General features: G+C 73.7%; 63 protein-coding genes and 1 tRNA gene (2 of these 64 only partly in view). 45 read left to right on the plus strand and 19 right to left on the minus strand.

Annotated features, from left to right (window positions below; genetic code table 11):
* Positions 1-632, plus strand: the 3' portion of a protein-coding gene (locus O7604_RS23345) for a dipeptide ABC transporter ATP-binding protein (protein WP_281577778.1). The gene continues 460 nt to the left of window position 1, outside the view; only the last 632 of its 1,092 coding nucleotides appear in the window; the start codon falls outside the window, past its left edge; the stop codon is at positions 630-632.
* A gap of 18 nt (positions 633-650) precedes the next feature.
* Here O7604_RS23345 and O7604_RS23350 read toward each other — a convergent pair whose 3' ends face one another.
* Positions 651-1,220 carry a GNAT family protein gene (locus O7604_RS23350; RefSeq protein ID WP_281577779.1) on the minus strand — a complete coding sequence of 190 codons (570 nt, stop codon included), beginning with the start codon at positions 1,218-1,220 and terminating at the stop codon, positions 651-653.
* Between the two features lie 59 nt (positions 1,221-1,279).
* Positions 1,280-1,984, minus strand: a complete 705-nt coding sequence (locus O7604_RS23355; RefSeq protein WP_281577780.1) for an SDR family oxidoreductase — start codon at positions 1,982-1,984, stop codon at positions 1,280-1,282.
* A 93-nt stretch (positions 1,985-2,077) separates the two neighbouring features.
* On the opposite strand from O7604_RS23355, the gene O7604_RS23360 reads away from it, so the two are divergent.
* Positions 2,078-2,317: a hypothetical protein gene (locus tag O7604_RS23360; protein ID WP_281577781.1), complete on the plus strand. Its 240-nt coding sequence runs from the start codon at positions 2,078-2,080 to the stop codon at positions 2,315-2,317.
* A 47-nt stretch (positions 2,318-2,364) separates the two neighbouring features.
* Here the strand turns inward: O7604_RS23360 and O7604_RS23365 are convergent, their stop codons facing one another.
* Together O7604_RS23365 and O7604_RS23370 are read right to left on the minus strand one after the other, a co-directional pair.
* Positions 2,365-3,072: a phenylalanine--tRNA ligase beta subunit-related protein gene (locus O7604_RS23365; protein ID WP_281577782.1), complete on the minus strand. Its 708-nt coding sequence runs from the start codon at positions 3,070-3,072 to the stop codon at positions 2,365-2,367.
* A gap of 35 nt (positions 3,073-3,107) precedes the next feature.
* Positions 3,108-3,716: a LysE family translocator gene (locus O7604_RS23370; protein WP_269705971.1), complete on the minus strand. Its 609-nt coding sequence runs from the start codon at positions 3,714-3,716 to the stop codon at positions 3,108-3,110.
* A 29-nt stretch (positions 3,717-3,745) separates the two neighbouring features.
* On the opposite strand from O7604_RS23370, the gene O7604_RS23375 reads away from it, so the two are divergent.
* Positions 3,746-5,230, plus strand: a complete 1,485-nt coding sequence (locus O7604_RS23375) for a PLP-dependent aminotransferase family protein (RefSeq protein WP_281577783.1) — start codon at positions 3,746-3,748, stop codon at positions 5,228-5,230.
* A gap of 51 nt (positions 5,231-5,281) precedes the next feature.
* Here O7604_RS23375 and O7604_RS23380 read toward each other — a convergent pair whose 3' ends face one another.
* The gene (locus O7604_RS23380) at positions 5,282-6,280 is read right to left on the minus strand and encodes a WYL domain-containing protein (RefSeq protein ID WP_281577784.1); all 999 of its coding nucleotides are present in this window, start codon (positions 6,278-6,280) and stop codon (positions 5,282-5,284) included.
* A gap of 44 nt (positions 6,281-6,324) precedes the next feature.
* Here O7604_RS23380 and O7604_RS23385 point away from each other — a divergent pair, with 44 nt between their 5' ends.
* Positions 6,325-6,801: a hypothetical protein gene (locus tag O7604_RS23385; protein ID WP_281577785.1), complete on the plus strand. Its 477-nt coding sequence runs from the start codon at positions 6,325-6,327 to the stop codon at positions 6,799-6,801.
* Positions 6,801-7,256, plus strand: a complete 456-nt coding sequence (locus O7604_RS23390) for a hypothetical protein (protein WP_281577786.1) — start codon at positions 6,801-6,803, stop codon at positions 7,254-7,256. Before O7604_RS23385 ends, O7604_RS23390 begins: the two co-directional genes overlap by 1 nt.
* On the opposite strand, the gene O7604_RS23395 is transcribed toward O7604_RS23390, so the two are convergent.
* The gene (locus O7604_RS23395; RefSeq protein WP_269705981.1) at positions 7,231-7,911 is read right to left on the minus strand and encodes a TetR/AcrR family transcriptional regulator; all 681 of its coding nucleotides are present in this window, start codon (positions 7,909-7,911) and stop codon (positions 7,231-7,233) included. The genes O7604_RS23390 and O7604_RS23395 overlap by 26 nt on opposite strands.
* 116 nt (positions 7,912-8,027) lie before the next feature.
* Between O7604_RS23395 and O7604_RS23400 the strand changes: the two genes are divergently transcribed.
* From O7604_RS23400 to O7604_RS23420, 5 genes are all read left to right on the plus strand, one after another.
* Complete coding sequence (locus tag O7604_RS23400) at positions 8,028-9,524, plus strand: NAD(P)/FAD-dependent oxidoreductase (protein ID WP_269705983.1); 1,497 nt, start codon at positions 8,028-8,030, stop codon at positions 9,522-9,524.
* Positions 9,517-10,539 carry an SDR family NAD(P)-dependent oxidoreductase gene (locus tag O7604_RS23405; protein WP_281577787.1) on the plus strand — a complete coding sequence of 341 codons (1,023 nt, stop codon included), beginning with the start codon at positions 9,517-9,519 and terminating at the stop codon, positions 10,537-10,539. Before O7604_RS23400 ends, O7604_RS23405 begins: the two co-directional genes overlap by 8 nt.
* Positions 10,536-11,375, plus strand: coding sequence for an alpha/beta fold hydrolase (locus tag O7604_RS23410; protein ID WP_269705986.1), 840 nt, complete (start codon positions 10,536-10,538; stop codon positions 11,373-11,375). The genes O7604_RS23405 and O7604_RS23410 overlap by 4 nt, the downstream gene beginning before the upstream one ends.
* 69 nt (positions 11,376-11,444) lie before the next feature.
* Positions 11,445-12,095, plus strand: a complete 651-nt coding sequence (locus O7604_RS23415) for a GntR family transcriptional regulator (protein WP_269705988.1) — start codon at positions 11,445-11,447, stop codon at positions 12,093-12,095.
* Complete coding sequence (locus O7604_RS23420) at positions 12,092-13,375, plus strand: MFS transporter (RefSeq protein ID WP_269705990.1); 1,284 nt, start codon at positions 12,092-12,094, stop codon at positions 13,373-13,375. The genes O7604_RS23415 and O7604_RS23420 overlap by 4 nt, the downstream gene beginning before the upstream one ends.
* Before the next feature lie 27 nt (positions 13,376-13,402).
* On the opposite strand, the gene O7604_RS23425 is transcribed toward O7604_RS23420, so the two are convergent.
* Positions 13,403-13,816 carry a hypothetical protein gene (locus O7604_RS23425; protein WP_269705992.1) on the minus strand — a complete coding sequence of 138 codons (414 nt, stop codon included), beginning with the start codon at positions 13,814-13,816 and terminating at the stop codon, positions 13,403-13,405.
* 139 nt (positions 13,817-13,955) lie between these two features.
* Between O7604_RS23425 and O7604_RS23430 the strand changes: the two genes are divergently transcribed.
* The 5 genes from O7604_RS23430 to O7604_RS23450 all read left to right on the plus strand — a co-directional run bounded on the left by O7604_RS23430 (position 13,956) and on the right by O7604_RS23450 (position 18,798).
* Positions 13,956-15,044 (plus strand): S-(hydroxymethyl)mycothiol dehydrogenase, encoded by a 1,089-nt coding sequence (locus tag O7604_RS23430; protein ID WP_073829418.1) that lies wholly within the window; start codon positions 13,956-13,958, stop codon positions 15,042-15,044.
* Positions 15,041-15,670: an MBL fold metallo-hydrolase gene (locus tag O7604_RS23435; protein WP_269705994.1), complete on the plus strand. Its 630-nt coding sequence runs from the start codon at positions 15,041-15,043 to the stop codon at positions 15,668-15,670. Before O7604_RS23430 ends, O7604_RS23435 begins: the two co-directional genes overlap by 4 nt.
* 117 nt (positions 15,671-15,787) lie before the next feature.
* On the plus strand, positions 15,788-16,888 hold the full coding sequence (locus O7604_RS23440) for a DUF3626 domain-containing protein (RefSeq protein ID WP_281577788.1): 1,101 nt from the start codon (positions 15,788-15,790) through the stop codon (positions 16,886-16,888).
* 210 nt (positions 16,889-17,098) lie between these two features.
* The gene (locus tag O7604_RS23445; RefSeq protein WP_281577789.1) at positions 17,099-17,839 is read left to right on the plus strand and encodes a hypothetical protein; all 741 of its coding nucleotides are present in this window, start codon (positions 17,099-17,101) and stop codon (positions 17,837-17,839) included.
* Between the two features lie 407 nt (positions 17,840-18,246).
* Complete coding sequence (locus O7604_RS23450) at positions 18,247-18,798, plus strand: hypothetical protein (protein WP_269705997.1); 552 nt, start codon at positions 18,247-18,249, stop codon at positions 18,796-18,798.
* Positions 18,799-18,850: 52 nt separating this feature from the next.
* Here the strand turns inward: O7604_RS23450 and O7604_RS23455 are convergent, their stop codons facing one another.
* Positions 18,851-19,768: an alpha/beta hydrolase gene (locus O7604_RS23455; RefSeq protein ID WP_281577790.1), complete on the minus strand. Its 918-nt coding sequence runs from the start codon at positions 19,766-19,768 to the stop codon at positions 18,851-18,853.
* Entirely contained in the window at positions 19,765-20,106 is a 342-nt protein-coding gene (locus O7604_RS23460) for a hypothetical protein (protein ID WP_281577791.1), read from the minus strand. The genes O7604_RS23455 and O7604_RS23460 overlap by 4 nt, the downstream gene beginning before the upstream one ends.
* Positions 20,107-20,177: 71 nt before the next feature.
* Here O7604_RS23460 and O7604_RS23465 point away from each other — a divergent pair, with 71 nt between their 5' ends.
* Positions 20,178-20,735, plus strand: coding sequence for a helix-turn-helix domain-containing protein (locus tag O7604_RS23465; RefSeq protein ID WP_281577792.1), 558 nt, complete (start codon positions 20,178-20,180; stop codon positions 20,733-20,735).
* On the opposite strand, the gene O7604_RS23470 is transcribed toward O7604_RS23465, so the two are convergent.
* Together O7604_RS23470 and O7604_RS23475 are read right to left on the minus strand one after the other, a co-directional pair.
* Positions 20,708-22,162, minus strand: coding sequence for an MFS transporter (locus O7604_RS23470; protein ID WP_281577793.1), 1,455 nt, complete (start codon positions 22,160-22,162; stop codon positions 20,708-20,710). The genes O7604_RS23465 and O7604_RS23470 overlap by 28 nt on opposite strands.
* A gap of 71 nt (positions 22,163-22,233) precedes the next feature.
* The gene (locus O7604_RS23475) at positions 22,234-22,470 is read right to left on the minus strand and encodes a hypothetical protein (RefSeq protein ID WP_013286401.1); all 237 of its coding nucleotides are present in this window, start codon (positions 22,468-22,470) and stop codon (positions 22,234-22,236) included.
* Positions 22,471-22,606: 136 nt separating this feature from the next.
* Between O7604_RS23475 and O7604_RS23480 the strand changes: the two genes are divergently transcribed.
* Complete coding sequence (locus O7604_RS23480; RefSeq protein WP_281577794.1) at positions 22,607-23,752, plus strand: geranylgeranyl reductase family protein; 1,146 nt, start codon at positions 22,607-22,609, stop codon at positions 23,750-23,752.
* Positions 23,753-24,233: 481 nt separating this feature from the next.
* Positions 24,234-24,377 carry a hypothetical protein gene (locus O7604_RS23485; protein ID WP_281577795.1) on the plus strand — a complete coding sequence of 48 codons (144 nt, stop codon included), beginning with the start codon at positions 24,234-24,236 and terminating at the stop codon, positions 24,375-24,377.
* A gap of 10 nt (positions 24,378-24,387) precedes the next feature.
* Here O7604_RS23485 and O7604_RS23490 read toward each other — a convergent pair whose 3' ends face one another.
* A complete protein-coding gene (locus O7604_RS23490) occupies positions 24,388-25,422 on the minus strand; it encodes an NAD(P)-dependent alcohol dehydrogenase (protein WP_281577796.1) in 1,035 nt (344 codons plus the stop codon).
* Positions 25,423-25,512: 90 nt separating this feature from the next.
* On the opposite strand from O7604_RS23490, the gene O7604_RS23495 reads away from it, so the two are divergent.
* Positions 25,513-25,698: a hypothetical protein gene (locus O7604_RS23495; protein WP_269706014.1), complete on the plus strand. Its 186-nt coding sequence runs from the start codon at positions 25,513-25,515 to the stop codon at positions 25,696-25,698.
* Positions 25,699-25,738: 40 nt separating this feature from the next.
* Here the strand turns inward: O7604_RS23495 and O7604_RS23500 are convergent, their stop codons facing one another.
* Complete coding sequence (locus O7604_RS23500) at positions 25,739-27,529, minus strand: 5'-nucleotidase C-terminal domain-containing protein (RefSeq protein ID WP_281577797.1); 1,791 nt, start codon at positions 27,527-27,529, stop codon at positions 25,739-25,741.
* Between the two features lie 151 nt (positions 27,530-27,680).
* Here O7604_RS23500 and O7604_RS23505 point away from each other — a divergent pair, with 151 nt between their 5' ends.
* Positions 27,681-28,583 (plus strand): SDR family oxidoreductase, encoded by a 903-nt coding sequence (locus tag O7604_RS23505; RefSeq protein ID WP_281577798.1) that lies wholly within the window; start codon positions 27,681-27,683, stop codon positions 28,581-28,583.
* Positions 28,584-28,646: 63 nt separating this feature from the next.
* On the opposite strand, the gene O7604_RS23510 is transcribed toward O7604_RS23505, so the two are convergent.
* Positions 28,647-29,297 (minus strand): nucleotidyl transferase AbiEii/AbiGii toxin family protein, encoded by a 651-nt coding sequence (locus tag O7604_RS23510; RefSeq protein ID WP_281577799.1) that lies wholly within the window; start codon positions 29,295-29,297, stop codon positions 28,647-28,649.
* A complete protein-coding gene (locus O7604_RS23515) occupies positions 29,294-29,620 on the minus strand; it encodes a hypothetical protein (protein ID WP_013476750.1) in 327 nt (108 codons plus the stop codon). The genes O7604_RS23510 and O7604_RS23515 overlap by 4 nt, the downstream gene beginning before the upstream one ends.
* Positions 29,621-30,555: 935 nt before the next feature.
* On the opposite strand from O7604_RS23515, the gene O7604_RS23520 reads away from it, so the two are divergent.
* The 10 genes from O7604_RS23520 to O7604_RS23565 all read left to right on the plus strand — a co-directional run bounded on the left by O7604_RS23520 (position 30,556) and on the right by O7604_RS23565 (position 42,012).
* Positions 30,556-31,143 carry a hypothetical protein gene (locus O7604_RS23520; protein WP_281577800.1) on the plus strand — a complete coding sequence of 196 codons (588 nt, stop codon included), beginning with the start codon at positions 30,556-30,558 and terminating at the stop codon, positions 31,141-31,143.
* A 299-nt stretch (positions 31,144-31,442) separates the two neighbouring features.
* Positions 31,443-34,766 (plus strand): formate dehydrogenase, encoded by a 3,324-nt coding sequence (gene fdh, locus O7604_RS23525; RefSeq protein ID WP_269706029.1) that lies wholly within the window; start codon positions 31,443-31,445, stop codon positions 34,764-34,766.
* Positions 34,759-35,802: a 4Fe-4S dicluster domain-containing protein gene (locus O7604_RS23530; RefSeq protein WP_281577801.1), complete on the plus strand. Its 1,044-nt coding sequence runs from the start codon at positions 34,759-34,761 to the stop codon at positions 35,800-35,802. Before fdh ends, O7604_RS23530 begins: the two co-directional genes overlap by 8 nt.
* Entirely contained in the window at positions 35,799-37,019 is a 1,221-nt protein-coding gene (gene nrfD / locus O7604_RS23535) for an NrfD/PsrC family molybdoenzyme membrane anchor subunit (RefSeq protein WP_281577802.1), read from the plus strand. The genes O7604_RS23530 and nrfD overlap by 4 nt, the downstream gene beginning before the upstream one ends.
* A 45-nt stretch (positions 37,020-37,064) precedes the next feature.
* Positions 37,065-37,160: transfer RNA gene (locus O7604_RS23540), tRNA-Sec, on the plus strand.
* Between the two features lie 22 nt (positions 37,161-37,182).
* Positions 37,183-38,475 (plus strand): L-seryl-tRNA(Sec) selenium transferase, encoded by a 1,293-nt coding sequence (selA, locus tag O7604_RS23545; protein ID WP_281577803.1) that lies wholly within the window; start codon positions 37,183-37,185, stop codon positions 38,473-38,475.
* Positions 38,476-38,480: 5 nt separating this feature from the next.
* Positions 38,481-40,244, plus strand: a complete 1,764-nt coding sequence (gene selB, locus O7604_RS23550; protein WP_281577804.1) for a selenocysteine-specific translation elongation factor — start codon at positions 38,481-38,483, stop codon at positions 40,242-40,244.
* Between the two features lie 44 nt (positions 40,245-40,288).
* Positions 40,289-40,486, plus strand: a complete 198-nt coding sequence (locus tag O7604_RS23555) for a hypothetical protein (RefSeq protein ID WP_030503909.1) — start codon at positions 40,289-40,291, stop codon at positions 40,484-40,486.
* Positions 40,486-41,763 carry a hemolysin family protein gene (locus O7604_RS23560; protein ID WP_269706037.1) on the plus strand — a complete coding sequence of 426 codons (1,278 nt, stop codon included), beginning with the start codon at positions 40,486-40,488 and terminating at the stop codon, positions 41,761-41,763. Before O7604_RS23555 ends, O7604_RS23560 begins: the two co-directional genes overlap by 1 nt.
* A 66-nt stretch (positions 41,764-41,829) precedes the next feature.
* Entirely contained in the window at positions 41,830-42,012 is a 183-nt protein-coding gene (locus O7604_RS23565; protein ID WP_194803387.1) for a hypothetical protein, read from the plus strand.
* On the opposite strand, the gene O7604_RS23570 is transcribed toward O7604_RS23565, so the two are convergent.
* The gene (locus tag O7604_RS23570; protein WP_269706039.1) at positions 42,013-42,669 is read right to left on the minus strand and encodes a hypothetical protein; all 657 of its coding nucleotides are present in this window, start codon (positions 42,667-42,669) and stop codon (positions 42,013-42,015) included.
* A gap of 126 nt (positions 42,670-42,795) precedes the next feature.
* On the opposite strand from O7604_RS23570, the gene O7604_RS23575 reads away from it, so the two are divergent.
* Positions 42,796-42,996, plus strand: a complete 201-nt coding sequence (locus tag O7604_RS23575) for a hypothetical protein (protein ID WP_281577805.1) — start codon at positions 42,796-42,798, stop codon at positions 42,994-42,996.
* On the opposite strand, the gene O7604_RS23580 is transcribed toward O7604_RS23575, so the two are convergent.
* The 3 genes from O7604_RS23580 to O7604_RS23590 all read right to left on the minus strand — a co-directional run bounded on the left by O7604_RS23580 (position 42,993) and on the right by O7604_RS23590 (position 44,626).
* A complete protein-coding gene (locus tag O7604_RS23580) occupies positions 42,993-43,466 on the minus strand; it encodes a hypothetical protein (RefSeq protein WP_281577806.1) in 474 nt (157 codons plus the stop codon). The two genes, O7604_RS23575 and O7604_RS23580, sit on opposite strands and share 4 nt — an antisense overlap.
* Positions 43,463-43,672, minus strand: a complete 210-nt coding sequence (locus O7604_RS23585) for a hypothetical protein (RefSeq protein ID WP_013286381.1) — start codon at positions 43,670-43,672, stop codon at positions 43,463-43,465. Before O7604_RS23585 ends, O7604_RS23580 begins: the two co-directional genes overlap by 4 nt.
* 108 nt (positions 43,673-43,780) lie before the next feature.
* Positions 43,781-44,626, minus strand: coding sequence for a universal stress protein (locus tag O7604_RS23590; RefSeq protein WP_281577807.1), 846 nt, complete (start codon positions 44,624-44,626; stop codon positions 43,781-43,783).
* A 129-nt stretch (positions 44,627-44,755) separates the two neighbouring features.
* On the opposite strand from O7604_RS23590, the gene O7604_RS23595 reads away from it, so the two are divergent.
* From O7604_RS23595 to O7604_RS23660, 14 genes are all read left to right on the plus strand, one after another.
* Complete coding sequence (locus O7604_RS23595; protein WP_281577808.1) at positions 44,756-45,502, plus strand: SAM-dependent methyltransferase; 747 nt, start codon at positions 44,756-44,758, stop codon at positions 45,500-45,502.
* Between the two features lie 107 nt (positions 45,503-45,609).
* Positions 45,610-46,797 (plus strand): GAF domain-containing SpoIIE family protein phosphatase, encoded by a 1,188-nt coding sequence (locus O7604_RS23600; protein ID WP_281577809.1) that lies wholly within the window; start codon positions 45,610-45,612, stop codon positions 46,795-46,797.
* 48 nt (positions 46,798-46,845) lie between these two features.
* Positions 46,846-47,316: a MarR family transcriptional regulator gene (locus O7604_RS23605; protein ID WP_269706051.1), complete on the plus strand. Its 471-nt coding sequence runs from the start codon at positions 46,846-46,848 to the stop codon at positions 47,314-47,316.
* A 359-nt stretch (positions 47,317-47,675) separates the two neighbouring features.
* Complete coding sequence (locus O7604_RS23610) at positions 47,676-48,251, plus strand: CDP-alcohol phosphatidyltransferase family protein (RefSeq protein WP_269706052.1); 576 nt, start codon at positions 47,676-47,678, stop codon at positions 48,249-48,251.
* Positions 48,248-49,216: a DUF881 domain-containing protein gene (locus O7604_RS23615; RefSeq protein ID WP_281577810.1), complete on the plus strand. Its 969-nt coding sequence runs from the start codon at positions 48,248-48,250 to the stop codon at positions 49,214-49,216. Before O7604_RS23610 ends, O7604_RS23615 begins: the two co-directional genes overlap by 4 nt.
* Entirely contained in the window at positions 49,213-49,545 is a 333-nt protein-coding gene (locus O7604_RS23620; RefSeq protein WP_007071104.1) for a small basic family protein, read from the plus strand. Before O7604_RS23615 ends, O7604_RS23620 begins: the two co-directional genes overlap by 4 nt.
* Positions 49,546-49,555: 10 nt before the next feature.
* The gene (locus O7604_RS23625) at positions 49,556-50,494 is read left to right on the plus strand and encodes a DUF881 domain-containing protein (protein ID WP_281577811.1); all 939 of its coding nucleotides are present in this window, start codon (positions 49,556-49,558) and stop codon (positions 50,492-50,494) included.
* Positions 50,495-50,548: 54 nt separating this feature from the next.
* A complete protein-coding gene (gcvH, locus tag O7604_RS23630) occupies positions 50,549-50,929 on the plus strand; it encodes a glycine cleavage system protein GcvH (RefSeq protein WP_269706058.1) in 381 nt (126 codons plus the stop codon).
* A gap of 216 nt (positions 50,930-51,145) precedes the next feature.
* Positions 51,146-51,598 (plus strand): FHA domain-containing protein, encoded by a 453-nt coding sequence (locus O7604_RS23635; RefSeq protein WP_007071101.1) that lies wholly within the window; start codon positions 51,146-51,148, stop codon positions 51,596-51,598.
* A gap of 50 nt (positions 51,599-51,648) precedes the next feature.
* Positions 51,649-52,350: a MerR family transcriptional regulator gene (locus O7604_RS23640; protein ID WP_269706060.1), complete on the plus strand. Its 702-nt coding sequence runs from the start codon at positions 51,649-51,651 to the stop codon at positions 52,348-52,350.
* Positions 52,351-52,560: 210 nt separating this feature from the next.
* Positions 52,561-53,025, plus strand: coding sequence for a bifunctional nuclease family protein (locus tag O7604_RS23645; protein ID WP_088647333.1), 465 nt, complete (start codon positions 52,561-52,563; stop codon positions 53,023-53,025).
* Between the two features lie 144 nt (positions 53,026-53,169).
* Complete coding sequence (locus tag O7604_RS23650; protein WP_281577812.1) at positions 53,170-53,757, plus strand: MerR family transcriptional regulator; 588 nt, start codon at positions 53,170-53,172, stop codon at positions 53,755-53,757.
* Positions 53,758-54,193: 436 nt separating this feature from the next.
* Positions 54,194-54,583, plus strand: coding sequence for a group 1 truncated hemoglobin (locus tag O7604_RS23655; RefSeq protein WP_281577813.1), 390 nt, complete (start codon positions 54,194-54,196; stop codon positions 54,581-54,583).
* A gap of 2 nt (positions 54,584-54,585) precedes the next feature.
* Positions 54,586-54,696, plus strand: partial view of a globin domain-containing protein gene (locus O7604_RS23660; RefSeq protein ID WP_281577814.1) — the 5' portion only. It continues 1,065 nt past the right edge of the window; only the first 111 of its 1,176 coding nucleotides appear in the window; its start codon is at positions 54,586-54,588; its stop codon lies beyond the right edge, outside the window.

Consider the following 54,696-nt stretch of genomic DNA (forward strand, 5'->3'; position numbering starts at 1 on the left):
GCGGCGTCAAACACCGCGTCCAGGAACTCCTCGAACTCGTCGGGTTGAACCCGGAGCACTACAACCGGTACCCGCACGAGTTCTCCGGCGGGCAACGCCAACGCATCGGCATCGCCCGCGCCCTCGCCCTGAAACCGAAACTCATCGTCGCCGACGAACCCGTCTCCGCGCTGGACGTATCCATCCAGGCGCAGGTCATCAACCTGCTACGCAGCCTGCAACGCGACCTGGACCTGGCGTTCGTGTTCATCGCCCACGACCTGGCCGTCATCCGGCACTTCTGCCACCGCGTCGCCGTCATGTACCTCGGCAAGATCGTCGAGATCGGCGACCGCGACACCATCTACACCCGGCCCCAGCACCCCTACACCAGGGCCCTGCTGTCCGCCATCCCCGACGTCACCACCCTCGGACCCGCCGGCCGCATCCGCCTCACCGGCGACGTCCCCACCCCACTCAACCCGCCATCGGGCTGCCGCTTCCGCACCCGCTGCTGGAAAGCCACCGACCACTGCGCCACCGAAGAACCCGCGCTGACCACCCGGGACGGCGGCACACAACTCACCGCCTGCCACTACCCGGAGAGGCAAACACCATTCGATGCGGTCATGGGAGCCGAGCCCGCACCTTGACCAGGGGACGCCGAGCGGTCACAGCGGTGACGGGTCGTCGCGCAGCCGGCTGTAGAGCCACCCGTCCCGCCAGGCGCCGGCCCGGAACTCACAGGCCCGCAAGACCCCCTCCAGTTGGAAGCCGGCCTTCTCCAGCGATCGCTGCTCGGCAACGTTCTCGGGATGGGTGCCGGCCTGGATGCGCTGCGCCGGGGTGTGGCTGAACAGGTAGTCGCAGAGCAGCGCCTGGGCCCGCCAGCCGAGACCCCGGCCGCGCCATTCGGGCAGCAGCACGATGCCGATCTCCCAGTACGGTGCCCGCCCGCCGTGCTGGCCCTGGCGATAGCTGAGGAATCCGGCCGCGACGTCGGGGGGCTCGACCTGGACGATCAGGCCGCCCACCTGCTCGCCGAGATAGCCGTCCTCGGCGAAGCGGCGGGCCGGCGCGGCGGCGTCCCGGAAGCCGGCCCAGTCGAGCCCGATCAGCCCGGGTTCGACAGCGAAACGGCGCAGCATCGCCAGGTCGTCCTCGGCCACCGGGCGCAGTCGTACGGTCGAGCCGGGCGCCTCGTGCACGACGCCGGCCACCAGCGGATCGGAACTCTGCATCCTCCGCACCGTAGTGACGGGCCGGGCCGCCCGCTGCCCCCGCGCCCGGCGGCTGACCGCTAGACGGAACGCCACGAATCAGAAGCGAGGGCAGACGCTTGCGGCCCCATCACCAGCATCCCCCCGTCCACCGCCCACGACGCCCCCGTCACGTACGCCGCCGCCGGCGAGGCGAGCATCGCCACCACCGCCGCCACCTCCCGGGCGTCACCGGGACGTCCCACCGGCACGCCGGGCCGGTGCTGCGTGAACGGGTCGACGTCCTCCTGCCCGGTCATCGGGGTGGCGATCTCGCCCGGCGCGACCGCGTTGACGGTGATCCCGTCGGCCGCCAGTTCCTGCGCCATCACCTTCGTGAGCAGGCCGAGCCCGCCCTTCGCCGCGCAGTACGCCGACGAGCCGACCCGGGGCGCGTGCTCGTGCACGCCGGTGATGTTGATGATCCGGCCGCCCCGTCCGGCCGCGCGCATCCGCCGGGCGGCCCGCTGCGAGCACAGGAACGGGCCGTCCAGGTCGACAGCCAGCACCTCGCGCCACTTCGCCCAGCTCACGTCCACGAACGGCTCGGACAGGCCGGTGCCGGCGTTGTTGACGAGCACGCCCAGGCCGCCGAGCCGGTCGGCCAGCTCGTCGATGACCGCCGCCGCCTCGGGGAGCCGGGTCAGGTCCAGCTCGGCGAGCGCCACCGCGCACGCCTTGCCGATGCCGGAGTCCGCGCCGGTGACGATCGCGACGCGGTCGTAGTCCTCGTATCGTTCGGGCATGTCCGCGCACTACCCGCGGGCGGCGACCTCAACCGGCCGGACGACCCCGGCTCACCCGGCGGTTTCGTCGGACCCGCTCGCTAGGGTACGGGCGTGATCGCCGATGACTCCGATGCCGTGACAGTCCACTTCCTGCGCATGATGCGTGCCGAGCTGCGCGCCGAACGGGTGGGGGAGGATTCGCTCGGCCGCACCGCCGATCTCGCCCGGCGCTGGTGGGGCACCGGCGACGCGCGGCTCGCCGACGCTCTGCGCGAGCTGCACGGCGAGCCGGTCGACCCGGCGGAGTTCGACGCGCTGATGGCGCGCGACCGGACCGACCCCGACGCCTGACCACGCCGGCGCCCGCGATCCGCGCGCCGGCACCGAATCGGCCGGCGTCAGCCCGTCCGGACCGGCACGGCGAACCGGGGCGCGTCAGCGGTGAGCAGCGCCGTCCGCGACGGCACGCGCCACTGCTCGGCCAGCGCCGCGGCCAACTCGTCCAGCATCCGGCGTACGGTCGGCGCCGCCCCCTCGTGCATCGCCTCGACCACCACCAGCACTTCGGCGGTGCCTGCTCGTACCGCTGACGCGCCGCTCTGCCGGTGGCACCAGCGCCGGGCGTGCGCGTGTCCGCCCTGGTCGGCGAAGATCACCTCGCCCGGCGCGGGTTGCTCGCTCTCCCCGCCGAGACCCAGGTAGGACTCGGTGCCGTCGGCCGGGCGTACGGTCAGGTCGCCGTCGATCCCTGCCAGGTCGAGCACTGCTACCGGGACGGCGTACCGGACCGAGAGCGCGTTGCCGAGGTCGACGAGTGGGTGCAGCCGGGGCAGGTCCCCGTCCCGCCGCAGGCGGCGCAGCAGCGACTCGGCGGCGCAGCGGTAGCGGGTCGGCGGGCAGCCCATCCGGGCGAACGCGCGACGCCACGCCTGGATCTCCGGGAAGCCACCCTCCGGCCCGGCGGCGAGCCGGTCCCGGGCGGCGCCGAGATACCCGGCCAGCAGCGGCGTGACGTCGGCGTCGGGTGTGACACCGGCGGCGTGCAGGACGCCGCAGGTCAGCTCCGGAGAGGCCGACCAGATCTCGGGGGAGTGCCGGAAGCGCACGGGAAAGACTCCTTCTACGGGCGAGCGAGTACGGGTCAGGCGGTGAACGCGAGGCCGAGGCCCAGGGCGAGGAAGCTGCCGGCGAAGGCGTGCCGCAGCAGCGCGGTCAGCCGGGGCCGGGACAGCACCCGGCGGCGCAACGCGCCGGCCAGGAGCGCGTACCCGGCGAACACCAGCAGTGTGACGGCCATGAACACCAGCCCGCAGGCGAGCATGCGCACGGTGGCGGCGGGCGCGTCCGGCGGCACGAACTGCGGCAGGAACGCCACGAAGAACACCGTCACCTTCGGGTTCAGCAGGTTCATCAGCACCCCGTCGCGGAACACTGCCGCCGCCGGGCGCGGGGGCCGGTCGCCGTCGAGGGCGAACGCGCCCCGGTCGCGCAGCGCCGACCAGGCCATCCAGAGCAGGTACGCCACACCCAGCCAGGTCACCACGCGGAACGCCGGGGTGCCGGCGCGCAGCAGGGCGGCCAGGCCGGTCACGGCGGCGATCACGTGCGGGACGAGGCTGAGCGTGCCGCCGGCGGCAGCGGCCAGGCCGGCCCGGCGTCCGCCGGCCACGGTGGTGGCGAGCGTGTGCATCACCCCGGTACCCGGCGTGATCGCGACGACGAGTGTGGTCAGCAGGAATGCGACTGTCATGCGGTCCAGCCTGTGGCCATAATGGTCCGATGGACAGGGCCAAAGCTGTCGTGATCAAGGAGTCCAAAGCGCCCGGTGCGGACTTCCTCCAGCTCGATGTCGGCGAGGCGCCGCCGGGTGGCCGCGCGGACTGGCTGGCCGCCCGCCTGCGATCGGCGATCGCCGACGGCCGCGCACCGGTGGGCACCCGCCTGCCGGCCAGCCGGGTGCTCGCCGCCGAGCTGGGTGTCTCCCGGGGCGTGGTGACCGAGGCGTACCAGCGGCTGGCCGAGGACGGGCAGGTGGCCGGGCGTGGCCGGGCCGGAACGGTGGTGGTCGCCTCGCCGGCCGCCGTGGTGACCCGGCCGCCCCGGCCGAGGAAAGCGGCCGAGGTGTTCGCCGGCCGGCCCGGCCTCGACGCCTTCGACGAGCTGCGCGCCGTACCCGCCGAGGTGGACCTGACGCCCGGCGTACCCGATCTGGCGGCCTTTCCCCGCGCGGCCTGGCTGCGGGCCGAACGCAACGTCCTGCACCGGCTGACGCCCGCCGCGCTCGGCTACGGCGACCCGGCCGGCACGCCCGCGCTACGGCTCGCGGTCGCGAACTGGCTGGCCCGCGGCCGGGGCATCCGAGCCGACCCGGCCGAGGTGGTGATCGTGTCCGGGGTCTCCCAGGCGCTCGGCCTGCTCGCGCGGGTGCTGCGCGATCGGGGTACGCACACCGTCGCGGTGGAGGACCCCGGCTCCCTCGGCGTACGGCAGCACCTGGCGTACTCCGGGCTGGCGACCCCGCCGGTCCCGGTGGACGACAGGGGCCTGTGCGTCGACGAGCTGGAGCGGTCCGGCGCGCCGGCCGTGCTGCTCACCCCGGCGCACCAGTTCCCGACCGGCGTGGTGCTCGACGGGGACCGGCGCCGGCGGCTGCTGCGGTGGGCACGCGACGGCGGCCTGGTGGTGGAGGACGACTACGACGCCGAGCACCGCTACGACCGTCCGCCGGTACCGGCGCTGCGGGGCATGGCGCCGGACCGGGTCTGCTACGTCGGCAGCATCTCCAAGCTGCTCGCGCCGGCCCTGCGGATCGGGTGGATGCTGGTGCCGCCCGCGCTGCACGCCGACGCGGTGGCCGTGAAGCGGGCGGCCGATCTGGGCAACGCGGCGCTGGCGCAGCTCGTCCTGGCCGAGCTGATGGAGTCCGGCGCGCTGGAACGGCACCTGCGGCTGCTGCGCCATCGGCACGTACGCCGCCGGGACGCGATGATCCGCGCGGTCGGCGCGTACCTGCCGGGGGCGGTGGTGCACGGCGCGGCGGCCGGGCTGCACCTGATGGTCACGCTGCCCGGTGACATCGACGACCGGGCGTTGGCGGCGGCGGCGTTGCGCCGGGGCGTGAAGGTCCACCCGCTGTCGTGGCACGGCCAGCGCCCGCAGCCGCCCGGCCTGGTCCTCGGCTACGCCGCGACCCCACCCTCCGACATCGACAGTGCCCTCGCGACGGTGGCCGAGGCCCGTCGCGCCCTCACCCCGCCCCGCTGATCAAGGAGTTCGGGTCCGAGTCGATCTCCTCCAAGGACACAAACGCCTTGATCAACGGGGAATATGGGGGGCGGGCGGGGGTGGGGGGTAGAGGGCGGCCAGGGCTGCGGCGGTCTCGGCCAGGCGGGCGCGCAGCGTCTCCGGGGTGAGGACCTCCACGTCGGCGCCGAGCCGGAGCAGGTCGCCGTGGGCGTGGGTGAGCGACTCGATCGGGATGACCGCGTGCACCCAGCCGGCGGCGTCGGGCGGGCCGGCGCTCGCCTCGGCGGCGGTCACCACCACGTCGCTGCCGACCTCACGCAGCCGGGCGAACCCGCGCGGCGACAGCCGGATGCGCGCCTCGTCGCGGTGCAGCCCGGCCCGGAACTCCACCACGTGCGCGCGCCACCAGGCCGGCAGGTCGAACTCCGGTCGCTCGAACGTCTCCTCCAGCGGGGTCAGGTCGAGGATCTGGTTGACCCGGTAGGTGGCCGGGTCGGCGCGGTCCGGCCGGGCGGCGACCAGATACCAGCGCCCGCCCTTGAGGACCAGCCCGTACGGCTCGAGGACGCGGGTCGTCTCGCCCCGCCAGCCCCGGTACCGCACCCGGACCCGGTGCTGCCGCCACACCGCGTCGGCGGCCTCGGCCAGGTGTGGCGACGGGTCGCCGTCGGAGTACCAGCCCGGCGTGTCCAGGTGGAACCGCTGTTCCAGCCGGGCCGCCCGGTCGGCCAGCGGCGCGGGTAGCGCGGCCCGCAGCTTGAGCTGTACGGCGGCCACGACCGACTGGTAGCCCAGCTCGGCCGCGGGCCCGGGGAGCCCGGCGAAGAGCAGCCGGTCTGCCTCCTCGGCGGTCAGCCCGGTCAGCCGGGTCCGCCAGCCCTCCACGAGCCGGTAGCCGCCGTCGTGCCCGGCCTCGCCGTACAGCGGGATGCCGGCGGCGTGCAGCGCCTCCACGTCCCGGTAGATCGTGCGCGCCGACACCTGGAGGCGGGCGGCCAGGTCGGCGGCGGTGAGCCGGCCGTGCGCCTGCAGGAGCAGCAGGATGGACAGGAGTCGACTGGCCCGCATTCTCCTGACACTAGCTGTCAGGGGAGCGGTCCTAGCGTGCCCGCATGGCTTTTCACGACAAGGAGCTGACCGTGCCGGGGGCCGTCGAGGTGGCCGGCCGGCACGTCAAGCGCTACCACATCGACCAGCCGGACCGCCGCCTCGAACCGCGTGTGGTCGACGCCGCGTACGCGTACCTGCCGAAGCTGCTGCCCGGCCCGGACGGCGCCACCCCGCCGGCGAGCTGGGTGGTGCTGCACCGGGGCGCCGACACCGGGGCGTACCTGCTGGCGTACAGCTGGTTCTTCGACAACGTGGTCGAGTGCCGCATCGCGATCGCCGGGCAGCCCGCGCTGGACTGCCCGGACGACGACCCGGCGCACTTCGTGGACCTGACCCGCCCCGGCGTCGGCTGCGTCTGGGAACTGGGCGTGCTGGAACACGAGCGCGTCGCCTGGATCCGGCACGTGCTCGCGCCGGACCGGCCGGACCTCGCGGGCTACCTGGCCGACGCCCGGGCGCAGGGGCCGGTGGGCAGCTGATGGGCGACTTCGACTTCCTCGTCGGCACCTGGGACGTGACCAACCGGCGCCTGCGGCAGCGGCACGTCGGCGCCGACGACTGGGACGAGTTCGCCGGTGTCAGCGAGGCGCGCTCGTTCTTCGACGGCGCCGGCAGCTTCGACGAGATGCGCTGCCCGAGCCGGGGCTTCTCCGGCTCCACGGTGCACGTCCGGAACCCGTCGACCGGGCTGTGGTCGATCTACTGGATGCACAGCGCGCGGGGCGTGCTGGAGCTGCCGCCGGTGGTGGGCCGGTTCACCGACGGCGCCGGTGAGTTCTACGCCGACGACACCGACGAGGGGCGGCCGGTGCGCTGCCGGTTCATCTGGTCGGCGATCACCGCCGACTCGTGCCGCTGGGAGCAGGCGTTCTCCACCGACGGCGAGCGCACCTGGGAGACCAACTGGATCATGGAGTTCCGCCGGACGGCGTGACCGGCGGCGTGGTGGTCCGGTAGATCGCGGTGAGCCACACGTCGAGCAGCACGTCGACCACGTCCCGCTCGGCCACCGCCGGGCCGTCCCCGGCGAACGTGGCGTACCAGACGCGCTCGTTCATCGAGTTCAGCGCGATGGAGAGGTCCCGGGCGGGCAGCCCGTCCGGGGCCGCGCCGCGGGCGCGTTCGGCCTCGATCGCGGCCTGCACCGCGCGGACCCAGCGTTCCAGCACCTCGGCCCAGAGCCGCCGCACCTCGGCGTTGGTGCCACGCACCTGGGCGCAGGCCAGCACCACGTCCCGGTGCCCGCCGAACGTGGCGTGGAACCGGGCGATCAGCTCCCGCCAGTGGGCGCGCGGATCCTCGGCGAGCCGCTCGAACACGCCTCCGGCGGCGGCGTCGGCCTCCTCGGTGACCCGGTCGAGCAGCGTGAGCAGCACCGCGTCCTTGGACGGGAAGTAGAAGTAGAAGGTGGGCCGGGAGATCCCGGCGCCGCGGGCCAGGTCGTCGATGGAGATGTCGGCGAAGGGGCGCTGCGCCAGCAACCGCTCGGCCGTGGCCAGGATCGCGGTCTCCCGGTCGTCGCCGGTGGACCGGCCGGCCCGCCGCCCGCGCGTCGGCGCGGCGCCGGTCGGCGTACGGGCGGTCGTCATGTCGGCTGATGCTACACCCGCTCGACACCATGTCGATTCGACTCGACACGGTGTTGACTGCGGTCGACGGCGATGGATAGTGTCCGGTCCACCGCCGGTGCGAACGGGAGAAACCGATGGCCGCAGACCACGTCGACGTCCTCATCGTCGGGGCCGGCCTGTCCGGCATCGGCGCCGCCGTCCACCTCGGACGCGAATGCCCCGGCAAGACCTACGCGGTGCTGGAGGCCCGGGGCGCCATCGGCGGCACCTGGGACCTGTTCCGCTACCCGGGCATCCGCTCCGACTCCGACATGTACACCCTCGGCTACTCGTTCAAGCCGTGGACCGACCCGAAGGCCATCGCCGACGGCGACTCCATCCGGGCGTACGTGCGCCAGACCGCCCGCGAGTACGACGTGGAACGGCACATCCGCTTCCACCACCGGGCGGTGCGCGCCGAGTGGGACAGCACCACCGCGCGCTGGACCGTCCACGCCCACCGCGACGACACCGGCGAGGACGTCACCCTCACCTGCGGGTTCCTCTTCACCAACTCCGGCTACTACCGCTACGACTCCGGCTACACGCCGCGGTTCCCCGGCGTCGAGCGGTACGCCGGCACGCTCGTGCACCCGCAGCACTGGCCCGAGGACCTCGACTACACCGGCAAGCGGGTCGTGGTGATCGGCAGCGGCGCCACAGCCGTCACCCTGGTCCCGGCCATGGCCGAGCGGGCCGCGCACGTCACCATGCTCCAGCGCTCACCCACGTACGTGATCGCGCTGCCCTCGCGCGACCCGTTCGCCGACGCCGCGCGGCGCTGGCTGTCCCCGAGGGCCGCGTACGCGGTGGCCCGGTGGAAGAACGTCACGCTCGGCGTGGCCAACTTCCAGCTCAGCCGCCGCGCCCCCGGTGTGGTGAAGCGGTTCCTGCGCCGCGCCGCGAAGGGCCGCCTGCCGTCCGGGTACGACGTCGACAGGCACTTCTCGCCCCGCTACAACCCGTGGGACCAGCGCCTGTGCGTGGTGCCGGACGGGGACCTGTTCGCCGCGCTGAGCGCCGGGCGCGCGTCGGTGGTCACCGACACCATCGACACGTTCACCGAGCGGGGCATCCGGCTCGCCTCCGGTGAGGAGCTGCCCGCCGACGTGGTGGTCACCGCCACCGGCCTCAACCTGCTCGCGCTCGGCGGCATGACCCTCGCCGTGGACGGCGCCGAGGTCGACCTCGCCTCGACGGTGGCCTACAAGGGCATGATGCTGTCCGGCGTGCCGAACTTCGCCATGACCATCGGCTACACCAACGCCTCCTGGACGCTCAAGGCCGACCTCGTCGCCACGTACGTCTGCCGGCTGCTGCGTCACCTCGACGACACCGGCCGGCAGATCGTCACGCCGCTCGCCCCGGACACCGACGACCTCGAACCGATCATCGACCTGAAGTCCGGGTACGTGCTGCGTGCCGTCGACCAGCTGCCCAAGCAGGGTCCGCACGCGCCGTGGCGGCTGCACCAGAACTACCCCCGCGACGTACGCCTGATGCGGCACGGCCCGCTCACCGACGGCGTACGGTTCGACCGCGCCGGCCGACCCGCCGCGACCGCCACCAGCTCGGGAGGAACCGATGCGTGACCTCGTCCTCCCCGGCGGCACGGCGGTGCTCACCGGCGCGGCGAGCGGCATCGGCGCGGCGCTGGCGCACGGGCTGGCCCGGCGCGGCGCCGACCTGGTGCTGCTCGACCGGGACGCCGACGGCCTGGCCGCCACCGTCGCCGCGATCCGGGCCGCATACCCGGACCGGCAGGTGGAGACCCACGTGGTCGACCTGGCCGACGCCGACGCCACCGACCGGGTCGCCGCCGAGATCCACCGCGCGCACCCCCGGATCCGGCTGCTGATCAACAACGCCGGCGTGGCCCTGGGCGGGCGCTTCGACGAGGTCACCCTGGAGGAGTTCCTCTGGGTCATCGAGATCAACTTCCGGGCGGTGGTGCGCCTGACCCACGCGCTGCTGCCCGCGCTCAAGGCCGAACCCGGCGCCCACCTGGTGAACGTGTCCAGCCTGTTCGGCCTGATCGCGCCCGCCGGGCAGGCCGCGTACGCGGCGAGCAAGTTCGCCGTGCGCGGCTTCACCGAGGCGCTACGGCACGAACTCGTCGACGACGGCATCGGCGTCACGTCGGTGCACCCGGGCGGTATCCGCACCCGGATCGCCGCCAGCGCCCGCGTGGGCAGCGGCGTCTCCCGGGAGGAGTACGAGGCCGGGCGCAAGCAGTTCGAAAAGCTGCTGACCATCGACCCGGCGGTCGCCGCCGAGGTGATCCTGCGCGGGGCGCAGCGACGCCGCGGCCGGGTGCTCATCGGCTGGTCGGCGAAGCTGCCCGACCTGCTCGCCCGCGTCGCGCCGGCCGGGTACGGCAGGGTGCTCGCCCTGGGCATGCGCCCGTCCCGCCCGGCGGCGGCCGTCACCGAGGCGCCGGCGCCACGGACCGAGGCGCCCGCCGGCCGGGCCGGCGCCGACGTGCCGGTCGGCGGGGCCGAGGTGCCGGTCGGCGGGGCCGAGGTGCCGACCAGCGGGGCCGACGCGCCGGTCCCGGCCGCCCGGACCGGCGAGGAGGCCGCGCGGGAACCCGGACGCACGGCGTGACAGTGGCCCTGCCGCCGGCCGGCGAGCGCACCGTCGACGGGCGGCGCGTGCGTTGCCGGATCAGCGGCGACGGCCCGCCCGTGGTGCTGCTGCACGGCATCGGCCGTACCCTCGACGACTTCACCGCCCTGCACACGGCGCTGGCCCGCGACCACCTGGTGCTCGCGGCGGACCTGCCCGGGCACGGTGGCTCCGCGCCGCTGGACGGCCCGCACACGCTTGCGGCGCTGGCCGCCGCGGTGGCCGGCTTCCTGGACTCAGCCGGGGTGACCGGCCCGGCGCACCTGGTCGGCAACTCCCTCGGCGGGGCGGTGGCCATGCGCCTGGCCGCCGACGAACCGCAACGCGTCGCCAGCCTGGCGTTGCTCAACAGCGCCGGCTTCGGCCGCGAGGTGACGGTGGCGCTGCGGCTGCTCGCGGTACGCCCGCTGGCCCGCCTGCTGCTGCGCCCCGATCCGAGGATCATCCGCCGGACCGAGCGGGCCATCTTCTTCGACCCGGCGTACGTCACCGAGGAGCGGCTCGCCCTCGCGCTCGCCGTGGCCGGGCAGCCGCACGCGGCCCGGGTGATGCTGGAGCTGGTCCGCGACCTGGGCACCTGGCGTGGGGTACGCCCGCAGTGGCGCACCGACCTGCTCGACGCGGTGGCCGCGCTCGACCTGCCCACCCTGCTCGTCTGGGGTGAGCGCGACCTCATCCTTCCCGCGGCGCACCTGGCGTACGCCCGCACCCGGCTGCCGAACGCGCGCAGCCACCTGTTCCGCGACACCGGGCACATGCCGCAGATCGAGCGGACCGCCGAGGTGGAGGCGTTGCTGCGGGAGCTGTGGGCCTGACCGTGGCCCGCGCCACTGTCCCGGCCCGCGCCGGACCGCCCGGGCGACCGGGGGAGCAAGCTTAGATACATGACGCATCCCAGCCGGACCGCGCCGTCCGCCGCCGAGCGGGCGTACCGGCACCTCAAGCAGGCGATCCTCGAACAGGTCTACCCGGGTGGCCAGCTCGTCAGCGAGGGCGAGATCGCCGAGGCGACAGGGGTGTCCCGCACGCCGGTCCGGGAGGCGCTGCTGCGGCTGGAGACCGAAGGGCTGGTCCGGCTCTACCCGAAACGCGGCGCGCTGATCCGGCCGGTGTCGGCCCGGGAGATCGCCGACGTCATCGAGGCGCGCCGGCTGGTCGAGCTGCACGCCGCCGACCGGGTCTGGCCGCGCCGCGCCGCGCTGCGCGCCGACCTGGCCCGCCGGCTGGACGAGATGCGCCGCGCGCACGCCGCCGGTGACCTCACCGCGCTGATGGCGGCCGACCGCTCGTTCCACGCCGCGGTGGTCGAGGCGGCCGGCAACGAGATCCTGGCCGAGCTGTACCACCGGCTGCGCGACCGGCAGCTACGGATGGGTGAGGCCAGCTTCCGGCTCTCGCCCGGCTGGGCCGAGGTCGCCCTCGCCGAGCACGCCGGTCAGCTCGCCGCGCTCGACGGCGACGACCCGCAGGCGTGGCACGACGCGGTCGCCGCGCACATCGACACCGCCGCGCGGATGCTCGGGACGCTGCGGTGAGCGGCGGTCGCCGGCCCGCCGCCCTGGTGTACGCGGTAGCCGTCACCGCCTACCTGACGGCCGTGTTCCACCGCAGCTCCCTCGGCGTGACAGGGGTCGACGCGGCGGACCGCTTCCACATCAACGCCGCCGCGCTCGCCACGTTCTCCGTCGCCCAGCTCGCCGTCTACGCCGCCATGCAGGTGCCGGTCGGCGTGCTGCTGGACCGCTACGGCTCGCGCCGGCTGCTGCTGGCCGGCGGCGCGCTGATGGTGGCCGGGCAGCTCCTGTTCGCCGTCGCCACCGACGTACCGGCCGCGGTCGCCGCGCGGGTGCTGGTCGGCCTCGGTGACGCAATGACGTTCATCAGCGTGCTGCGCATCGTCGCGTTCTGGTTCCCCGGCCGCCGCAACCCGCTGCTGGTGCAGCTCACCGGCACCGTCGGCCAGCTCGGCGCGGTGCTCGGCGCCGTACCCCTGGTGCTGCTGCTGCACCGCGCCGGCTGGACCCCGGCGTTCCTGACCGCCGCCGCGCTCGGCGCGACGGTGGTGCTGATGGTCCTCGTCGCGGTCCGCGACACCCCGCACGCCGAGCACGCCACCGCGCTCGCCCCCGACCTGGCCACGGTGCGCCGCCAGCTCGCCGACGCCTGGGCCGAGCCGGGCACCCGGCTGGGCCTGTGGACACACTTCGTCACGCAGTTCTCCGGCTCGGTGTTCGCGCTGCTGTGGGGCTACCCGTTCCTGGTGCAGGGACAGGGCTTCTCGCCCACGGCGGCGGCCGGGCTGCTCACCCTGATGACGATGGTGACGCTCGTGTGCGGGCCGGTGCTCGCACACCTGTGCGGCCGTTACCCGTTCCACCGCTCGGTGCTGGTCTTCGCCATCACCGCCGCCACCGCCGGGATGTGGGGGGTGGTGCTGGCCTGGCCCGGCCCGGCACCGCACGCGTTGCTGGTGGCGCTCGTGGTGGTGCTCGCGGTCAACGGACCCGGTTCGATGATCGGGTTCGACTACGCCCGCACGTTCAACCCGGTGCACCGCATCGGCAGTGCCACAGGCATCGTCAACGTCGGCGGCTTCGTCGCCTCGATCGCGCTGATCCTGGCCGTCGGCCTGGTGCTCGACCTGGCCACCCCGGCCGGGCGGGACGCGCCGCCGCTGTCCGCGTTCCGCTGGGCGTTCGCCGTCCAGTTCCTGCTCTGGGCGCTCGGCGCGGCGCAGGTGCTGCGCTACCGCAACGCCGCCCGTCGCCGGCTCGCCGGCGAGCGGGCCGCCGCGGCGGTCCCGGCGACGGCCTGAGGACGCGGGCAGCCCGGCGCGACCGGCTCAGGGCCGGTGCCGCACCAGCGAGTCGAGCACCAGGGTCAGCCCCGCGCCGACCAGCCACACGTCCTTGGCCAGGCCGATGCCCTCCTGGCTCGGCCGCAGGCTGGTGCCCTCCCGCATGCCGGGCGTCTTCAGGTAGAGCTGCACCAGCCCGGCGCCGAACGCGGTGAGCGCGGCCCCGGCCAGCAGCGACGGCACGAACGGCGCGAGCAGCGCCGCGCCGAGCGCCGTTTCGCCCCGGGACAGCAGCTTGGCGAACCGGTCCGGCGGGATCTGCCGCAGCTGCGGCATCGCGCCGACCGCCATGCCGTGCATGCCCGCGGCGGCCTCACCCTCCAGGGCCCGCTTCCCTAGCCCGGAGTTCAGGATGTACGCGCCGATGGCGACCCGCAGCGGCGCATGCGACAGCCTCATGATCACTCCCGTCCCACCAGGTAGAACCGGCACACCGGGTACCCGGTCATGACCAGGACAATCCGGCGGGCTTCATTGGTTCGCGGGTCATGATCAGCGGTAGGTTCGGGGTGCAGAAGCACGCTACAAGGGAGGCACTGTGAGCCAGGAAGTCCGGGGAGTCGTGTCGCGGCGCAAGGGTGCGCCCGTGGAGGTCACCACCATCGTGGTGCCGGACCCGGGGCCGGGCGAGGCGGTGGTCCGCATCCAGTCGTGCGGCGTCTGCCACACCGACCTGCACTACCGCGAGGGCGGCATCAACGACGACTACCCGTTCCTGCTCGGCCACGAGGCCGCCGGCATCGTGGAGCAGGTCGGCGACGGCGTCACCGATGTGGCCCCCGGCGACTTCGTGGTGCTCAACTGGCGGGCGGTCTGCGGCCAGTGCCGGGCCTGCCGCCGGGGCCGCCCCTGGTACTGCTTCGCCACCCACAACGCGACGCAGAAGATGACGCTCACCGACGGCACCGAGCTGACCCCGGCGCTCGGCATCGGCGCGTTCGCCGAGAAGACGCTCGTGCACGCCGGGCAGTGCACCAAGGTCGACCCGTCGGCCCGGCCGGCGGCCGTCGGCCTGCTCGGCTGCGGCGTGATGGCCGGCCTCGGCGCGGCCATGAACACCGGCAACGTGACCCGGGGCGACTCGGTCGCGGTGATCGGCTGCGGCGGCGTCGGCGACGCGGCGGTGGCCGGCGCGGCCCTGGCCGGCGCGACCACGATCATCGCCGTGGACACCGACTCCCGCAAGCTCGACTGGGCGCGCAAGTTCGGCGCCACCCACACCGTCAACGCCTCCGAGGACGACGCGGTGGAGGCCATCCGCGCGGCCACCGGCGGCTTCGGCGCCGACGTGGTGATCGACGCGGTCGGCCGCCCGGAGACCTGGAAGCAGGCGTTCTACGCGCGCGACCTGGCCGGCACCGTCGTGCTGGTCGGCGTGCCGACCCCGGAGATGACCGTCGACCTGCCGCTGCTGGACGTCTTCGGCCGCGGCGGCGCGCTCAAGTCCAGCTGGTACGGCGACTGCCTGCCCAGCCGCGACTTCCCGATGCTGACCGAGCTGTACCGGCAGGGCCGGCTGGACCTGGACGCCTTCGTCACCGAGGAGATCGCCCTCGACCAGGTCGAGGAGGCGTTCAACCGGATGCACCACGGCGACGTGCTGCGCTCGGTGGTGGTCTTCCCGTGACCGCCCGCGTCGACCACGCCGTCACCTCCGGCACGTTCTCGCTGGACGGCCAGACGTTCGACGTGGACAACAACGTCTGGGTGATCGGTGACGACGCCGAGTGCGTCGTCCTCGACGCGCCGCACGACGTGGCCGCCATCCGCGAGGTGATCGGCGACCGGCGGGTGGTCGCGATCGTGGCCACCCACGCCCACGACGACCACGTCCGCGTCGCGCCCGAGCTGGCCCGGGCCACCGGCGCGCCGGTGCTGCTGCACCCGGCCGACCGGGTGCTGTGGGACATGGTGCACCCGGACACGGCACCGGACGGCGAGCTGACCGACGGGCAGACGATCAGCGTCGGCGGCACCACGCTGCGGGTGATGCACACCCCGGGCCACAGCCCCGGCGCGTGCAGCCTGTACGCCCCCGACCTGGGCGCGGTCTTCACCGGCGACACCCTGTTCGCCGGTGGACCGGGCGCGACCGGCCGGTCGTACAGCGACTTCGGCACCATCGTCGAGTCGATCCGTACCCGGCTGCTCACGCTCCCGCCGGAGACGGTGGTGCACACCGGGCACGGCGACGACACCACGATCGGCGCCGAGGCGCCGCACCTGGACGAGTGGATCGCCCGGGGCCACTGAGGACACGCCCGAGCGGGCCCGGCCGGAGTGATCCGGTCCGGGCCCGCTCGCGCGTCCCGGCCCTGGCGGGGCGCCGTCCCGGCCGGGAAACCGGGTGGCCGCGCGATGTCGGGCCCGGTGATACTCGGGCCCGTGCCCGTCGCCACCCTCACCGACGCCCAGTCCGCCGCGCTGCGCCACGTCCGCGACGTCGCGCTGCGCGACCGCCCGGCGGCGCTCGCCGTCATCGCCCGCCACCTCGCCGCCTCCGGCACCACCTACCGGTACGAGGAGGTCGTCGCCGCGATCACCGGGTACGGGCGGCTGACGCTCAACTTCCACCCGGACCGGGTGCTGCGCGACGGCCGCACAGTGGTCGAGGCCCTCGAGGAGGAGGGCGTCTACCGCAGCCAGTTCGAGACCGGCATCTCCAACGGCGGGCTGACCGCGTATCCGGGCGGCGACCGGGACGTGTGGGAGCAGGCGATGTTCGGCGGCGCGTACCAGCGTGCCGGCGTTCTTCCGGCGGAGCGCCCGAAGTACGGCGGCCTGAACCTGCTCGACCACGCCGACGGCGCGTGCCCCCGGTTCGGCTCCTGCCACCTGCGGCTGCGCCCGGAGGTGCTGGCCCGGGCCACGTTCACCTTCGGTGACAGCCACGTCGAGCCCACCGAGTTCGGCACCGTCGACGTCTTCGAGCCGGTGTTCGCGGCGCTGCTGACCGCCACCGCCGGTACCGGCGTCGCCCTAGGTGTGGCCGGCACGGACACCGGCACGCTGCTGCGGGCGTTGCTGCGCCGCCGGGAAGGGGAGTCCGGCCGGGTCGGCCGGGCGCTGGACGACTACATCGAGGCGCAGGTGCACGGCGAGATCAACCTGTCCCGCGACGTCGAGGCGCTCGTGGTCGACCCGTCGTTCCGGGGCACCGACGTGGGACGGCGCCTGGAGGGGATCGCCGCGCGGCACGGCCTGGCGCTGCGCTTCCACCCCGGGTTCGTGCTGCCGGTCGACGGGGTGGACGCCGAGTTCCGCGGCCCGGACATCCCGCCGCTGGCGGCACGGGTGGCAGCCGAGTTCGGGCGGCCGGGGGAGCAGCTGCACGCGGCGCTCGTCGGCCGGGCCGCCGCGTCGGTGGTACGCGAGCCGCAGCGCTGGGCCGACCGGGGGCCGGCGGCGGTAACCCTGCAGCACCTCAAGCAGCTCTGGCACGTCCTGGTCCGGTTCGGCGGTCCGGCCTGATCGTCCCGGTCCGCCCCTGAGCGGCCCTGCTGCCCGGAATCCCGGGTGACCTGGACCGCAGCCTCGGCCCTGCCCGGCATTTCCGGAATGACCGACACTGCGGGCTCGTTGTGTCCCCCGTACCGCCGGAACCCAAACACCTACCCGGCGGTAGTCCCTCGAGGGGCGCTCACCCCGGAGCGCGTCGTAACGATCGAAAGGGCAACCATCGTGAAGCAGCACTTCACTCGATGGCTCCCCGCCATCGCGAAGACCGCCGTGGCGAAGAACGCCGTCACGAAGACCGTCGCCGTCGCCAAGAACCGCCGTGCCGCGCTGAGCGTGGCGGGCGTGGCCGTCCTGGGCGGCCTGGCCGTCGGACCCGTCGCCGTGGCCGCACCGGTCACCAGCGGGCCGCACGCCGGCGCCAAGGCCGCCATCGACCTGGCCACCGGCAAGAAGACCTCCACCGAGGCGGTCAAGCCCGGCCAGACCACCGGCCTGGACAAGGTGCCGACCCGGGCCGACCGGCCGGCCAAGGAGAAGCTCGTGCCGCACGGCGTCGAGGGCGCGCAGTCGCGCATCCCGCTCGACGACGCGCAGCTCGACAACGCCAAGGCCATCGTCGAGGCGGCCAAGGAGACGGGCGTGGGGGAGCGGGGCGCCGTGATCGGCGTCGCGACCTCGCTGCAGGAGTCGAAGCTGTACAACCTGGGTCACCTCGGCGCTAACAACGACCACGACTCGGAGGGCCTGTTCCAGCAGCGCCCGTCGTCCGGTTGGGGCACGTCCGAGCAGATCACCGACCCGGAGTACTCCAGCAAAGCGTTCTTCAACGCGCTGAAGAACGTCGGCGGCTGGCATGAGCTGCCGCTGACCACCGCCGCGCAGACCGTCCAGGTGTCCGCCTACCCGTACGCGTACGCGCAGTGGGAGGAGCAGGCGGCGGACATCGTCCAGCAGGTCTGGTGACCCACCCGTAGCGAACGGCCGGCCCCTCCCCGGGGGCCGGCCGTTCTCGTCGATCTTGGACTTCTGGCACCTCGCAGACCTCGGATAACGGACATCCTGGGCGCCACAACTCCAAGATCGGCGGGGAGCTGGGTGGGACGGGCGGACCTGTGGGCGGGGTGTCCGGATCCGCTGTGGTGGGCGGCACTCCGTGGGCGGAATCGGGGGCGGGCGGGCGGCGTTGTAACCCGGTGCACGACCGCAGCGGCGCCACCGAGCGCCCGCCCGACGGGAATGGTCCGGGGCCGCCGGTCGTTGCAGATGCACCCGGCACGCTTCGCGCTGCCGGATCCCCCCGAGAACCTCTCTGAGCGCCTGACGGTGCCCACGCATCCCCCCGATGCGTCGACCCCCGAACGGAGCCCACCATGAACACGATCCTGCGCAAGAGCATCCTCGGTATCGCCGGTCTCGCCTTCACCGGTGGCGTGTTCGCCGGTCCGGTCGCCGCCCACGCGGCGGAGACCGCCACGCCGGCCGCCGTCGCGGTCCAGGGCGTGAGCCCGCAGGGTACGCAGTCGCACGTGGACCTGAACGACGAGCAGCTCGCCAACGCCAAGGCCATCATCGCGGCCACCAAGAAGGCGGGCATGCCCGAGCGGGCCGCGGTCGTCTCGATCGCCACCGCGCTGCAGGAGTCGAAGCTGGAGAACCTGGGTCACCTGGGTGACCGCAACGACCACGACTCGCTGGGCCTGTTCCAGCAGCGGCCGTCCAGCGGCTGGGGTACGCCGGAGCAGATCACCGACCCCGAGTACTCGACGCTGGCGTTCCTCAAGGGCCTCAAGCAGGTCGACGGCTGGCAGGACATGCCGCTGACCGAGGCCGCGCAGACCGTGCAGGTCAGCGCCTACCCCGACGCGTACGCGCAGTGGGAGAAGCAGGCCGCCGAGATCGTCGCCGAGCACTGGAACAAGTAAGACGCACACGAAAGGCCGGCACCCGATCCGGGTGCCGGCCTTTCGTGTGCCCTCAGCCGCTGTGCGCGGCGAGCCACGACAGCACCGGTTCGACCACCGACGGGTCCAGCGGCTGCTTCGCCTCGTCCCGGTACGCCCGCAGCGACGGCGGGCCGGGCCGGCGGCGCAGCACGTGGGTGACGTCGGGCAGCACCTGAGTCTGCACCGGCCCGCCCGCGTGCGCCGCGACGACCGGCAGGTCCGCCGGGTCGGTCTGGAGGTCCTTGTCGCCGGTGAGCGCGAGGATCGGGGCGTCGATCCGGGCGAGGTCCGGCCGGGGGTCGTAGCGCAGGAACTCCCGGAACCAGCGGGCGTTGAGCCGCTGTCCGCCGACCCACGCCACGTCCTTGTCGGTGGCGAGGATCTTCTCGTGGTTGCGGGCCACCTTCGCCACCAGGTCGGTGCGGGTGAGCCGGAGCACCAGGCGTACCGGCGCGGGCAGCGTGGGCAGCAGCCGCCCGGCCTGCCGGCGCAGCACCTCGGCGCCGGCGCGTCCCGGCGCGCAGAGCAGGACCAGGCCGGCCACCGGGACGCCGCGCGCGGCGAGCGCGACAGCGGTGAGCGCGCCCTCGCTGTGCCCGACCAGGAACATCCGCCCGGCGTCCACGGCCGGCTCGTCGCGCAGCGCCGCGAACACCGCTGCCGCGTCGTCGACGTTGTCGTGGAAGCCGGTACGCAGGAACTCACCGCTGCTCTCGCCGACGCCCCGCCTGTCGTACCGGGCGGCAGCGATCCCGGCCCTGGCGAGCGCGGCGGCCAGGTGCCGCTGGATGCCCAGGGGCAGGCGGCGGTGGTCCCCGTCGCGGTTGATCGGCCCGGAGCCGGGCAGCAGCAGCGCCACCGGGTGCGGCCCGGCGCCGTCGGGCAGGGTGAGCGTGCCGGACAGCCGGTGCTCGCCCGAGTCGACGGCGAGCGGACGGTCGATCGTCACGGCAGCACCGCCGCGGCCAGGGCGGTGGCGTCGTCGGCGCCGATGAGCAGGGAGTCGTACGCCTGGCCGGTGAGGGTGATGCGGACGGCCGGCTGGCCGCCGCGGACGCTGACGAACTCCTTGCCGGCCCGGCCGCGCCAGGTGCCGACGTTGCGCGTGCGGGGGACGCCGAGGCCGGGTGCCCGGATGCCACGGGTGGCGCGCGCCCCGTCGGGCACGACGACGGCGCCGGTGACGGCGGATCGGGGGAACGACAGGTCGCCGCGCAGAGCCCAGATCTTCTCGGCGGAGGTCAGCCGGACGTCGATCCGGTCGGGGGTGAGGTCGATGGTGGCCATCGGCGAACTCCTCGCTTCTGTTATTGTCAGTGAGAACATTACCGGAGGCGATAACAAAAAGGGGAGCCACTGTGGCACTCGACACCGTGGAGCTGCTGATGCACCCGGTCCGGCTGCGTATCGTCCAGGCGTTCCTGGGCGGCCGCACGCTCACCACCACCGACCTGCGCACCGAACTGAGCGACGTACCGCCGGCCACCCTCTACCGGCAGGTCGCCACGCTCGCCGACCACGGCGTGCTGCACACGGTGGCCGAGCGGCGGGCCCGCGGCGCGGTCGAGCGCACCTACCGGCTCGTCGAGGCCGCCGCGTCGGTCGGCCCGGACGAGGCACGGGCCATGAGCCCGCAGCGGCACCGGCAGGCGTTCCTCACCTTCGTCGCGGGTCTGCTCGCCGACTTCGACGGCTACCTCGACCGCGGCGACGCCGACCTGGCCCGTGACGTGGCCGGCTACCGGCAGAACGCGTTCCACGCCACCGACGCCGAGACCGCCGATTTCGTCACCCGGTTCCGGGAGTTGTTCGCCGAGTACGCGGCGCTCGGCCCCGGACCCGGCCGCACCCGGCGGCTGCTCACCACCGTTCTGCTGCCCGCCGCCGATCAGGAGCGGCCCGCGGACCGCCGGTGACCGAGCACGATGTCCGCCACGGCGGCGCCGAGCGCCAGCACCACGATCCCGGCGGCGAGCAGCAGTGAGTGGCGGAACGCCGTACTCCAGTCGCCGCGGTCGTCGGCGAGTGTGGAGAAGAACAGCGCGCCCACCGCGGCGATGCCGGCGGCCGACCCGATCCGCTGCCCGGTCTGCAGCATCCCGGCGCCGCTGCCGGCCATCGGCACCGGCACCTCGGACAGCGTGAGCGTCTGGTTCGGCGCGATCACCAGGCCGCTGCCCAGCCCGGCGACGAGCAACGGCAGCGCGGTCCGCAACGGCACGTTCTCGTGCGGCCCACCGGCCAGCACCAGGTCGGTCGCGACCAGCCCGACCACCACGGCGAGCAGGCCGATCCCCACGAGCGGACGGCCGTACCGGGTGACCACCCGGCCGCCGAGCGCGGAGGCCAGCGCCGAACCCAGTGCGAACGGGGTGATCGCCAGGCCCGCCACCAGCGCGCTGTAGCCGAGGCCCATCTGGAGGTAGAGCGTGAAGATGAAGAAGATCGCGGTGAACCCGGCGAAGTAGATCAGGCCGATCAGCGCCCCCAGCGTGTACGAGCGCACCGTGAACAGCCGCAGGTCGAACAGGGGCTGCGCGCGGCGGGCGTACCGGTGCTCCCAGAGCGCGAACCCGGCCAGCAGCAGCAGGCCGACGGGGATCAGCAGCCACTTGCCCGGGCCGCGCCACTGCTCCCGCTGCACCAGCGGCAGCAGGATCACCGTCACCCCGGCGCCGAGCAGCAGCACACCGACCGGGTCGAGCCGGCCCCGACCGGCGGGATTCGTCGCCCGGGCCGGCATCAGCCGCCAGCCGAGCAGCATCGCCACGATCCCGACCGGAATGTTCACGAAGAACACCCACCGCCAGCCGTGTTCGGCGCCGCCGAGCTCGATGAGCAGCCCGCCGAGCAGCGGGCCGACGGCGGTGGAGATGCCGATCGTCGCGCCCAGCAGCCCGAACGCCCGGCCCCGGTCCGCGCCCCGGAACAACTCCTGGATCATGCCGCTGACCTGGGGGTTGACCACACCGGCGGCAGCGCCCTGGACGAGCCGGGCGACGACCAGCCACTCCGGCGAGCGGGCCAGGCCGGCCAGCGCGCTGGTCAGCGTGAACAGGCCCACCCCGACCACGAACGCGGTACGCCGCCCGCGCGCGTCGCCGAACCGCCCGGCCGGCACCAGCACCAGGCCGAACGTCAGCGCGTACCCGGACAGCACCCACTGCAGGTCGCTCGGCGTGGCGTGCAGCGCCCGGTCGATCGACGGCACCGCGACGTTGACGATGCTGACGTCCAGCAGCGTCATGAACGCCGCGATCAGGCCGACGCTCAGCGCGCGCCAGCGGCGCCGGTCGTCGTACCCGGTGGCAGGCACCGCCGTCGACGACCGGCCCTCGCTCATCGTGCCCCCCACTGACCGTCGATCATCCGACTCCGATCGCTACCCGGCACCCGGTGGGGCAAACGACCCGATCACGCCATCTGGCGCGCGCACCACCGGGGCCCGAAGTCCAGGCCGGACATCGGGGAGTCCTCGCGATGCAGCAGCCCTCGCTCGGTGAGCGAGTGCAGCGGCTCGCGCAGCTCCTCCTCGGTCATCCCGGTCTCCTGGGCGATCAGGTCCGGGTAGGGGACGTGTCCCTGCACCTCCAGCGCGGACACCGCCTGGTAGACCCGTTCCTCGACCGCAGACAGCTGGACCTGAGGCATCGCTTCCCTCCTCGGCGTGGACCGCCCGACCCGCGGACGGCCGGCGACCGGCGGTTACCCGGGCGGGCGGCGATGATGCCCACCCGAACGACTGTCGTACCGGCGCTCCCGCGAAACGGTGCCCTAGGCTGCACCAGTGATCATCTGGGATCTGGTCGTGGTCGGCGGCGGGCCGGCCGGACTCTCCGCCGCGCACGCCGCCGCCCGGGCCGGCGTCCGCACGCTGGTGGTCGAACGGGCCACCCATCCCCGGTACAAGACCTGCGGTGGCGGCCTGATCGGCACCTCGCTCGTCGAGGCCGCCGACCGGGTCGAGGTGCCCGCCCACGACCGGGTCGACCGGGTCACGTTCACCCGCGACGGGCGACGCGCGTTCACCCGCCGGCACCCCGCGCCGCTGGTCACCATGATCCGCCGGGAGGAGTTCGACGACCGGCTGCGCGCCGCCGCCGTCGCCGCCGGGGCGCAGGTCCGCGAGGGCGTCGCGGTCCGCGCCGTCGAGCAGGACACCGACGAGGTACGCCTGCGTCTGGCCGGCGGCGAGACGGTACGCGCGCGTGCCGTGATCGGCGCGGACGGCTCCTCGGGTGTGACGGCACGCCACGTCGGTGTCCGTTTCCGCCAGGTCGACCTCGGGCTGGAACTGGAACTGCCGGTGGAGGGCGCCGAACGGGAGCGCTGGCGCGGCCGGGTGCTGCTCGACTGGGGGCCGCTGCCCGGCTCCTACGCGTGGGTGTTCCCCAAGGGCGACCGGCTCACGGTGGGTGTCATCTCCGCCCGGGGCGACGGCGACCGCACCCGCGCCTACCTGCGCGACTTCACCGCCCGGCTCGGCCTGTCCGGGGTGACGCCGGAGCACGACTCCGGTCACCTGACCCGCTGCCGCACCGGGGACTCTCCGCTGCGCCACGGCCGGGTGCTGGTCGCCGGGGACGCCGCCGGGCTGCTGGAACCGTGGAGCCGGGAGGGGATCAGCTACGCGCTGCGCTCGGGCCGGCTGGCCGGTGAGGCGGTGGCCGCCGGTGACCTCGACGCGTACGCCCGGGAGGTCGACCGGCGGCTGGTACCCGAGATGCGCGCCGGGCACCGGCTGCTGGAGACGTTCGAGCGGCGGCCCGACGTGTTCCACGCGATGCTCGCGAGCCCGCCCGGCTGGCGGATGTTCGTGCGGTTCTGCCAGGGGCGGGCGAGCTTCGCCGAGATGCTCGACCGGCGGCCCGTACGCGCCGGGCTGGCGCTGCTCGACCGCCTGCCCGCGAGGGCGCGGGCAACCGCCGGTTAGCCTGACCCGGTGACCGACTGGGATCTCGTCTGCGAGCGCGACTACGCGGTGCCGGACGGCCGCGACCTGGACGACCTCGTCGCCGAACTCGCCGCCGCGCTGCGCGATCCCGACCCGGCGGTCCGGGACGGCGCACCGTACATGGTGCTGCGCACCTGGACAGCCCGGGACGTCATCGACGCCGACCACCGGGCGAAGCTGGGCGCGATCATGGCCGAGCGGTTCACCGACCCGGAGATCCAGGCCCGCACGTTCGCGCCGCTGGTGCTCGACATGATCGTCAGCCGGGGTGACCTCGATCCGGCCTGGCTCACCGCGTTCCGCGCCTGGTACCCGGCCGAGACGGACCTGCGCGGGTACGACGCGAAGCTCGGCTGGCTGCACGCGGTGGCCCACGGCGCCGACCTGCTGGCTGGACCCGGTCGCGGCGAGCTACGCCGCGCTGCCCCGGGGCACCACCCCGGCCCACGCCTCGAACAGCATGCGGACGCTGCGGGCGCTCTACGTGCTGCTGGACACCGGGATCGGGCTGCGCCGCCACGACGAGCCGCTGCCGCAGCCGCACCGGGACGCGGTCAAGGCACGCCTGGCCGAGGTGCTCGCCCCGGTCTTCCAGCACGGCTGAGGAGCCCCGGTCAGGGGACGATGACGGCCCGCCCGTGCACGTCGCCCCGGCGCAGTGCCTCGTACGCCTGCGGCGCCTCGGCGAGGGGGAACGTCTGCACGTCGGCGCGCAGCCGGCCGTCGCGGGCCAGCGCGATCACCTCCTGCAGTTCGGCCCGGGTGCCCCAGAACGGCACCACCACACCGGCCTCGAACGGCACCGGTGGCGGCTCGTCGGCGACCGGCCGTACCGGCAGCGTGCCGCCGGCCAGGCCCACCAGCAGGATCTGCCCGCCGGTGGCGACGACCTGACGGGCGGTGTCCAGTGTGGGCTGGGCGCCGACGAAGTCGAGGACCACGTCCGCGCCGTCCGGTGGCGGCCCGACCAGCTCGCGGATCTTGTCCACCGCGTCCGGGCCGGCCTGCACCGTGTGGTGGGCGCCGAGCCGGCCGGCCAGGTCCAGCGCCGCGGTGCTGGTGTCCACCGCGACGACCCGCACCGCGGTGGTGGCGAGCAGGATCTGCAACCCCATGTGCCCGAGCCCGCCGATGCCGATCACCACGCAGGTCGTGCCGGGCCGCAGCCGGGGCCGGGCCAGCTCCACCGCGTGGTACGGGGTCAGCCCGGCGTCGGTCAGCGGCGCCGCCTGGGTCAGGTCCATGTCGCCGATCGGCAGCAGCCGGGACACCGGCACCACCACGTACTCGGCCAGCCCGCCGTCGCGGCTGAGCCCGATGCCCCCGACCGGGGTGACCCGGCACCGGTTCTCCTCACCCCGCAGGCAGGCCCGGCACCGGCCGCAGCCGATGATCCCGTAGACCGCGGCCCGGTCGCCGGGCGACCAGCCGTCCACCCCGGCGCCGATCGTGTCGACGGTGCCGGCGATCTCGTGTCCCAGCGTCATCGGGGTCGGGAACACCCCGGCCGGCGCCTCGAGGATGTGCAGGTCCGAATGGCAGGCCCCGACCGCGCCGACGCGCAGCAGCACCTCACCGGGGCCGGGCTGCGGTGTGGGCACCTCCGTGTGTTCCAGCACCCCGGGTGCGGTCATCCGTACTGCGCGCATGTCTCCTCCACCTCGTCGGGTCGTCGCGGCGGCATACCCGTGCCGTGACGGTTGATGCGCTGACGGGAGGGGCGGGCGCACAATGCGGTCATGACCGAGCCGGCCGAGTCGTTCACCGACGAGGAGTACGCGTTCCTGCGGCACGTCCGCTTCGGCGAACTGCCGGCCCGGGTACGCCCGGACGACCTGACGGGGTCCGTGGAGACCGAGACCCCGCCGGACCGGCCGGACCCGGTCGGCGGGGAGTCGGAGTGGCACCTGCGCGCGGGCGGCTGACGGGGCCCGGGCACCCGCCCGGACCCCGCCGCCCGCACGGTCAGAAGACCGGCACGCCCTCGCGGACCAGCTTCCAGTTGGGCACGAAGAAGTCGGCCGGGTCGATGACGCCCTTGGCCTGCGCCCAGTCGATGAGCAGCTGGCGGATCTCCTGCTGGGCGTTGTAGACCTGGGTCTTCACGATGCCCGGGAAGTTGCCGCCGCCGCTGCGCCGGTAGTTGTTCACCGCCACCACGAACCGGGCGTCCGCCGCGACCGGGGTGTCGGTGCCGGCCAGTACCAGGCGGGTGATCCGCCGGCCGACCGGCTCGGCGATGTCGATGTCGTAGTCGATGCCGGAGAACACGTCGTAGTTGTAGTCCGGCACCGCCGGGTCGCTGATCGTCTCCGGGTTCACCGGCGCACCCGCGGGCAGCGTGACGAAGTACTTCGCCGAGTACTCCAGGTACGCCTTCACCTCGGCGCCGGTCAGCACGACCGCCTCCAGCGTGTTGTCGTACACGTAGAGGCCCGCCACGTCGCGGATGCGCACGTCGCCCTGCGGGAACACCGCGGTACGGCTGAACGGCGCGGCGATGGACAGCACCGGCAGGCCCGCGTACTCGCCGCCCGCGAGGGCCTCGGTGACCACCTCGGTCTGGACGTGGTTGATGAAGTCCAGGATCGGGGTGTCCTTGTACCGCGACTCGGCAGCGGACAGCTCCATGCTGGACTGCGCGACGACGCGGTTGACGTACTCCACGGTCGTGGCGTGCTGGCCGCGCACGGCCGCGAGCACCGCCGGGTCCTCGGCCACCGTGTTGGTGTTCAGCGTGGTGGCCGACTTGGCGGTGACCGTCCAGCGGCCCTTCTCCCGGGCCAGCGTGAAGTCCATCCGGGTCAGCCGCTGGCCCCACTTCGACGGCTCCGAGGTGAGGACCCGCTCGCCGGTGGTGAGGTTGGTGACGAACTTCTCCGGCACCTCGTTGTGCGCGTGGCCGAACAGGATCGCGTCGATGCCGGGCACCTGCTCGGCGATCAGCGCGGTCGGGTTCTCGTTCGGCAGCTCCGGGCCGTAGCTCGAGGTGCCGCTGTCGCCGCCGTGCGCGGAGATGACGACCAGGTCGGCGCCGCGGCGGCGCATCTCCGGCACCCACTTCGCGGCGGTGGCGACCATGTCGGCGAAGACCAGGCGGCCCTCGACGTTGCCCTTGTCCCAGATGGCCACGCCGGGGTTGGTCAGGCCGAGGATGCCCACGCGCAGCTTCGGGGCGCCGTGCCCGCCGAGCTTGACCTCCTTGATCACGTACGGGAGGAACGCCGGCTTGCCGGTCTTCGCGTTGAGCGCGTTCGCCGCGAGGGCCGGGAAGCCGAGCTGCTCGATCCAGGTGGCCAGCAGCGGCAGGCCGTAGTTGAACTCGTGGTTGCCGAGCGTCACCGCGTCGTACCGGAGGATGTTCATGGCGCGGGCCATCGGGTGCGTCTCACCGGTGGTGGTGATCGGCTCCTGCTTGGCGTAGTACGTCGCCAGCGGCGTGCCCTGGATCGTGTCACCGGCGTCGAGGACCAGCGTCGCCTTGCCCTTGCGCTCGGCGCGGATCTGGTTGACCAGGGTGGCGAGCTTCGCGACGCCGACGTCGTTGTGCTTGCTGTCGTCGAACTCCGCGTCCTTGTAGTAGTCCCAGTTGTAGACGTTGCCGTGGGTGTCCGACGTGCCGAGGATCGTCAGGTCCCAGGTCTTCGGCTGCTTCGGCTTCGCCTCGGCGGGCGCGCCGGCCAGCAGGGGAGCGGTCGCGGCGGCGGCCGCGACGGCCAGCACCTGGCGCCGGGAGGCGCCGGAGGAGGAGGTCATGAGGTGCCTTTCCGAATGGGGGTACGCGCCTTGTGGGCGCCGTTGCGCACCATAACCACCACATGGCGCCTGCGCCACACCGGCCCGAATTGTTTCCCTTCCGGTCACACGCTGCTGTTTTCGCGCCGGTCACCGGGGTAGGGGCGCATCCATGAGCGAGGACCAGTTCACCCAGCAGCACCCGGCCGAACAGTACGGACAGCGCGACGGGCAGCCGTCGCAACACCAGACGCCGCCCGGCAACGAGCAGGAGATGGGGCCGAAGCCCGACCACGGCGAGGAGTCGTACCGGGGCAGCGACCGGCTCAGCGGCAAGCGCGCGATCATCACCGGCGGTGACTCCGGCATCGGCCGGGCCGTCGCGATCGCCTTCGCCCGCGAGGGCGCCGACGTGCTCGTCACGTATCTCGCCGACGAGGAGGAGAAGGACGCCCAGGAGACGGTCGCCCTGATCGAGCAGGCCGGGCGCACCGGCGTCGCGGTGCGGTGCGACCTGCGCGAGGAGGCCAACTGCCGCGCCCTGGTCGACCAGGCGCTCCGCGACCTCGGCGGCGTCGACATCCTGGTCAACAACGCGGCGTACCAGATGTCGCAGGACAACGGCCTGCTCGACATCACCACCGAGCAGTTCGACCGGGTCTTCAAGACCAACGTGTACGCCATGTTCTGGCTCTGCAAGTTCGCGGTGCCGCACATGAAGGAAGGCTCGACGATCATCAACACGTCGTCGATCCAGGCGTTCGACCCGTCGCCGCAGCTGCTCGACTACGCCACCACCAAGGCGGCCATCGCCAACTTCACGAAGGCGCTCGCGCAGAACCTCGCCGAGCGGGGCATCCGGGTCAACGCGGTCGCGCCCGGTCCGATCTGGACGCCGCTGATCCCGGCCACGATGCCGGAGGAGAAGGTGAAGCAGTTCGGGACCGACACGCCGCTGGGCCGTCCGGGTCAGCCGGCCGAGCTGGCGCCCGCGTACGTCTACTTCGCCTCGCAGGAGTCCAGCTACGTCACCGGCGAGATCCTCGGCGTGACGGGTGGCCGACCGACGAAGTGAGCCAGCCCCGGCTGGTGCCGTCGTGGCCTTCCGGTCCCGCGCTCGGCCGCCTGGTTCCGCTGCTCAGCGGGGCCAGGCGGCCATCCGGCGGCGGACCTCGGCGATCTGCGGCGCGTCCAGGCCGTAGCGGGTGAACCGCCTGTCGGCCAGCCCGTCCAGATAGCGCCCCGCGGCGCGCACATCCTCGTCGTCCAGCGCCGGATCGACCTGCCGGGCCAGCTCCAGCAGCTCCGCCACGTTGTACCGGTCCAGTGCGGCGGAGACGTCGATGTAGTCGCGTACCTCCCGCCGGTTCACCAGCGCGGCGGTCTTGTTCGCGATCAGGTCCCGCACGTCCATGACCGGGCCGAGGTCCATCACCACCGGGCTGCGGTGGCGGTCCAGGCGGGCCAGGCTCAGGCGGATCTGCCGGCCGTCCCGGCTCACCACGAAGTCCCGCAGGTCCCGCTCGAAACCGTCGAACACCTCGCCCAGCCCGCCCGGGTCCACCTCGGCCACCCGGTACCCGGCCCGTTCCAGCGCCGCGCGTACCCCGTCGGCCGCCGCCGCGGCGGCGCCCTCCACGTCGGCGAACAGGTCGACGTCCTCGGTGGGGCGGGTGACCAGTCCGTGCGCCGCCCAGGCGACGCCGCCGCCGAGCACGAAGCGGTGCGGGCCGGCCGCGGCCAGCGCCACCCGGGCCACCTGCCGGTAGAAGTCGTGCGGATGGGTCACGCGGCGCGCAGGCTCCGGTGCCGGCCCTCCCAGGCCAGGCGTACGCCCCGAGGCAGGTTGAGCAGCGGCCACAGCCGGCGCAACGTGCCCGCGTGGATCAGCTCGCGCAGGTCCTCCACCCGGGTCGTCTCGCGCAGCACGTTCTCGTACATCCAGAGCAACTCGTCCGGGTCGCCCAGGTCGAAGGCGCGTTCGCTGCTCCACATCAGGCGTACCGGCAGCTCGACGATGCCGGTGGTGGGACCGGTCAGCTCGTCCAGGGTGCGCGCCACCACGGCGGGTCGCCCGGGACGGGCGAGGTACGCGTGCGCGCTGACCGACATGGCATCAGGGTAACCCCAACCCGGCCCCTTCCCCGCGTCCCTTCCTCACCTCCCCCTCCGCGCCCCCCGCCCCTTGTCGCGTCGATCATGAAGTTGACGGCACGGGGTGTCCGTTTTGTCGCCGCCAACCTCATGATCGACCGCACGCTTGTCGACCGCGCTCCCGCCGGAGATCTTGGAAGATTTGGGCCCCATGAGGGCCGTTTTCTTCCAAGATCTCCGACGGTGGGTGGGTGCGCCGAGGCCTGCTCGCGTCGGTGCCCGCCCTGCCGGATGGAGATCTTGGTACGTCCTCGCCCCTGTGGGGGCCGTTCCGTACCAAGATCTCTCGCGGGCGGGCCCTCCACCGAGATCGGCGACATCCGCTCGGGGCCGGCGGGTCTGCCGTCGGCCTCCTGACCTTGCAGTCGATCATGAGGTTGGCGGCGACAAACCGGACACGAGGTGCCGTCAACCTCATGATCGACCCCGCAGGGGTGGCCCGGGCGTTGGCGGGCGCGACGTGGGGCGGGATGCGGCGAGACGGGCGTGCGCGAGCGGCCGGTGGGTGCGTCGGTCGGAGTGGAGAGCGGGGCGTGTCCGTTGTGTGCCGGGTGCCGGGGACACCTTGCGCCGGGTGTCGGGATCTGGGGTGGTGGGGGACACCCGGGTGGCGGAATCCGGGGCGGGGCCGGGGCGTTATACCTGGTGAACGACCGCAGCAGCACCCCCGGCGCCCCGGCAGGGGGGCGGCGGAACCCGGGAATGACCCCGGGCCGGCGGTCGTTGAACATGGCTCCGGCGCCGCCAGTGAGCCCCGTACGCCACCCCCCGGCGCGGGCCGCGTGAGCAGGACGCCGGAGATCCCCCCAAGAACCTCTCTTGAGCGCCTGACGGTGCTCGCACCCGCCCCGAACCCCCTCGGCGCGGGCGTCGACCCCCGAACGGAGCCCACCATGAACACGATCCTGCGCAAGAGCATCCTCGGTATCGCCGGTCTGACCGTCGCCGGTGGCCTCGCCGCCGGTCCTCTCAATCACGACGCCGGCACCCCGGTGCGCGACACGGCCGTGACCACCACCCAGGCCGCCGCGAAGCTGGACAGCGCCGCGCTGATCCCGCACGGCGTGCAGGGCACCCAGTCCCACATCGACCTGAACGACGAGCAGACCGCCAACGTGAAGGCGATCATCGCGGCGACGAAGAAGGCCGGCATGGACGAACGCGCCGCGGTCGTCTCCATCGCCACGGCGTTGCAGGAGTCGAAGCTGGAGAACCTCGGCCACCTGGGTGACCGTAACGACCACGACTCGCAGGGCCTGTTCCAGCAGCGTCCGTCCAGCGGCTGGGGCACGGTGGAGCAGATCACCGACCCCGAGTACTCCACCACCGCGTTCCTCAAGGGCCTGAAGCAGGTCGACGGCTGGAAGGACATGCCGCTGACCGTCGCCGCCCAGACCGTCCAGGTGTCCGCTTACCCGGACCACTACGCCCAGTGGGAGCAGCAGGCCGCCGACCTGGTGGCCGAGCACTGGAACAGCTGACCCGGCGGTGACCGGGGTCACGAGGAACGAGCGGAAGAACCGTGACCCCGGTACCGTTGTGCAGAGCGTCGGTGTGTTCAGTGTCCCCGGGCCTCACCTAAATTGCCTTCGCGGAATACCGTTCGGCTGGAGCCGCGTCGCGCCACTCGCCGAGAGGCGACATGCACACCGACGCCCACAGCCGCCCCGGCCACCCGGCCGGGGCGGCTGTGTCTGTGGGCTCGAGTCGCACGCCCTGGTTCGCTGGCCTAGGGTTACAGGCAGAGGTGAGCCGTTCTCGACGGAGAGGGGGTGCGCGGATGGGGTTCAAGACGTTCATCCAGGGGTGGCCGGTCTACCGGCAACTCACCGGCACCGACCCGCTCGGTCGCGGCGCCGCCGCCCAGTCGGCGCGCTCCGCCGAGTTGGCCCCCCGCACCGAGACCGCCGACGGCATGGCCCGCTCGGTCTGCCCGTACTGCGCGGTCGGCTGCGGGCAGCGGGTCTTCCACTCCGGCGGCAAGGTCACCCAGATCGAGGGCGACCCGGACAGCCCGATCTCGCGCGGCCGGCTCTGCCCGAAGGGCTCGGCCAGCAAGAGCCTGGTGACCAGCCCGCTGCGCCCGACCACGGTCCGCTACCGCCGGCCGTACGCGACCGAGTGGGAAGACCTCGACCTCGACGTCGCGCTCGACATGATCGCCGACCGCATCCTCGCCGCCCGCGCGGAGACCTGGGAGGACGTCGACGACGAGGGCCGCCCGCTGAACCGGACGCTGGGCATCTCCAGCCTCGGCGGCGCGACGCTGGACAACGAGGAGAACTACCTCATCAAGAAGCTGTTCACGGCGATGGGGGCACTCCAGATCGAGAACCAGGCCCGTATTTGACACTCCGCCACCGTCCCCGGTCTGGGGACCAGCTTCGGTCGCGGCGGGGCGACGGACTTCCAGCAGGACCTCGTCAACGCTGACGTCATCGTCATCCAGGGCTCGAACATGGCCGAGGCCCACCCGGTGGGCTTCCAGTGGGTGATGGAGGCGAAGAAGCGCGGCGCGAAGGTCTTCCACGTGGACCCGCGGTTCACGCGTACCAGCGCGCTCGCCGACACGTACCTGCCGATCCGTGCGGGCACGGACATCGCGCTGCTCGGCGGCGTGGTGCGCTACATCCTGGAGAACGAGCTGGACTTCCGGGAGTACGTGCTGGCGTACACCAACGCGGCCAACATCGTCAGTGAGCAGTTCGCCGACACCGAGGACCTGGACGGCCTGTTCTCCGGCTACAACCCGGACACCGGCTCGTACGACCACACGAGCTGGCAGTACGAGGGCCAGGAGGACAGCGCCCGGATCCGGGGCACCGGCAAGGAACGTGACTCGGCCTCCGGGCTGGAGCACGAGTCGCACGGCGAGCCGGTGCCGCCGCAGGCGCCACGGGACGAGACGTTGCAGCATCCGCGCTGCGTCTACCAGATCCTGAAGCGGCACTTCGCCCGCTACACCCCGGAGATGGTGGCCCGGGTGTGCGGCATCCCGGAGGAGAAGTTCCTGGAGCTGGCGCGCGCCTGGACGGAGAACTCGGGCCGGGAACGCACCGGCGCGCTCGTCTACTCCGTCGGCTGGACCCAGCACAGCGTCGGCGTGCAGTACATCCGCACCGGCTCGATCATCCAGACGCTGCTGGGCAACATGGGCCGCCCGGGTGGTGGCATCCTGGCGCTGCGCGGGCACGCCAGCATCCAGGGCTCCACCGACATCCCGACGCTGTTCAACCTGCTGCCCGGCTACCTGCCGATGCCGCACCACGCCGACCACCCGACGTTCGACGAGTGGGTGGACAGCATCCGGCGCCCGGGCCAGAAGGGCTTCTGGGGCAACTCGCGTGCGTTCGCGGCGAGCCTGCTGAAGGCGTACTGGGGTGACGCGGCGACGCCGGAGAACGACTTCTGCTACGGCTACATGCCCCGGATGACCGGCGACCACGGCACGTACCAGCAGGTCCTGAACATGATCGACGGCAAGGTGAAGGGCTACTTCCTGCTCGGCCAGAACCCGGCGGTCGGCTCGGCGCACGGCCGGGCCCAGCGTCTCGGCATGGCCAACCTCGACTGGCTCGTCGTCCGCGACCTGTTCATGATCGAGAGCGCCACGTTCTGGAAGAACAGCCCGGAGGTCGCCACCGGCGAGATCGTGCCGGAGGAGTGCCGCACCGAGGTGTTCTTCCTGCCGGCGGCCTCGCACGTGGAGAAGGAGGGCACGTTCACGCAGACGCAGCGGCTGCTGCAGTGGCGAGAGAAGGCCGTCGACCCGCCGGGCGACGCCCGCTCCGAGCTGTGGTTCTTCTACCACCTGGGCCGCGTGCTGCGGGAGAAGCTGGCCGGCTCCACCGAGCGTCGCGACCGCGCGCTGCTGGACCTGGCCTGGGACTACCCCACGCACGGTCCGCACGCGGAGCCGAGCGCCGAGGCGGTGCTGAAGGAGATCAACGGGTACGAGGTGGCCACCGGTCGCCCGCTCAACGCGTTCGGCGAGGCCCGCGACGACGGCTCCACGGCGATCGGCTGCTGGATCTACTCCGGCGTCTACGCCGACGGGGTGAACCAGGCGGCCCGCCGCCGGTCCCGGCACGAGCAGGACTGGGTGGCGGCCGAGTGGGGCTGGGCGTGGCCGGCGAACCGCCGCACGCTGTACAACCGCGCCTCCGCCGACCCGGAGGGCCGGCCGTGGAGCGAGCGCAAGAAGTACGTCTGGTGGGACCCGGAGGCCGGCGAGTGGACCGGCTACGACGTGCCGGACTTCGAGAAGACGAAGCCGCCGTCGTACCGGCCGCCCGAGGGTGCCTCCGGTCCGGCCGGGCTCGCCGGTGACGACGCGTTCGTCATGCAGGGCGACGGCAAGGCGTGGCTGTACGCGCCGACCGGTGTCCTGGACGGCCCGCTGCCGACGCACTACGAGCCGGCCGAGTCGCCGATGCGCAACCCGCTCTACGGTCAGCAGGCCAACCCGACCCGCAAGATCTACGAGCACCCGGTCAACCGGATGAACCCGAGCCCGCCGGAGCCGCACAGCCAGGTCTTCCCGTACGTGTTCACGGTCAGCCGCCTCACCGAGCACCACACGGCCGGTGGGATGAGCCGTACCGTGCCGCGCCTGGCGGAGCTGCAACCGGAGATGTTCGTCGAGGTGTCCCCGGAACTGGCCGGCGAGATCGGCCTGGACCACCTGGGCTGGGCGCACCTGATCAGCGGCCGCGCGGTGATCGAGGCGCGGGTGCTGGTCACCGACCGGCTCACCCCGCTGCGGGTGGACGGCCGGATCATCCACCAGGTCTGGCTGCCGTACCACTTCGGCACCGAGGGTCTGGTCACCGGCGACTCGGCGAACGACCTGTTCGGCATCACGCTGGACCCGAACGTCCTCATCCAGGAGAGCAAGGTCGGCACCTGCGACATCCGGCCCGGCCGTCGTCCCACCGGCCCGCCGCTGCTCGACCTGGTCGGCGACTACCAGCGGCGGGCCGGGATGACGCCGGACCGGAAGATCCCCGTGGTGACCACCGACGCCGGCGGCGGGGACGACGCCGCCGGCAGCACCGACGAGCGGTCGCCCGCCGCGCACCAGGACGGGGAACCGGATGCCTGACGCCAACAGCCTGTACGGCCCGCTCGACCCGGCCCCGGACGCGGGCTGGGTCGACGCGCCGCCCCGGATGGGCTTCTTCACCGACACCAGCGTCTGCATCGGCTGCAAGGCGTGCGAGGTGGCCTGCAAGGAGTGGAACGGCGTCCCGGACTCCGGTTTCGACCTGCTCGGCATGTCGTACGACAACACCGGCGCGCTGACCGCGAACTCGTGGCGGCACGTCGCGTTCATCGAGCAGCCCCGCCCGGCCGGGCACCGCACGCCGCCGTTCGCCGGCGACCCGACCGGCCCGGCGGTCAGCCCCGCGTCGGCGTCGGTCGGCGCGGGCACGGCCCCCGACACCGGTACGAACCCGGGCCTGCCGCCGGGACAGCCGGAGGCGGCGGCGCGGATGGCCGCCGGTCCGGAGTTCCTCGGCATGCCCGGCACCCAGCCGCCCGGGCGGGCCACCGGCGTGGAGAGCCGCACCGACTTCCGCTGGCTGATGATGTCCGACGTGTGCAAGCACTGCACGCACGCGGCCTGCCTGGACGTGTGCCCGACCGGTTCGCTGTTCCGCACCGAGTTCGGCACGGTGGTGGTGCAGGAGGACATCTGCAACGGCTGCGGCTACTGCATCTCCGCCTGCCCGTACGGCGTGATCGACCAGCGCAAGGGTGACGGCCGGGCGTGGAAGTGCACGCTGTGCTACGACCGGATGGGCGCGGGCATGACACCCGCCTGCGCGCAGGCCTGCCCGACCGAGTCCATCCAGTACGGCCCGCTCGACGAGCTGCGGGAACGCGCCGCCACGCGGGTCGCCGCGCTGCACGAGCGGGGTGTGCCGGAGGCACGTCTCTACGGCCACGACCCGACCGACGGCGTGGGCGGGGACGGCGCGTTCTTCCTGCTGCTCGACGAGCCGGAGGTCTACGGGCTGCCGCCGGACCCGGTGGTCACCACCCGGGACCTGCCGAAGATGTGGAAGCGGGCCGGGCTGGCCGCGCTGACCATGGCGGCGGCCGCCGTCGCCGCGTTCGTCGGAGGATCGTCGTGAGCCCGGACCGCCCGGTCGGTGACCTGTTCCGCCGTTTCCGCGAGCGCCTGTCCGCCGAACGCCCCGCCGGGCCGCACGGCGGTCTCGAGCGGCTGAGCGCGGGCCGCGGCAGCGCCGCCGAGCGGGAGAACGGCAGCCGGGCCACCGCGCCCGGTCCCGGGATGGGCCGCACCGACGCGGGCTCCCGCGACGCCGGCCTGCCCCCGCACCCGCCCCGCGACGCGGCACCCCGCCGACGCCGCGGCAAGGGCGGCAAGGGCGGCGGGGAGCAGCTCACCGTGCCGCCGGCCGAGTTCACCTCCTACTACGGCCGACCCGTCCTCAAGCCGCCGGTGTGGCGGTGGGACATCGCCGCGTACCTGTTCACCGGCGGCCTCGCCGCCGGCTCGTCGCTGCTGGCCGCGGGCGGGCAGCTCACCGGCCGCCCGGCGTTGCGCCGCGCCGGCCGGGTCGCCGCGCTGGCCGGGGTCGGCGCGAGCACCTACTTCCTGATCAACGACCTGGGCCGGCCGTCGCGCTTCCACCACATGCTGCGGGTGGCGAAGGTGACCTCGCCGATGTCGGTGGGCACCTGGATCCTCAGCGTGTTCGGCCCGGCCGCCGGGGCCGCCGCGGTCGCCGAGGTGGCCCCGCTGCTGCCCGAGCACGGCGTGCTGGGGCTCGGCCGCCGGCTGCTGCCCCCGGCCGGGCACGCCGCCGGTGTGGTCGCCGCCGTCACCGCGCCGGCGCTCGCCACGTACACCGGGGTGCTGCTGGCGGACACGGCGGTGCCGTCGTGGCACGAGGCGTACCCGGAACTGCCCGCCATCTTCGCGGGCAGCGCGCTGGCCAGCGGTGCCGGTGTAGGGCTGGTGGCCGCGCCCTGCGCGCAGGCCGGCCCGGCGCGGCGTCTCGCGGTCGCGGGCGCGGCGATGGAGCTGTGGGGTTCGCACCGGGTGGAGAACCGGCTCGGGCTGCTCAGCGAGCCCTACACGCAGGGCACACCCGGCAAGCTGCTGCGCGCGGGCCGCGCGCTGACCGCCGCCGGTGTGGTCGGCGCGCTGGTCGGTCGCCGCAGCCGGGTGCTGTCCGCGCTGTCCGGCGGCGCGCTGATCGCCGCGTCGGTGTGCACCCGGTTCGGGATCTTCCACGGCGGCGTCGCCTCGGCACGCGATCCGCGGTACACGGTGGTGCCGCAGCGCGAACGCGCCGACCGGCGGGCCGCCGACCAGGTCTGACACCTCCCCGGGCGGCCGCGCGGCGGCTGTGGTTGACTGCTGCGTGGAGGCGTTCAGGCGGCTGGTGCCCCTCCCGGTCTTCAAAACCGGTGTGGTCCGGGACCCGGGCCAGGCGGGTTCGATTCCCGTCCGTCTCCGCCAAACCGTTCCCGGGAGTGCACCGATGCGTGAGGTCGACCCGCGACGGCGGGTGCCGCGCACCGACGCGCTGCTCGCCGACCCCGCGCTGGCCGCCGCCGCCGCGACGCTCGGCCGCGACCGGGTCAAGGCCGCGATCGTCCGCGCGCAGGACCGCGCCCGCCGGGGCGAGCTGACCCCCGATCAGGTACGCGACGCGGCGCTCGCCGACCTGCCCGGCCGTACGCCACGCGCGGTGCTCAACGCCACCGGTGTCGTGCTGCACACCAACCTGGGCCGCGCCCCGCTCGCCCCGTCGGCGGTGGACGCGCTGGTCGCCGCCGCCGGGCACACCGACGTGGAGCTGGACCTGCGGACCGGGCGGCGGGCCCGGCGCGGCCGGGAGGCGCTGGACGCGCTCGCCGCCGCGGTGCCCGACGCCGGGGCGGTGCACGTGGTGAACAACGGCGCGGCGGCGCTGGTGCTGGCCGCGACCGCGCTGGCCGCCGGCCGGGAGATCGTGGTGAGCCGCGGTGAGCTGGTCGAGATCGGCGACGGGTTCCGCCTGCCCGACCTGCTGGCCAGCACCGGCGCGCGGCTGCGCGAGGTGGGCACCACCAACCGCACCACCCGCGCCGACTACGAGGCGGCGATCGGCGAGCGGACCGGCTTCGTGCTCAAGGTGCACCCGTCGAACTTCGTGGTCTCCGGCTTCACGTCGGCGGTGCCGGTGGCCGAGCTGGCCACGCTCGGCGTACCGGTGGTGGTCGACATCGGGTCCGGGCTGCTCGCGCCGGACCCGCTGCTGCCCGCCGAGCCGGACGCCGCCACCACACTGCGCGCGGGCGCGCACCTCGTCACCGCCAGCGGCGACAAGCTGCTCGGCGGACCGCAGGCCGGTCTGCTGCTCGGCGACGCCGACCTGGTGCAGCGGCTGCGCCGGCACCCGCTCGCGCGGGCGCTGCGGGTCGACAAGCTCACCCTCTCCGCGCTCGCCGCCACCCTGTACGCGCCCACCACACCCACCCGGGACGCGCTGCACGCCGACCCGGTCCGGCTGCGGGACCGGCTGGAGCGGCTGCGGGACCGGCTCGGCGAAGACGGCTGCAAGGCCGAGGTGGTGCCCAGCGCCGCGGTGGTCGGCGGCGGCGGGGCGCCTGGCGTGGAGCTGGACTCGTGGGCGCTGAGCCTGCCCGAGCGGTACGCCGAGCCGCTGCGCACCGGCGAGCCGGCGGTCCTCGGGCGGGTGCTGCAGGGCCGGCTGCTGCTGGACCTGCGCGCCGTGCCGGAGGACGCCGACGACCGGGTCCGCGCGGCCGTGCTGAGCGTGGAGGACTGACCGGCATGTGGGTGGTGGCGACCGCCGGGCACGTCGACCACGGCAAGTCGACGCTGGTGCGGGCGCTGACCGGGATGGAACCGGACCGGTGGGCGGAGGAACGCCGCCGCGGCATGACCATCGACCTCGGCTTCGCCTGGACCACACTGCCGTCCGGCGGCACGATCGCCTTCGTCGACGTACCCGGGCACGAGCGGTTCGTGCCGAACATGCTCGCCGGTGTCGGCCCGGTCCCGGCCGCGCTGATCGTCGTGGCCGCCGACGAGGGCTGGATGCCGCAGTCCGCCGAGCACCTGGCCGCGCTGGACGCGCTGGGTGTGTCGTACGGGCTGCTCGCGGTCACCCGCGCGGACCTGGCCGACCCCGGGCCGGCGACGGCACGCGCCCGCAAGGAGATCGCCGCGACCTCGCTCGGTGAGGTGGAGGCGGTGCCCGTCTCCGCGGTCACCGGCGCCGGGCTGCCCGAGCTGCGCGCCGCCCTGGACCGCCTGACCGCCCGGCTGCCCGGCCCGGCCGCCGACGCGCCGGTGCGGCTCTGGGTGGACCGCGCGTTCACCGTGCGCGGCAGCGGCACGGTGGTCACCGGCACGCTCGGCGGTGGCCGGCTGCGCGTCGGCGACGAGCTGGAACTGGCCGCCACCGGGGAGACGGTGCGGGTACGCGGACTGCACTCCCTCGGTGTCGCGCATGCCGAGGTCGAGGCGGTGGCCCGGGTCGCGGTGAACCTGCGCGGCCTGTCCCGGGACCGGGTCGGGCGCGGCGACGCGCTGCTCACCCCGGGCCGGTTCGGGCGCACCGACCTGCTCGACGTGCGGCTGTCCGGCGACCCGGCCGCCGACCTCCCGGCCACGCTCACCCTGCACGCCGGTTCGGCGGCGGTGCCCGCCCGGGTCCGGCCGCTGGGCCCGGACACGGTACGGCTGCGCCTGGACCGCCCGCTGCCGCTGCTGATCGGGGACCGGGCGCTGCTGCGCGACCCCGGCCGGCACCACGTCGCGGGCGGCGTGACAGTGCTGGACGTGGACCCGCCGCCGCTGCGCCGCCGGGGTGCGGCGGCCGCCCGTGCCGCGGTGCTGGCCGGCCTGGACGGACGGCCGGACCTGGCCGGGGAGCTGCGCCGGCGGCGGCTCGTCCGCGCCGGTGACCTGACCCGGATGGGCGTGCCACCGACCGCGACCCCGGTGACCGGGCAGTGGCTGGCCGACCCCGAACACTGGCGGGACCTGGGCCGCCGCCTCACCGAGGAGGTCACCCGGTACGCCGCCGAGCATCCGCTCGCCGCGGGCGTACCCGTCGACGTGCTGCGCCACCGCCTCGACCTGCCCGACCGTGCCCTGGTCACGGCGCTGCTGCGCCCACCGCTGCGGCTGCGCGACGGCCTGGTCACCGCCGCCGGGCAGCACACCCTGCCGGACCCGGTGGCCCGGGCGGTGGACCGGGTCCGGGCCGAGTACGGCGACCGCCCGTTCCAGGCCCCCGAGGCGCACCACCTGGCCGACCTCGGACTGGGCCCCCGCGAGATCGGCGCCGCGGTACGCGCCGGCGCGCTGCTGAAGCTCGCCGAGAACGTGGTGCTGCTGCCCGGCGCCCCGGACGACGCGGTACGCGTGCTCGCCGGGCTGCCGCAGCCGTTCACGCTCAGCGCCGCCCGGCAGGCGCTCGGCACCACCCGCCGGGTGGCGGTGCCGCTGCTGGAACTGCTGGACCGGCGCGGCGCCACCCGGCGGCTGCCCGACGACGCCCGCGAGGTGGTCCGCCCGCCGGGCTGAGCCATCCGGCGCCACCGGCCCGAGCCGTCACCTACCGTGACGCCATGGACCCTTCCGCAGTCTGGCGGGACAAGAACCACAAGTGGCGGATCGAGGCGTACCGGGCACCGGACCTGCGGTTCGCCATCTACGCCACGAACGGCCCGACCGAGTCGGCGCCGCTGTGGCTGTTCGGGATGGCCGCGCTGGCCCGCTGGCTGATGACCCACGCGATCTCGCTGGACGACCTGGAGACGGACTGATGGGTGTCCAGGTCGCGCTGGTGCTGGTGCTGATCCTCGTCAACGCCGCCCTGTCCGGCAGCGAGATGGCGCTGGTGAGCCTGCGGGAGGGGCAGTTGCGCCGGCTGGCGCGCTCCGGGCGGGCCGGTGCGCGGCTGAGCCGGCTCACCCGCGAACCCAACCGCTACCTGGCCACCATCCAGCTCGGCATCACGCTCGCCGGGTTCCTCGCCTCGGCCGCCGCCGCGGTGACGCTCGCCGAGCCGCTCGTCGGCCCGCTGGGGTTCCTCGGCGGGGCGGCCCGCCCGGTGGCGGTGTTCCTGGTGACGCTGCTGCTGACGTTCCTCACCCTGGTGGTGGGGGAGCTGGCACCCAAGCGGCTCGCCATGCAGACCGCGGAACGGTGGGCGCTGATCAGCGCCGGGCCGCTGGACCTGCTGGCGCGGCTGTCCCGGCCGGCGGTGTGGCTGCTCGGCCGCTCCACCGACCTGCTGGTCCGGCTCGCCGGTGGCGACCCGCGCGCCAGCCGGCAGGAGGTGACCGAGGAGGAGCTGCGGGAGATGCTGGTCAGCCAGCGCGGCCTGTCCGCCCAGCAGCGGGAGATCCTCGCCGGAGCCTTCGACATCGCCGGCCGTACGCTGCGGGAGATCCTCGTCGCGCGCCGCGACGTGACCACGTTGCCCGCCGACCTGCCGGCGGCCGACGCGATGCGGCGGCTCGCGGCCACCGGCCGGTCCCGGGCGCCGGTGATCGGACCCGGCGGGCTCGACGACGTGTGCGGCACCGTGCACATCCGCGACCTGGTGGACGCCGACGGGGCGCGCGTCGGCGACCGGGCCCGCCCGCCGGTGCTGCTGCCGGGCACGTTGCCGGTGGCCGACGCGATGCGGCAGCTGCGCCAGCGGCACGAGCAGCTCGCGCTGGTGGTCGACGAGTACGGCGGCGTGGACGGCCTGGTCACCATGGAGGACCTGCTCGAGGAGGTCGTCGGCGAGCTGTACGACGAGACCGACCGGGACGTGCGCCGCGCCGTGCGGGAGCCGGACGGCGCGCTGCTCCTGCCCGGCGACTTCCCGCTGCACGACCTGCCCGACGTGGGCGTACGGGTCACGTTCCCGCTGTCGCGCGAGTACACCACGGTGGCCGGGCTGGTGCTGGCCGGTCTGGGCCGGCTGCCCGAGGGCCCGGGGGAGCGGGTCCGGCTGCCCGGCCTCACCGTCGAGGTGGTCGAGGTGGCCGGACGGGCGATCCGCCGGGTCCGGCTGCGCGGCCCCGCCGTCGGGCGCACCCCGGACTGACACCCGGACGGGGGACAACCGCCCGATCCGCGTCCCGGCCCGCGCCGCCGGTCGTACGGTGCGGGCGTGAAGGACCGAGGAATGCGGACGTTCATCACCGTGCTGGCCGGGCTGGCCGTGATCTACTTCGGCTTCACCGGAAGCCGCGACAGTGGCGGTGAGGGTGGCGTCTCCGGCGGCGTGGTGCTGCTCGCGCTGCTCGCCTCGCTGCTGGCCTGGAACCTGACGAAGCCCGGCCCGGCCAAGTAGTCACCGGGCCGTGGCGGCGCTGCGGCTCACCTCGCCCGCCGACTCCTCGCCCAGGGCCACCCGCACCAGCGCCGACGCGAGCCGGCCGAAGTCGGCCTCGCCGACCAGGCCGACCAGGTCGCCGGGGCTCGCCGGCAGGCCCAGCCGCTTCGCCCCGGCCAGCGTGCGCCGGTCGGCGTACGGGCACACGTCCGGCCACACCGACTGCGCCTCGCGCAGGAAGATGTCCGCCCCGGTGGGGCCGATGCCGGGGAACTCGGTGAGCAGCCGGCGCAGCACGGCCCGGTCGGCGCCGGCCTCCTTGTGCAGCCGCCGCAGGTCGCCGTGCCAGCGGTCCAGGCAGAGGCGGGCGCCGGTGCCGAGCATGGTCGCGGTCCGCTCGTCGTAGCGCCGGTAGTGGCCCCGGCCCAGCGCGTCGACCCGGTCCTGCCAGCTCGCCGCCTCCATCGCCTGCGGGGTGCGGTAGCCGGCCGCGAACAGCTCCCGGGCGGCGGCCACCGCCACCGAGGCCCGGATCCGGGTGCTCAGCAGCGTGGTGAGCACCAGCAACTGGTAGAGCGGGCCGGGCCGGTCCGCGAGGGCGATGCCGGCCTCCTCCGCGTACGTGCGGGACTGCCGGTCCAGCAGGGCCCGTGCGACGTTGCGATCGTCTGGCATCCACCCGGATTACCCGCCCCGGCCCCGGCCAGACCCCCGGGCCCGTCCGGAATGCGCGAGCCGGCGGCGGGTACGCGGGCCGGGTGCGCGGTCGACGGCCGTGCGCCCCACCGGAAGGAGAGACCCGTGGTCAAGCCGCAGCAGGAGGAACTGCGCCGGAACGACCTCGGCGCCACCAGCCAGGACAGCCGCAAGACGGCCACCCGGGCGGGCGGCCGTTCGCGGAGCCGGGGCACGTCGAACGCGGATGCGGGACGGCCCGTCCCCAGGGGACAGGTGTCGCCGTACGGCCCGGCCGGTGAGCCGGTCGCCGACGACGAGAGCTAACCGCGAGCCGTTGTCGGCCGCAGCCGCCGCCAGGTGGCTGCGGCCGACAGCCCGTACGCCAGGTGCGGGATCAGGTCGGAGACCCAGTCGGTGCGGCGCCACGTGCGCGGGTCGGTCACGCCGAGCACCGTCATCGAGCCGTCCGAGGTGGCCATCACGCCGCCGCCGAGCAGCACCGTGGCCACCGGCAACGGAATCCGCCGACTCGCCGCGACCACGCCGAACGCGGCGCCGGCGGCGATGCCGGTGGCGTACCCGAGCAGTGGTCCCAGACCGGAGCGGCGGTTCGCCGCCTCGTCGCCGGGGCCCAGGTCGACGTGCGTGACGTCGGCCAGCCGTCCGGCGACCGATTCCGGGGTGCTGCTGGCCGGCCGGGCCCGCAACGCCATGTCGAGGTACGAGACCGCGTTGAGGACGGCGCTGCCGACGGCGCCCGCGATGGCGCCGTCGACAACCGCTGCCGTCCTCACTTCGGGTCACCCGGTTCCCGGTTGCCCTTGGGGCCGTAGGTCCGTTCGCCCCGGACCACGCCGCGTTGCCCCCTGTCGTCCTGGAGGATCCGGTTCGCGACCTGGTTCGCCTCCTTGTCGGACGCCCGTCCGGACTGCTCGACGAGGTCGCGAAGGCGTGCCCGCTGCTTGTCGTACGCGTTGCTGCCCGGCCGTGGTCCTGGCATCTCTGCCTCCTCCGGATCGCTGTCGGCTGACTCAGGCGTCTACCCGCCCGGGCCGGGACCAACCGTTGCGGGCGGACCCGCCGCTCGGCCGGCCGGCGGGTCCGCCGCTCAGTCCGGGGCCCGGACCACCGCTACCGGGCAGGCGGAGCGGTGCAGGATCCCCTGGCTCACCGAGCCCAGCAGCAGCCCGCCCAGCTCGCCCCGGCCCTGCCGGCCCACCACGACGAGCTGGGCCCCGGCCGACGCCGCGGTCAGCGCCGCGACCGGCTTGGCGCGTACCGCCTCGGTGCGTACCGGCAGGTCCGGCCACCGCTCGCCGATCCCGGCGAGCGCCTCGGCGAGCACCCGCTCGCCCTCCTCGGCCTCGTCGTCGCGCCCGCGCCTCGCCGGGCGGGCGTGCACCACGTGCAGCGCGGCGCCGCGCGCGGACGCGGTCTCCGCGGCGAACTCGACGGCGGCGCGCGACAGCGTGGAGCCGTCCACGCCGACCACCACCGGGCCGCCCTCGTGGTCCGTGCCGCGCGCGATCAGGACCGGGCAGTCGGCGTACGAGGCGACCTGCACCGCCACCGACCCGACCACGAGCGCGGCGAATCCGCCCAGGCCCCGGTCGCCGAGCACGACCACGGCGGCGGTGGGGGACTCGCCGAGCAGCACCGCTGCCGCCTCCCCGTCGATGATCTCGCCGGTGATGCGCAGCCCGGGCGACTCGGCCTCGGCCGCCGCGACCGCGTCGGAGACCAGTTGCTCGGCCTGGTTGCGCAGGCCGGCGCCGGGTGGTGACCCGGCCGGCGCGGAGACCGGTACGCGCAGCAACGGCCAGATGAAACCGTGCACCACCCGCAGCGGGCGGTTACGCCGCCGGGCCTCCCGGGCCGCCAGGCGCACCGCCCGGGTCGCCGGTTCGGAGCCGTCCACCCCGACCACCACCGCGGCCCCGTTCGCCGAGTTCACCCGTACCTCCTCGTGGCCGGCGCTCCCGCGGCCAGTATCGCGGCCCGGGTGGCCGGCCCGGGGCGATACCGCGCGGGGTCGCCCGGTGGGTACGCTCGGGTGCAGCGCCCAGGGGAGGGAGCCCCGTCGATGGATCAGCCGGACGGACCGAGCACCGCCCGCATGATCGACTACTGGCTCGGCGGCCGGCACCACCGCCCGGTGGACGTGGCGGCGGCCGCCGCGTTCGAGGCGGCGTACGGGCCCTGTGCGGCGATCTTCCGGTCGTTGCGCGGCTTTCTCGGCCGTACCGTGCGGGCGATGGCGGCCGACGGGGTGAACGGCTTCCTGGTCTTCGGCGCGGGCGCCCCCACCTGCGGCAACGTGCACGAGGTCGCGCCGGAGGCGACGGTCCTCTACACCGACGTGGACCCGGAGACGGTCCGGCTGGGCCGGAGTCTGCTCGCCGGCAGCGACCGGGCCGGGTACGGCTACGGCGACGCCACCGACATCGGGACCGTCGACCGGGCGCTGCTGCACCGTTTCGTCCCGGGCTGGGGGAGACGGCCGGTGGGCGTGGTCTTCCTCGGGCTGGCGGCGTTCCTGGACGACGAGACGCTCGCGCGTACGCTCGACGAGCTGTACCAGGCGGTGGCGCCGGGCAGCCGGCTCGCGATCGACTTCGACACCGAGGAGCTGGCCGGGCACCCCGAGGCGCTGGCGATGATGGGTCCGGCGTTCCGGATGCGGGCGCCCGAGCGGTTCGCGCCGCTGCTGGGCCGCTGGCAGCCGACCGGCGACGGCATCGTGCCGGTGGCGCGGTGGCGGCCGGCGGGTGAGCCGGAGCCGGTGCCGGACGCGTTCCACGGCGCGCTGGCGTTGCGCGAGGCCGGCTGAGCCGGCTGAGCCGGTCGGGTCACGCGCGGCCGAGGCGGGGCGTTCACCGTTCGGGCACCTTCGTATGATGTTTGCCCTGTAGCAATAGTCGTCATCGGAGGATGAGCATGCCGGAGGCGTCCGGATCGGTGTCGCGTGCCCTGCGCACGGCGTCACCCGACCAGCTGGCGGAGACCGCGGACGCGGTGCTGCGCCAGACGCTCGGGGCCGCGCGGGCGGAGGTGTTCGTCGCCGACTACCGCGCCAGCGGGCTCTGGCCGGTGCTCGACCCGGACGTGCCCGACGGCGGCCCGCTGCTGGCCCACAGCGTGGCGCAGCGCTGTTTCAGCAGCCAGGAGCCGGTGCTGGACGTCGTCGAGGACGGCCGCTGCCGCGCCTACCTGCCGCTGTCGGTGTGGGGGGAGCGGCTCGGCGTGCTGATGGTGGATCTGCCCGGCGACCCGGACGCGGCCACTGTGGAGGCGGCCCGCGACGCCGCGGGGGAGCTGGCCGTGGCGATCCGGGCGGCCGACCGGGAGACCGACCGCTACCGGCGCGCCCGGCGGCGGGAGCGGCTGAGCATGGCCGCCGAGATGCAGTGGGATCTGCTGCCGGGGCGCAGCGTACGGATCGGCGACGCGCTGCTCGCCGGGCAGCTCGAACCGGCGTACACGGTGGGCGGCGACCACTTCGACTGGTCGGTGGACGGCGACCGGCTCACCCTCACCGTGCTCAACGGCACCGGCATCGGGCTGGCCGCGTCGATGCTCACGGCGATGACGGTGAACGCCATGCGCAACGCCAGGCGTTCCGGCGGCAGCCTGGTGGAGCAGGCGGAGCTGGCTTCGGACACCATCTACTACCAGCACCGGGGCAGCCGGCACGTGGCCACGCTGCTGCTGGAGCTGGACAGCCGCCGGGGCGTGATGCGGGCGGTGGACGCCGGTTCACCGCAACTGCTGCGGCTGCGCGGGGGCCGCGTCACGCCGATCGCGCTGGAGCAGCAGCTGCCGCTGGGCATGTTCGCCGAGACGCGTTACGACGTGCAGGAGTTCACTCTGGAGCCGGGCGATCGTCTCTTCGTCGTCAGCGACGGGGTGTACGCGGCGGAGCCCGACGACCAGGAGCCGTACGGTGTGCGGGCGATGGCGCGCGCGATGCGGTCGACTCGGCTGCAGCCGGCGACCGAGGCAGTTGGTACGGTGATGCGCGAACTGCATGCGTACCATGCCGACGCGGACCTCCGTGACGACGCGGTCGTCGTCTGCCTGGACTGGCGCGGCTCCAGCCGGTCCGGCGACGTGACGGGGCAGTGACGGGGGCGGCGGAGCGGACACGAGCGGGACGATCGCAGGGGACAGCGAGTGGAGCGACCTCCGAATCTTGCCGCGGCCATCGAATCGGCTGCGGAGGCGCTCATCGGTGTGCTCGACTCCGCGACGTCCCGGCACACCGTCAGCGTCTCGCCCACGCAGCTGCGGGTGCTGTCGCTGATCGTGTCGCATCCGGACACCAACGTGAACCGGCTGGCCGAGCTGCTGGACGTGGTCCCGTCGTCGGCGAGCCGGCTCTGCGACCGCCTGGAGGCGGTCGGCCTGCTGCGCCGGGTGGCGGACCCGCGCGACCGGCGGGAGGTGCGGCTGATCCCCACCGCGGCGGCGGAGACGCTGCTGCGCGACCTCCAGGACCGGCGGCACCGGGCGGTGCAGGCCGTGCTGGACCGGATGCCCAACCGGGTGCAGCACGAGCTGCTGCTGGCCCTGGTGGCGTTCAGCCAGGCCGCGACGATGACCACCCCGCAGGCCGGCTCGGACTCGACCGCCCGCTCCGCCTGACCTCACACCCCGCCACGCGCACCGTCCCCAGCTGCTCGACTAGTGTCCTAGGATGCCCTAGCGGGTGTGACGGTCCCCACCGTGACACCCCTGAGCAACGACGCAGCACGGCACCCGGGGGAGAAGGGCGAGCCCGATATAGTGGCAGCGCACCTGGGCGGCCCGTGATCACCACGAGGGCGGGCCGCGTCGGGGAGGTCCCAGCCCGGGATCACAGAGGGCGCCGGCGTCTGACCGGCCGGCAACGCGCACGTCCCTCCAGCGGCCGTTCATCCGGCTGCCGGACCGTGCTGCGAAGGGAGGGTTCGGTGTCGCGTCGGCCGGCTCCAGCGGAGCAACCGGATTCCGGGACCACTGTCGTGGGAGACCGCGTCCTCACGCTGCCCAACCTGATCAGCTTCGTCCGGCTCGTCGGCGTGCCGATCTTCCTCTACCTGTTCCTCGTGGTCCGGGCCGACGTCGCCGCCATCGCGGTGCTCGCCGTCGGCGGCACCAGCGACTGGGTGGACGGCTGGATCGCCCGCCGCCTGGGACAGGTGAGCCGGCTCGGCGAGCTGCTCGACCCGCTGGCCGACCGCCTCTACATCCTCGCCACGCTGCTCGCGTTCACCGCCCGCGAGGTGGTGCCGTGGCAGTTCACCGGGGCGCTGCTGGCCCGGGAACTGCTGCTGCTGGTGTCCCTCGGGGTGCTGCGCCGCTACGGCTACGGCCCGCCGCCGGTGCACTACGTGGGCAAGACCGCGACGTTCCTGCTGCTGGCGGCGTTCCCGATCCTGCTGCTGGCCGACGCGGTGCCGGACGCCGGCACCGCCGCCGGGGCGATCGGCTGGGGGCTGGCGTGGTGGGGCCTCGTCCTCTACTGGGTCGCCGGCGCGATGTACGTGGTGCAGGCCGCTCGCCTCGTGCGGGCGCAGCGCGCGGAGGCGGCGGCATGACCACTCCGCCGTCGCGGGACGGGGACAAGGAGCGCGACCCGTCCACCCGGGTGTACGCGCCGGACTTCCTGACCGAGCTGTTCCGCAATCCGCTGGACCCCGGGTACGGGGACGCGGCGGCGCGCCGGGCGACGGGCTCGGTGTCGCGGGTGCGGCAGGTGCTGGGCCGGCCGGTGAGCCTGGTGGTGCTGGCGGTGATCGGGTTCCTGTTCGCGGTGGCGTACCGGGAGACGGTGGCGGAGGAGCCGAGCCGCGCGACGGCGCGGGCAGGGCTGGTCGCCGAGATCAAGGGCCGGGAGGCGGAGACCGACCGGTTGACCGAGCGCGCCGAGCAGTTGCGTGAGGAGGTCGGGCGGCAGCGGGACGCCACGTTGAGCGGTTCGCAGGCGTCCCGGTTGCGCACGCTGGAGGCGGGTACCGGCCTGGCCCGGGTGCGCGGGGACGGCGTGGTGGTGCGGCTGGCCGACGCGGCGGCGGATCAGGACGGGGTGACCACCGGTGACGCGGGTCCGTCCCGGGTGCTGTATTCGGATCTGCAGAAGGTCGCGAACGCGTTGTGGGCGGCGGGTGCCGAGGCGGTGGCGGTGAACGGCCAGCGGTTGACGGCGACGTCGACGATCCGGTCGGCGGGTGAGGCGATCCTGGTGGACTACCGGCCGGTGACGGGTCCGTACGAGGTGCAGGCGATCGGGCCGCGGTCGATGCGGGACCGGTTCGACCAGAGCCGGGCGGCGGCGTTGATGCGTGAGGTGGCGCGGACGACGGGTCTGTCGTTCGGGGTGAAGCGGGCCGACGACCTCACCCTGCCGGCGGCGCCGCAGCCGCGGCTACGCTACGCCGAGCCTCCGGCGACCCCGAGTCCGAGCGCGAGTGCGCGTCCCTCGGGTTCGGGTGCCGCCGGTTCGTCGAGTCCCGGGTCGTCCGGCCCGGGTGGTTCTTCCAGCCCCTCGGGAGGTGGCCGATGATCGCGGTGCTGGCGTTGCTCGCCGGTGTGGTGCTCGGGGTGTATCTGGACCCCACGGTGCCGGCGGCGTTGCAGCCGTATCTGCCGATTGCGGTGGTGGCCGCGTTGGACGCGGTGTTCGGTGGGGTGCGGGCGAAGCTGGACCGGATCTTCGACGACAAGCAGTTCGTGGTGTCGTTCATCTCGAACGTGCTGGTGGCGGGGCTGATCGTGTATCTGGGTGACCAGTTGGGCGTGGGCGGTCAGTTGTCCACCGGTGTGGTGGTCGTGCTCGGGGTGCGCATCTTCGGAAATGTGGCGGCGATCCGCCGGCACCTGTTCCGGGCGTAGGTTTGTGGCGATGAGCGAGGAACACAGGGAGACGGGTACGGGGTGGCCGCGGCCGGGGGAGCCGGCGCGGCCGTCGGGTCCGGCCGGTGAGCCGGATCCGCGCCCGGACGCGCCCGATCCGGACGAGTTGAGCCCGTTGGCGCCGGTGGAGCCGGTGCCGGACGAGGCGGTGGAGCCCGCGGAGCGGGAGGCGGTGCCGGAGTCCGAGCCGGAGCCGGGTGCGTCGGCCGGGGCGGCGGCGCCGTCGGCGGCGCGGCGGTTCTCGTCGGCGGGCGCGATGATCGCGGTGTTGCTGGCGTTGCTGGGTTTCACGCTGGTGGTGCAGTTCAAGACGACGTCGACGGATCCGACGCTCGCGGCGACGCGGGAGGAGGACCTGGTGCGGATCTCGTCTGATCTGGATTCGCGGGAGCGGCGGCTGCGCCAGGAGATCGAGTTGCTGGAGGAGAGCCAGCGGCAGTTGCGCTCGGGTGAGCAGGGCCGGCAGGCGGCGCTGGAGGAGGCGACGCGGCGGGCGGACGAGCTGGGCATCCTGGCGGGTACGTTGCCGGCGGTGGGTCCGGGTCTTGAGGTGCGGTTCACGGGGCCGGCGAAGGCGGTGTCGTCGACGCGGATCCTGGACGCGGTGCAGGAGCTGCGGGGTGCGGGCGCGGAGGCGATGCAGATCCAGGGTGCGGACGGTACGGCGGCGCGGATCATCGCGTCGACGTATTTCGTGGACGGGCCGGACGGTGCGCTGGTGGTGGACGGGCGGCGGTTGACGGGTCCGTTCACGATCATGGTGATCGGTGATCCGGCGACGATGCGTACGGCGTTGAACATTCCCGGCGGGGTGGTCGCATCGGTGCGGGACGGCGGCGGTAACGTGACGTCCGAGGATCGTGAGGTTGTGGAGGTTTCGCAGCTGCACGCGCCGATCAAGCTGGACCACGCCCGGCCGGTCTCCTGACCGGTCGCGGCCGCGCCGGTTTCTCCGGTGCACCGATGACGAAGGACGCAGTTGGTGATTCCTGAGGATCTGCGGTACACCGCCGAGCACGAGTGGGTGGTCGGTGGTGACGGTGGTGTCGTCCGCGTCGGTATCACGCACTTCGCGCAGGACGCCCTGGGTGACATCGTGTTCGTGCAGCTGCCGGAAGCCGGTGCGGTGGTGGCGGCGGGTGAGTCGCTGGGCGAGATCGAGTCGACGAAGAGCGTGTCGGAGATCTACGCGCCGTTGAGTGGCACGGTGGCGGCGCGCAACGAGGCGCTGGCCGACACCCCTGAGGTGATCAACACGGATCCGTACGGTGCGGGGTGGTTGGTGGAGATCACTCCGGACGATCCGGCGGCGGTCGAGGGTTTGCTGACCGCCGATGCGTACCGCGAGCTCACCGAGAGCTGAGTTCGTGCTGTTCCGGGCGGCGGCGCGGTTCCGCGCGTCCGGTTGCCCTGCATTTCGGCGCTGGCTAGGCTCGCCCAGTCGACCGAGAACCAACAGTTTGAGCGTTGCGGAATGCGCCTTCCCGGGCACGGGGAGCCAGCCGCCGGGTGTGGTGTTGCCCGGCGGCCAGTCCCGCCATTCCCTGACGCCGACCGAACAGATCCGTGAGGTGGTCCCATGACGCGCCCAGACGACGAGTTCCCCCCGCTCGACGTCACTTCGACGCTCAATCTCGGTTCGCTCGACGAAGTGCTGGAGGGGCCGGACACCGATGTGGTGCCGAGCCGGATGTCCGGTTCGTTGCCGCCGGGTATGGCGTTGCTGGTGGTTCGCCGGGGTCCGAATGCGGGTGCCCGGTTCCTGTTGGACCACGATGTGACGACGAGTGGGCGGCACCCGGACAGTGACATCTTCCTGGACGACGTGACGGTGTCGCGGCGGCACGCGGAGTTCCACCGTGACGGTGGGACGTTCACGGTGCGGGATGTGGGCAGCCTGAACGGCACGTACGTGAATCGTGAGCGGGTCGAGGCGGCGACGTTGAGCAACGGTGACGAGGTGCAAATCGGCAAGTTCCGGGTGGTGTTCATCGCCGGTCCGCGCCCGGAGGAGGAGGCCGGCCGGGGGTGAACGAGCCTGCGGCTTCGACGCCGTCCGGGGCGGCGCGTGCGCCTGCGCTGATGAGTATCGGCGAGGTGCTGGCGCAGTTGCGGCCGGAGTTTCCGGACGTCACGATCTCGAAGTTGCGGTTTCTGGAGGCCGAGGGCCTGGTGGAGCCGCAGCGGACGCCGTCGGGTTATCGGAAGTACGGCTGGGACGACGTGGCGCGGTTGCGGTTCGTATTGACCGCGCAGCGGGATCAGTACCTGCCGTTGCGGGTGATCCGGGAGCAGTTGGCCGAGTGGGACGGGTCTGGTCCGTCGCCGGGGCGGGGGCGGCCGAATCTGGTGGCTGTGGGTCCGGGTGGTGAGGTTCCGGGCCGGGAGCCGGCGGAGTCGGCCGAGTCGTCGGAGGTGCGGCTGGACCGGGCGGGTCTGATCGCTCGTAGTGGTGTGGACGAGTCGACGCTCGCGGAGTTGGAGCGGCTGGGTGTGCTGGTGCCGGATCCGCCGGGGTGGTACGACGCGGATGCGTTGATCATCGCGAGTGCGGTGGCGGGTCTGGCGGCGTACGGGTTGGAGCCTCGGCATCTGCGGGCGTTCCGGTCGGCGGCGGATCGTGAGGTCGGGTTGTTCGCGCAGCTTGTGGCGCCGTTGGCGCGGCAGAGCGATCCGGCGGCGCGGGCGCGGGCGGCGGAGACGGCGCGGGAGTTGGTGGCGTTGTCGCAGCGGTTGCACGCGGCGTTGGTGCGGGTGGGGCTGCGGTCGACGTTGGGCCGGTGAGGTCGGTGCGAGGGGCCGGGTGCTGTGGGCGCCCGGCCCTTCGTCGTGGGTGGCGCGGAAAGATCTGGTCGGCGGAGCGTGTCGTAGGCTTGCCGGGGTATGCCCGTCCGGCGAGGCGTGGTGCACGTAGCGCGTGGGACTCCCGTGTCCTGGTCCGTGTACCGTGCAGGGACGGGCGCGGTGCAAGGTGACGACGACACGGAGGCGGCGGTGCGCGAGCTGAGCGTGGTCGGAGTTCGGGTGGAGTTGCCCAGCAACCAGCCGATCGTCCTGCTGCGGGAGGTCGAGGGGGACCGCTATCTGCCGATCTGGATCGGCGCGGTCGAGGCGACGGCGATCGCTTACGAGCAGCAGGGGGTCAAGCCGGCCCGGCCTTTGACGCACGATCTTCTGCGGGATGTGCTGGCGGCGTTGCAGGCGCCGTTGCGGGCGGTGGAGATCACCGAGTTGAAGGAGAACGTGTTCTACGCGGATCTTCTCCTCGGTGACGGTGTGCGGGTGTCGGCGCGGCCGAGTGACTCCATCGCGTTGGCGTTGCGGGTGGGTGCTCCGATTCGTTGTGCGGAGCAGGTCCTCAGTGAGGCGGGGATCGTAATCCCGGACGAGCAGGAGGACGAGGTGGAGAAGTTCCGGGAGTTCCTGGAGCAGGTGCGTCCGGAGGACTTCGCGGGTTGAGGTGTCCCGCCGCGGTGGTGGCGCGGCGTGTCGCGGTGTTTCCTGCGGGTGAAGTCCGGGGGGCGGCGTTAGGGTTGCCGTGTCGAGTGGTGCGCGTACGGGGAATCGACGCGGCACCGCCACGGGCGCGGGGAGGTTGGTCCGATGCACGAGCCGCGGGATTCTGGTCCGGGTGCGGAACGGCAGGCGGGTGTGGGGGCCGATCCGGCCGGTGACGGCGAGGTCGGTTACCGGGGTGTGACCGCGTGTTCGGCGGTGGGGATCAGTTACCGGCAGCTCGACTACTGGGCGCGTACGGCGCTGGTGGTGCCGAGTGTGCGCGACGCGTCGGGTTCGGGGACGTCGCGGTTGTACTCGTTCCGCGACCTGGTGGTGTTGAAGGTCGTGAAGCGGCTGCTGGACGCCGGGGTGTCGCTGCAGAACATCCGTAGGGCGATCGAGGCGTTGCGGTCGCGTGGGGTGGACGATCTGGCGGGCATCACGTTGATCTCCGACGGGACGACCGTGTACGAGTGCCGGTCGCCGGAGGAGGTGGTCGACCTGTTGCAGGGTGGCCAGGGCGTGTTCGGCATCGCGATCGGTGGCGCGTTCAAGGAGATCCAGGGTTCGTTGTCGCATCTGCCGGCGGAGCCGGTGGGCGGGCAGGAGCCGGCCGTGCCGGCGGTGGAGCCGGAGCCGGAGTCGGTGGGGGACGAGCTGGCGGCGCGCCGGGCGCGGCGCCGGGCCGGGTGACCTGCGTCGCGTCTCGTTGACGGGATCGCGCCGCGCCCGAAAAAGGGTGCGGTGCGATTCGTGTTTTGGTGACGGGGTGTGGTCCTCCGCCCTGGGCCGGGGCCGGCGGGGAAAGCGGTTCGGGGTGGCCGGGAATGTGCGCAGGTCACGGCATGCGCGCGGGCGATGTCCGAAAAGGACCGTACGCCGTTCGCGATGACGGTTCGTGTCCGGTCTGCCGCGATACGTCAATCGGCTTCGGCCGTTTTGCTCACTGTCCGTGGTTGACAGTTGTCGGGATCCGGACAGGGCGGGCGTGAAGTGCCGTGGCGGGCGCGCTATGGTCCGTTCCGGTCGTCGGCGTGTCGGGATCACGGCGGAACGCTGTGTGACGCCGCGCCGGACGGCGAGCCCCTGCCGCGGCGCTGCCCGCGGACCCCTGGTGGAAGGACCGAGCATGACGGTGACGAGCGAGACCACCCCGATCTCCCACTACGAGCGCATCGGCGGCGCGGCGGCGGTCAAGGCCGCGGTGGAGCTGTTCTACGACAAGATGCTGGCCGATCCGGATCTGGCCGGCTACTTCTCCGACGTGGACATGGTGGAGCAGCGGCGGCACCTGGCGCTGATGCTGGCGGTGGTGCTGGGTGGTCCGAACGAGTACGCGGGCCGTGGGCTGGCCGAGGCGCATCAGCCGTTGCGCATCACCGGGGAGCACTACACGAAGGTCGGTGAGCACCTGACCGCGACGCTGGTCGAGCTGGGTGTGCCGGCGGACGTGATCGCTGACGTGCAGGTCGTGCTCGGGCAGGTGCGGGAGCAGGTCGTGTCGGCGGGAGACGCCTGAGCGTGGACGTCGCACGGCTCAAGCAGAGCTGGTCCCTGGTCGCCGCGCACGGCGACCAGGTGCCGCTCTACTTCTATTCGACGCTGTTCCTGGCGCATCCGGAGACCCGGCAG

It is taken from the genome of Micromonospora sp. WMMA1947, from assembly GCF_027497355.1.
Classification (GTDB): domain Bacteria; phylum Actinomycetota; class Actinomycetes; order Mycobacteriales; family Micromonosporaceae; genus Micromonospora.

Bases quoted from the DNA above. Each gene is read 5' to 3' on its own strand.
- O7604_RS23350 (WP_281577779.1), bottom strand. From the start codon at position 1,220: ATGCAGAGTTCCGATCCGCTGGTGGCCGGCGTCGTGCACGAGGCGCCC.
- O7604_RS23355 (WP_281577780.1), bottom strand. From the start codon at position 1,984: ATGCCCGAACGATACGAGGACTACGACCGCGTCGCGATCGTCACCGGC.
- O7604_RS23370 (WP_269705971.1), bottom strand. From the start codon at position 3,716: ATGACAGTCGCATTCCTGCTGACCACACTCGTCGTCGCGATCACGCCG.
- O7604_RS23375 (WP_281577783.1), top strand. From the start codon at position 3,746: ATGGACAGGGCCAAAGCTGTCGTGATCAAGGAGTCCAAAGCGCCCGGT.
- O7604_RS23380 (WP_281577784.1), bottom strand. From the start codon at position 6,280: ATGCGGGCCAGTCGACTCCTGTCCATCCTGCTGCTCCTGCAGGCGCAC.
- O7604_RS23385 (WP_281577785.1), top strand. From the start codon at position 6,325: ATGGCTTTTCACGACAAGGAGCTGACCGTGCCGGGGGCCGTCGAGGTG.
- O7604_RS23390 (WP_281577786.1), top strand. From the start codon at position 6,801: ATGGGCGACTTCGACTTCCTCGTCGGCACCTGGGACGTGACCAACCGG.
- O7604_RS23395 (WP_269705981.1), bottom strand. From the start codon at position 7,911: ATGACGACCGCCCGTACGCCGACCGGCGCCGCGCCGACGCGCGGGCGG.
- O7604_RS23400 (WP_269705983.1), top strand. From the start codon at position 8,028: ATGGCCGCAGACCACGTCGACGTCCTCATCGTCGGGGCCGGCCTGTCC.
- O7604_RS23405 (WP_281577787.1), top strand. From the start codon at position 9,517: ATGCGTGACCTCGTCCTCCCCGGCGGCACGGCGGTGCTCACCGGCGCG.
- O7604_RS23415 (WP_269705988.1), top strand. From the start codon at position 11,445: ATGACGCATCCCAGCCGGACCGCGCCGTCCGCCGCCGAGCGGGCGTAC.
- O7604_RS23425 (WP_269705992.1), bottom strand. From the start codon at position 13,816: ATGAGGCTGTCGCATGCGCCGCTGCGGGTCGCCATCGGCGCGTACATC.
- O7604_RS23450 (WP_269705997.1), top strand. From the start codon at position 18,247: ATGAACACGATCCTGCGCAAGAGCATCCTCGGTATCGCCGGTCTCGCC.
- O7604_RS23460 (WP_281577791.1), bottom strand. From the start codon at position 20,106: ATGGCCACCATCGACCTCACCCCCGACCGGATCGACGTCCGGCTGACC.
- O7604_RS23470 (WP_281577793.1), bottom strand. From the start codon at position 22,162: ATGAGCGAGGGCCGGTCGTCGACGGCGGTGCCTGCCACCGGGTACGAC.
- O7604_RS23475 (WP_013286401.1), bottom strand. From the start codon at position 22,470: ATGCCTCAGGTCCAGCTGTCTGCGGTCGAGGAACGGGTCTACCAGGCG.
- O7604_RS23485 (WP_281577795.1), top strand. From the start codon at position 24,234: ATGCGGACGCTGCGGGCGCTCTACGTGCTGCTGGACACCGGGATCGGG.
- O7604_RS23490 (WP_281577796.1), bottom strand. From the start codon at position 25,422: ATGCGCGCAGTACGGATGACCGCACCCGGGGTGCTGGAACACACGGAG.
- O7604_RS23495 (WP_269706014.1), top strand. From the start codon at position 25,513: ATGACCGAGCCGGCCGAGTCGTTCACCGACGAGGAGTACGCGTTCCTG.
- O7604_RS23500 (WP_281577797.1), bottom strand. From the start codon at position 27,529: ATGACCTCCTCCTCCGGCGCCTCCCGGCGCCAGGTGCTGGCCGTCGCG.
- O7604_RS23505 (WP_281577798.1), top strand. From the start codon at position 27,681: ATGAGCGAGGACCAGTTCACCCAGCAGCACCCGGCCGAACAGTACGGA.
- O7604_RS23515 (WP_013476750.1), bottom strand. From the start codon at position 29,620: ATGTCGGTCAGCGCGCACGCGTACCTCGCCCGTCCCGGGCGACCCGCC.
- O7604_RS23520 (WP_281577800.1), top strand. From the start codon at position 30,556: ATGAACACGATCCTGCGCAAGAGCATCCTCGGTATCGCCGGTCTGACC.
- O7604_RS23530 (WP_281577801.1), top strand. From the start codon at position 34,759: ATGCCTGACGCCAACAGCCTGTACGGCCCGCTCGACCCGGCCCCGGAC.
- selA (WP_281577803.1), top strand. From the start codon at position 37,183: ATGCGTGAGGTCGACCCGCGACGGCGGGTGCCGCGCACCGACGCGCTG.
- selB (WP_281577804.1), top strand. From the start codon at position 38,481: ATGTGGGTGGTGGCGACCGCCGGGCACGTCGACCACGGCAAGTCGACG.
- O7604_RS23555 (WP_030503909.1), top strand. From the start codon at position 40,289: ATGGACCCTTCCGCAGTCTGGCGGGACAAGAACCACAAGTGGCGGATC.
- O7604_RS23560 (WP_269706037.1), top strand. From the start codon at position 40,486: ATGGGTGTCCAGGTCGCGCTGGTGCTGGTGCTGATCCTCGTCAACGCC.
- O7604_RS23570 (WP_269706039.1), bottom strand. From the start codon at position 42,669: ATGCCAGACGATCGCAACGTCGCACGGGCCCTGCTGGACCGGCAGTCC.
- O7604_RS23585 (WP_013286381.1), bottom strand. From the start codon at position 43,672: ATGCCAGGACCACGGCCGGGCAGCAACGCGTACGACAAGCAGCGGGCA.
- O7604_RS23595 (WP_281577808.1), top strand. From the start codon at position 44,756: ATGGATCAGCCGGACGGACCGAGCACCGCCCGCATGATCGACTACTGG.
- O7604_RS23600 (WP_281577809.1), top strand. From the start codon at position 45,610: ATGCCGGAGGCGTCCGGATCGGTGTCGCGTGCCCTGCGCACGGCGTCA.
- O7604_RS23615 (WP_281577810.1), top strand. From the start codon at position 48,248: ATGACCACTCCGCCGTCGCGGGACGGGGACAAGGAGCGCGACCCGTCC.
- O7604_RS23620 (WP_007071104.1), top strand. From the start codon at position 49,213: ATGATCGCGGTGCTGGCGTTGCTCGCCGGTGTGGTGCTCGGGGTGTAT.
- O7604_RS23625 (WP_281577811.1), top strand. From the start codon at position 49,556: ATGAGCGAGGAACACAGGGAGACGGGTACGGGGTGGCCGCGGCCGGGG.
- O7604_RS23635 (WP_007071101.1), top strand. From the start codon at position 51,146: ATGACGCGCCCAGACGACGAGTTCCCCCCGCTCGACGTCACTTCGACG.
- O7604_RS23640 (WP_269706060.1), top strand. From the start codon at position 51,649: ATGAGTATCGGCGAGGTGCTGGCGCAGTTGCGGCCGGAGTTTCCGGAC.
- O7604_RS23650 (WP_281577812.1), top strand. From the start codon at position 53,170: ATGCACGAGCCGCGGGATTCTGGTCCGGGTGCGGAACGGCAGGCGGGT.
- O7604_RS23655 (WP_281577813.1), top strand. From the start codon at position 54,194: ATGACGGTGACGAGCGAGACCACCCCGATCTCCCACTACGAGCGCATC.